The organism is Nocardioides daeguensis (assembly GCF_019192965.1).
GTDB lineage: Bacteria > Actinomycetota > Actinomycetes > Propionibacteriales > Nocardioidaceae > Nocardioides > Nocardioides daeguensis.
The window spans coordinates 1-55,829 of record NZ_JAHTKU010000027.1 but is presented as its reverse complement, the minus strand read 5'-3'; the positions used below and the strand labels follow the sequence as shown (position 1 = coordinate 55,829).

The following is a 55,829-nucleotide window of genomic DNA, read 5'->3' as shown; positions in this document are numbered from 1 at the left end:
GTCGGGCACGGGCCGGAGTTCCGCACGACCTTCCTGCGCCTGCTCGAGGACCTCGGCATGCCGGTGCTCGCCGACCTGCTGCACACCGCCTACCGGCTGCACGGGCTCGACACCGGCGTCGACGGCGAGGACCGGACCCTGCTGCGAATCGGTCGGCTGCTGCGCCAGGCGGAGCGCACCGACAACGCCGCCGAGCGCGAGGCCTTCTTCGCGAAGGCGCAGTCGCTGGCCACTCGCCACCAGATCGCGCTCGCCGTCGCCCGGGCCACGGCCGGGGCGGAGGAGAAGCGCGAGGAGCCGACCTGGGAGACGGTGCTGATCGGCGAGTCCGGCAAGCGCTCGCTGGCCCGCTACGTGCGGCTGGTGCTGGAGATCGCGCGCGCCAACGACGTGCGGGTGGCGATCTACACGAGCAACACTCGGGTCACCCTCTACGGCTTCCCGTCCGACATCGCCGTGGTCCAGGCGCTGTACGCGACGCTGGTGACCCAGATGGTCGCCGACGGTGACGCCCACCTGCGCTCGGGCGCCCACAAGGCCGACCAGCGCGAGGTGTGGAACTCCCGGCGCCGGCGCTGGGAGCTCAAGCCGGTGCACGGGTCCACCGCGCGGGCGGCGTTCTACGAGGCCTGGGCCGACCACATCGGCGAGCGGCTCGCCGCGGCGCGCACCTCCGCCCGGGCGGCGGCAGTGGCGGCCGACACCCCGGTGGCCGAGGGCCCCACGTCCACCGAGCTCGCCATCCGGGCGCGCGAGGTCGAGGTGGTCGACTACTTCGGCCGGATGCAGCGCGACCACGGCATCCGCGGCACCTGGAAGGGCACCGCGCACGCCGGCCACGCCGCGCCCGGGTCGCGCGAGGCCGGCACCCGCGCCGCGGCGCGGGCGAGCCTGGGCACCGAGCGGGCGCTCACGGGCGGTGGTTGAGCCGCCACGGCTGCTTGCGGAACACCAGCTGCGCCGTGGTGCCGTCGAGGTTCGCGCGAACGAAACGCTCGGTCCCGATCCGGTCCAGGAAGGCCGAGATCTCCGGGTCCTTGGTCGCCCGCAGCGCCGGCGGGATCTCCAGCATCCCGTTGAACATCCGCGGGTTCGCGTCGAGCCCGCGGGCCCGCTGGAACTGCCGGATGTTGTCGGTCGTGTGCAGGCGCAGGGCGAAGGTCTCGCCCGTGGTGAGCCGGACGTCGACGCGCGCCGGCGTGCAGTAGGTGTTGAAGTCCTCGATGGTGACGGTGCCGCCGGGCACGGAGCCCGCGTAGGTCCGGTCCTCGCTCGGCGCCAGGCCGAGGCCCGAGGTGTCGCCGGCCGGGTTCGCCAGCGGTGTGCCGGCCAGGGTGCCGCCGGTCGGGGTGAAGGACCACGCATCGGCGCTGATGTCCTTGTGCCAGTAGCCGACGACGCCGGCCCGGCGGCCCTCGACCCGCAGCTCGCGCTCGGTCGCACCGGCACCCACCTTGTGGATGGAGATCCGGTCGGTGATCGCGCCGGGCACCTTCGGCTGGCGGACCCACGCGGGTGAGGGGAGCTGGATCTTCGGGTTCGCGACACCGCGCTGGTCGTCGTACGCGTAGTCGAAGAACACGGGGTCCGCGCCCGCGATGTCGAAGTCGTAGAGCCGCGTGTAGAGGTCGCCGTACCGGCCGATGACGAAGACCGTCGAGCCGGAGGCGGACATGTTGACCGAGCGGAACCGGCCGCGCAGCGGGCCGCACATCTCGTAGCTCAGGTCGGACGCGAGCCAGGGGTCGAGGTAGGTGAGCCGCTGGCCGCCGTGGCTCAGCGTCCAGATGTGGGAGACCTTGCCGGTGCCGACGCGGTGGGCGTTGCCGGCGTCGTCGGTCCAGGTGCCGTCCTCGAGCTGGGAGACGACCGACCACGACCAGGTGCTGATGCCGACCGGCAGCTGGAGGCCGGGCCCGGTCCACAGCGGCGGCCCCCAGCGCAACGACCAGTTGAAGTACGGCGACGCCTTGAGCGCCCCGTCCATGCCGTAGATCCAGCGCTGCTGGTCGACGGCGATCAGCTCGTCGTCGTCGGCGGAGATCGCGGTGATCGTGCCGGCGATGCAGTCGGGCATCGCGAGGCGGGTCCAGGGCTCCCGGATGCCGGTGACCTCGGTGTTGGACTTGAACCAGACCGTGCCGCCCTCGAGGGCGAACTGGTAGCGCCGGTTGAAGGTCTGCGTGGTGGTGCGGAAGACCACCTGCTCGGGCAGGCTCGCCGGTGCGTCGCTCGGGTCGCCCTCGCGCAGCGGGTTGCCGGTGTCGGTGCCCTGACGACCGGGCTCCCCCGCGCCCTCGGGCAGACCGATGGTGCCTCCGATCAGCACCGGACAGCGCAGCATCCCGGCGCGGCCGGCGAGCAGGGCGTGCACGATGCCCGGCACCTGGGCGAGGAGGTCGCGCAGCTCGATCTCCCCGCCACCGCCGTCGGCCCGGACGGTCGCCTGCACGGCCGGCGCGCGCCAGGGCGTGACGAGCAGTGCGGCCAGCAGCAGCGGCAGCACGAGCCTGGTGGTACGTCGCATGGGGCCTCCCTCGGGTGCGTCCTCATTCAACGCAGCACTCGCTGGCTCAGTTCATGGAGGTTTCCACAAGTTCGGTACCGGCGACCTGGAGCGCCGCCCAGAGCTCGGCGCGGCCCTGCGGCGTGCGCCAGTCGTCGCCGAGCAGCCGGCCGGTCCGGGCCAGCCGGTTGCGCACCGTGTTGGCGTGCACCGCCAGGTCGCGGGCGACGGCATCGACCTGGCCGTCGCGGTCCAGCCACGCAGCCAGGGTCCGGACCAGGTCGTGCCGCGGCTCGGTCTCGAGCGGCTGGATCCACCGCTCCCGCAGACGGCCCGCGAGGGCCGGGTCCTCGTGCAGCGGGACCAGCAGGCCGAGCTGGCCCAGGCTGACCGCACCGGACCGACCGAACCGCAGCCCGACCCGCGCGGCCCGGGTCGCGTCCCGCAAGGCGGCGGGCAGGGCGTCGAACGGCACCGGCTCGCTGACGCCGGCGACCAGCTCTCGGGGCACGCTCGCCGGCCCGGGCACCAGCCCGGCGCTCGTCCCCCACACCCCGCCGTGGTTGGCCAACCGCAGCGCGGGCGTCACGCCACCGACCACCGCGACCGCACGCCACCGGGCCGCCGGATCGAGCCCGAGCCGCACCAGGGTGCCGCGGGCGAGGTCGAGGTCGCCCGCGGTCAGCTCGGCCACGAGCCGCTCGTGCCGCACGTGCGCCTCGACGTCGTCGGGCCGCGCGCCCTGCAGCCCCTGCGCCGCCCACACGGCCACCTGCTCGGCCCAGACCCGCGCCGCGCGGGAGGCGGTGAGCAGGTCCGCCGCCACGACGCCCGCCCGCGCCGCACGGTCGAGGACGTCGTACTCGACCTCGCGGGCACCCAGCAGCACCGCGGTGACGAGGTCATGGACCGCGATCCCGGCGCCGGCGCCCTGGACTCCGGTGCCGAGCGCGGCGAGCCGGTCCTCCTCGCTCGGCGGCCCGAACGGGTTGCCGTGCGCGGCTCGCTCGAGGATCCGGGTCATCCCGATCCAGACCTCGCTCGACGGCGTCGTCGCATAGCTCGGCACGCTTCCGGTGACCGCCTCCGTCACCCGGCGCACCAGCCGGTCGCGCTCGGCCCACATCGCGTCGAGGTGCGGGCGCATCGCCTGCTCGATGGAGATCTCCACAAGCCGCACCATCCCACAGTGGAGCGGACGACACCCCGCGGTCCGGACGCCGGTCCTAGGTTCGGTCGACGTGACGCCCCTGCTGACGACGCTGCTCTCGCCCCTGGTCCCGACCGACGCCGCCCGCGAGGCGCTGACGATGCTGCGCGACCCCTCGAACCTGCACTGGTACGTCGTGACCTTCTTCGGGATCGTCATGTACGTCTACGCCAACGAGGTCGAGCGCAAGCGGTACGACGTGGTCGCTGCCGGTCTGGCGTTCTTCTTGATGGACGTCTTCAACGAGCTGGTGAACTCGGCGTGGTTCCACCTCAGCGACCGCGCGCCGCTGTGGACGGTCACCGGCGACACGGCGTACCTGATCTTGATCGGCTGGTCGATCGAGATCGTGTTCCTGTTCCTCATCAGCGGCATCGAGTTCGTGAAGTTCCTGCCGGCCGACAAGGGGATGCGGATCCTGGGGATCCCCAACCGGTGGTTCTTCGTCACCTGGTGGTCGTGCGTGTGCGTCTTCGTCGAGGTGCTGCTGCATCGCGCGGGGATCTTCCACTGGTCGTGGTGGTACTGGGGTGAGCCGTTCCTGCTCCCCATCGTCGTGCTCGGCTACGGCACCTTCTTCTGGATCGCCGCGACCGTCTTCGACATGGACAGCCACCGCAAGCGGTTCACCGTCGTGGGCGCGATGGCGGCCGTCGACCTCGTCCTCGCCGTCGGCTTCGGGCTGGCCGGCTGGCTCTGAGCGGGGACGCCGACCTGCCCGCTTCTGCTGACGCGCAGGTCCGGCGGGCTGACACTGGCTCCATGTTCGACGTGTTCGACGTGTTCGACCCGGCGCTGGTCGCCGACCCGTATCCGGCCCTCGCCCGGCTGCGGTCCGGCTCCCCGGTCCACCGGGTCGCCGGCACCGACGTCCACCTGGTCTCGTCGTGGCAGCTGGTCCAGGAGGTGCTGGCCGCACCGGAGACCTACTCCTCGCACCTGCGCTCGGTGCTGCTCCGCCGGCCCGACGGCACCGCCACCCTCCTGCAGATGGACGGCGGCGGCATGGTCGAGCAGGTCCTGGCCACCGCCGACGACCCGAACCACCAGATCCACCGCTCGGCGGTCCTCGGCACCATCGGCCGCCGGATCCGGGCCCTGGAGGCGTCGGTCACCGACCAGGTCGACCGGCTCTGGGTGACGCACTTCTCGGGCGACGGCGGCGACTGGGCGCGCGACATGGCCGACCGGCTCCCGCTGTCCCTGGTCGCCGAGCTGATCGGTCTCGGCGCCGAGGACGTGCCGGACCTGCGGCGCTGGGCGTACGACAGCACCGAGATGCTCGGTGGCTGGGTCGACCAGGACCGGCTCGACACCACGATCCGAGCGTCGCTGGCACTGCACGCGTACCTCGCCGCGCGCTTCGATGCGGCGCTCGACCGGCCGGGCGACGACCTGATGGGCGAGCTCGCGCTGGCCGTCCAGCTCGGGGAGCTGGAGCCGGGGACCGCGGTCCTGGTCCTGCTGCAGCTGGTCGGCGCGGGCGGCGAGTCCACCGCCGGCCTGCTCGGGACGGCCGCCCACCGGCTCGCGACCGACCGCTGCCTGCAGAACAGGCTGCGCGCCGAGCCGGACCTGCTCGACCCGTTCCTCGACGAGTGCCTGCGGCTGGAGTCCCCATTCCGGGGGCACTACCGGCACGTGCTCGCCGACACGACGCTCGGCGGCGTCGCCCTGCCGGCAGGCAGCACCCTGCTCCTGCTCTGGGGCGCCGCCAACCGCGACCCGGCCCGGTTCGAGGAGCCGGACGCCGTCGACCTCGGTCGCGACGGCGTGCGCCAGCATCTCGCCTTCGGCCGCGGCATCCACTTCTGCGTCGGCTCGGCCCTGGCCCGGCTCGAGGCCACCGTCGCGATCCACACGCTGCTCACCCGGACGACGTCCTTCCGGCTCGACGGTCCGGAGGACGCCGCCGCCGTCTGGGTGCCGAGCATCCTCGTGCGTCGGCACTCCCGGCTCCGGCTCGCGCTCGAGCGCTGAGGCGCTACCGGGCGCGGCGGTTGGCCCTGCCCGTCGCGCGCGCTACCAGCTCCTCGCCGTGGGTGACCCGGATGACGAACAGGTCCTCCTTGGCCAGACGCTCGGCCACCTCGGCCGTGGCGACCAGCGCGTCCCCGACGCGCGCCGGGCGCACGTAGTCGATGTGGACCGCGCTCACGACCCCGGAGTGCTCGGCGTCGTTGGCGGCCGCCGCCAGGGCGATGCCGGCCAGGGAGAACAGGAAGGAGCCGTGCGCGGTGCCGTGCGGGTTGAGGTGGTCCGCGGTGACCTCGACCCGCGCCTCGGCACGCCCGCCGCCGTACCCGACGACGTCGACACCGAGGGTTGCGGCGTACGCGTCGCGAGGGCCGCTCATCGGGCCGTCCGGCCCGCCGGCGGGTCCACGAAGATGTCGTACTCCAGCTCGCCCGTGCCGCCGTACGACGACAGGTCGCTCACCCCCGCCTCGCGCAGCACGTCGACGTCGAGCACCGCGTTGCCGGTGTACTGGCGCGAGGGCCGGGAGAGCACCTCGACCGCGGCGTCGGCCATGATCTCGGGCGTGCGGGCCTTCTGCATCGCCTCCTCGCCGCCGAGCAGGTTCTGCACGGCCGAGGTGGCGATCAGGGTCTCGGGCCACAGGCAGTTGGCCGCGACCCCGGCCTCGGCGTACTCCGCCGCCCAGCCGAGGGTCAGCAGCGACATGCCGTACTTCGCCAGGGTGTAGGCCGGGTGCTTGCCCAGCCACTCCGGCGCCATGTTGAGCGGCGGGCTGAGCGAGAGGACGTGCGGGTTCGTGCCCCTGCGCAGGTGAGGCAGGCAGGCGCGGGTGAGCAGGTAGGTGCCACGCAGCTGGATCTGGGTCATCAGGTCGAACCGCTTGACCGGGAGCTCCTCGGTGCCCTCGAGCGCGAGCGCGGAGGCGTTGTTGAGGCAGATGTCGATGCCGCCGAAGCGCTCGACGGCACGCGCGACGGCCTGCTCCACCGACGCCTCGTCGCGGACGTCGCCGACGACGGCGAGCGCCTGACCACCGGCGTCCTCGATCTCGGCGGCTGCCGTGTGAACGGTGCCCGGGAGCCGCGGGTCCGGCACGTCGGTCTTCGCGAGCAGCACGACGTTGGCGCCCTCCCGCGCCGCCGCCAACCCGATCGCCAGCCCGATCCCCCGACTGCCGCCGGACATCATCAGGGTCCGCCCCGCGAGGCGCTTGTCCATGGTCTCCGTCATGACCGCACCGTTACACAGAACCGACAGCCGCGCCAAGAGTGTTAGACATTGGTCACAACAGTTCGGCGCCAGCCGTCGCGCTTCTGTAACATCGCGGGCGTCATGCCTGATCTCAAGCCCGTCTCCACCCGCTCCGCGCTGCTCACCCTGCTGCTCGGCGCCGAGGTGCCGCGGCTGACCACCCGCGAGCTGGTGACCGCCGCCTCGGTCGTGGGCTTCGCCGAGCCGACCGTGCGGGTCGCGCTCTCGCGGATGACCGCGGCGGGCGACGTCGTCCGCGACGACGAGGGCGCCTACCGCCTGTCCGACCGCCTCGTCGTCCGGCAGCGCCGCCAGGAGGAGGCCGCCCACCCGTCGCTGCGGCCCTGGGACGGCACCTGGGAGCTGGTCGCCGTCACCACCGCCGGGCGGACGGCGAGCGACCGGGCCGACCTGCGCACCGCACTCGGCGAGCTCCGGCTCGCCGAGCTGCGCGAGGGCCTGTGGACCAGGCCCGCCAACCTCGACCTGGCCTGGCCCGCGTCGGTCGCCGAGGTGTGCGAGCGGTTCACCGGCGCCACGCCCGCCGCCGATCCGGCCGGGCTCGCCGCGCGCCTGTGGGACCTCGACGCCTGGGCCACGACGGCGCGACGACTGCTCGACGCGACCGCGACCGACGACCCGGTGCTGCGGTTCACCGCGTGCGCCACCTCGGGCCGTCACCTGCTCGCGGACCCGGTGCTGCCGCCCGCGCTGCTCCCGGACGACTGGCCCGGCGACGCACTGCGCGCCTCCCACGTCGCCTACAAGCAGTGGATCGTCGACATGCGGCGCAGCCTCACCGACCGGGCCGGCTGAGCCCGCACAATGGGCCGGGTGACGCCCCCCGAGCAGCAGGCCGGCGGCGAGAGCCTGCCGACCGTCCTCGTCGCCCTCACGGCCAACGCCCTCATCGCCGTCGCCAAGACCGTCGCCGCGGGCATCACCGGCTCGGCGTCGATGACCGCCGAGGCCGCGCACTCGTGGGCCGACGCCGGCAACGAGGTGTTCCTGCTGGTCGGCGAGCGCAAGGCCGCCCGGCCGCCCGACGCCGAGCACTCCCTGGGCTACGGCCGGGTCGGCTACATCTGGTCGATGTTCGCCGCCTTCGGCCTGTTCAGCGTGGGCTCGGCCGTGTCCATCTGGCACGGTCTGCAGTCGGTGCACGACAGGGCGGACGCGCCGTCGTACACGTGGGCGTACGCCGTGCTCGGTCTCGCCTTCCTGCTCGAGGGCACGTCCTTCCTCCAGGCCCTGCGCCAGGCCCGGGACGCCGCCCGCCCCCGCCGGCTGCACCCACTGCGCTACCTGAACATGACCTCGAACCCGATGCTGCGCGCGGTCTTCGCCGAGGACTTCGCCGCCCTCGTCGGCCTGCTCGTCGCCTTCGCCGGCATCCTGCTCCACCAGCTCACCGGCGACCCGGTCTGGGACGCCCTCGGCTCGATCCTGGTCGGCGTCCTGCTCGGCGGGGTCGCGCTCTTCCTGATCCGCCGCAACATGGACTTCCTCACCGGCGAGGCGGTCACGCCCCTGGCCCGCAACGTCGCACTGCGGGCGCTCCTCGAGCACCCGGAGATCGAGCGGATCAGCTATCTGCACATGGAGTGGGTCGGGGCCGACCGGATCTTCCTCGTCGCTGCCGTCGACCTCGTCGGCGACGACGCGGAGTCCGCCGTCGCCGAGCGGCTCGGCACCGTCGCCGACGCGCTCCACGAGCGGCCCGAGATCGTGCGGGCGGTGCTCACGCTGACCCGGCCCGGCGACGCGACGGACCTGCGGCCCGGACCACTGCCGGACTGGTACCGGTCGTAGCCGTCCGCCACCCTCAGTCGGCGGCGGGCGCCGGCTCGCTGCGGAACCGGTTGGGCCGGCCCGCGATGCCGAGCGCCCGCCAGACCCGGCGGGACACCGGGTTCATCAGGCCGGTCTCCTCGGCGAGCATCCGCACATCGCCGAACATGTCGCGCAGGAACTTGCGCGACTCCTCGCTCCCCCACCAGACCTCGCGGGCGACCTCGCGCGGGATGCCCATGTCGCGGAGAGCCTTCGGCCCCGGTACGACGATCGCGTCGCACAGCACCCGCATCAGCACCGGCGTCAGCACCGATGCGACGCTGCGCTGCCGGAAGCCGAGCCGGGGGGCACGGTGCTCGAGGAACTGGTGGGCGAAGCCGATGTGCCGGGCCTCCTCGGCCACATGGATCTGGCTGATCCGCTCGAGCAGCGGGTGCATCGGGTGCCCCGAGCGCAGCATCACCTTCTGGACGTGGTCGATCGGCTCCTCACCGCCGAGCACTCCCACGAAGAAGATGAAGGGCACGTGCTTGGCGGCGAGCGGCAGGAAGGGTCCGAGCGCGCGGAACAGGCTGTGCGCGCCGGGAACGTCCAGACCGGTCCGGTTCACGAACTCCTGGAACATCTGAGTGTGGTGGCACTCCTCGGTCGCCTCGTGGGTGGAGTACCGGAACTCGGCGCGCCCGTTGGGCAGGTCGAGGCAGTACATCATCAGCCCGGCGATCAGCACCTGCTCGAACTGCAGACCCACCTTGACCACGTTGGTCTGGCGGTAGAAGCCGACCTCGATCTGCCGCGCCCGCGGCAGCGACCGGTACCACTCGGTGCGGCCCAGCGGGTCGACGTCGGGCAGGATCCAGCGCGGGTCCTCCGGATCGATCGCGTACGCCGGATCGTCCCACCCGATGTCGACGAACGCGTCGAAGTGGTGCTCGACCGAGGCCTCGGAGAGGGTCTGTAGCCGGTCCTGGTAGTTCGTCGGGTCCACGCCGATGCCGCCCATGGGCAGATGTTACCGCCGGTAACACCTATGGCAAGGGTGTCTAGGGCGTGTCTCCCATATCGCGGGTGAGGCGCGCGGCAGTGTGAGGTCGTGACGAAGCAGCGATCGCGGTTCCGGGCCTTCAGCGATGAGGAGTGGGCGCGGATCGAGCCGCTGCTTCCGTCGAACGCGGGCCGCAAGGGCCATCCCTTCGGCGACAACCGCAGGGTGGTCGAGGGCATCGCATATCGGTACCGAACTGGGATCCCGTGGCGTGATCTGCCCCGCGAGGAGTACGGCCCTTGGCAGACCGTGTGGAAGCGCCACCGCCGCTATGCCGCCGACGGCACATGGGACCGGGTGCTCGCGCGGATCCTGGCCGAGGCTGACGCCGAGGGAAAGATCGACTGGAAGGTGTCGGTCGACGCGACCATCGCGCGTGCTCATCAGCACGCCACGAACACCAAGCGCCCCGAGCAGGACACAGGGGGCTTCATCGAACTACAAGAAATCTCCGTTCGAGAAGGCTGAACCCGCAGGCCACGGTGTCGGTCGCTCACGCGGCGGACTGACCACGAAGATCCATCATGCCGTTGATGGCAAGGGTCGCCCGCTGGCGATCGTGGTCACCGGAGGCCAGCGCAACGACGGCGCGATGCTCGTCGAGGTCCTCGCCGACATCAGCGTTCCGCGCCTGGGCCGCGGGCGACCGCGCACCCGGCCCGACGCGGTGATCGCCGACCGCGCCTACTCCACCGGTGTCATCCGCGCCGAGTTGCGCCGGCGCCGGATCACGGCTGTGATCCCGGCCAAGAGCGACCATGTCGCCGCGCGAAAGCGGCGCGGCAGCGCCGGTGGTCGACCACACGCGTTCGACGCGGAGGCCTACAAGGACCGCAATGTCGTTGAGAGATCCTTCAGCAAGGCCAAGCAGTGGCGCGGGTTGGCCACCCGCTACGACAAGCTCGCCATCACCTACCGCGCCGCTGCCACGATCTTCGCGATCATCACCTGGCTACGCACATAAGGGAGACACGGCCTAGCTGCCGATCTTCACGAGCAGCTTGCCGAAGTTCCGTCCGACGAGCAGGCCGCGGAAGGCCTCGGGCGCGTTCTGAAGGCCCTCGACCACGTCCTCGCGGTAGCGGACCTTCCCCTCGCGCACCCATGCGGTCATGTCGCGCTGGAAGGCCTCGGTCAGCGTCGGCTCGAACTCGCTCTGGATGAACCCCCGCACGGTGAGGCTCAAGGTGAGCACCCGGCTCAAGAATCCAGGCAGCCGGTCCGGCCCGGCCGGCGCCTCGGTCGCGTTGTAGTTGGCGACCAGGCCGCAGACCGGGATCCGCGCGTAGCGGTTGAGCCGCCGGGTCACCTCGTCGGCGACCCGGCCGCCGACGTTCTCGAAATAGACGTCGATCCCGTCCGGCGTCGCCGCAGCCAGGTCCTCGCGGAAGGTCGGCGAACGGTGGTCGAGCGCGACGTCGAAGCCGAACTCCTCGGTCAGGGCGCGCACCTTCTCCGCTCCCCCGGCGATGCCGACGGACCGAGCACCCTTGAGCTGCGCGATCTGGCCGACGGCCGAGCCCACCGGGCCGGTCGCGGCCGCCACGACGACCGTCTCTCCTGGCTGCGGACGGCCGATCTCCAAGAGCCCGGCGTACGCCGTGAAGCCCGGCATGCCGAGCACCCCGAGGGCAGTGGACACCGGCGCCGCCGCCGGGTCGAGCCGGCGCGTGTGGCGGGCGTTCGCGACGGCGAACGTCTGCCAGCCGGTGTAGGCCAGCACCACGTCCCCGACGGCACGGTTGTCTGCGCGGCTCTTGACGACCTCGCACACCGTCTGGCCGACCATCACCCCGCCGACCGGGACCGGCTCGGCGTACGACTTCGCGGCGCTCATCCGCCCGCGCATGTAGGGGTCGAGCGAGAGGTACAGCGTCCGCAGCAGCACCTGGCCGTCGGCAAGCTCGGGAAGGTCCTCGGTGACGAACGCGAAGTCGGTGTCGGCGGGCTCGCCCACGGGGCGGGCGGCGAGCCGGATCTGGGTGGTCTGCACAGGTCGAACCTAGACGAGCGATCACGAACCACCTGCCTGGACCGCGGGAGCGCGGCGGGAGGCGGCCGGCACAGGGCCGACCGCCTCCCGAGCGCCGGATCACCGACGCGGATCGCAGGCGAGGCTCACCAGGAGTACGGCCCGTAGTAGTCGGAGTGCTGGTCGCGCGACTCGTCACCCCAGCTCTCGGCGTCGTAGTCGGGCGCCGACTTGATCTGGTCCTTCGTCATGTTGACCATGACCGACTCCCCGTCGTGGTCCACGCCCGTGATGGCACCCGCCGGGACGAGCCGCAGCTTGCCGAAGATCCAGGGCCCGGTGTCGACCACGACGTGCGACGCCCCGACCTCGTTGGTCGCCTTGTCGATCTTGCCGATCGAGCCGTCGGTCGCCTCCACGCTGTAGCCGACGAGGTCGCCACCCTCCAGCCACGAGGTCTCGCGGTAGTTCCACACGTTGCTCATCAGACTTCCCCCCCTTGGTTGAGTTCCCACAGCGGTACCCACCGACGTCTCGGGAACACGGAGAAGGGCGTACGACCGGCCACGGCTCGTGGGTCGCCGGCGTCCGCCTCGACGGACGCTGAGGACCGCTCAGGCGTCCGGGATGTCGCGGTGGAAGTCCTCGAGCGTGACCTGCTCGGGCGTCGGGCCAGCGGCGCGCCCGGTGTCGAGGGCGTCGAGAGCGGCCGCCTGGTCGTCCTCCAGCTCGAAGCCGAGAACGTCGAGGTTCTCCGCGATCCGTTCCGGCCGAACGGACTTGGGGATGACCGAGCGGCCGTGCTGCAGGCCCCAGCGCAGGAGGACCTGCGCGGGCGTGCGGCCCAGGTCGTGCGCGATCCCACTCACCACGGGGTCCTCCAGCAGGTTGGCGTGGCCGCTGTCGCGGTAGAACGTCGCCCCGCCCAGCGGGGACCACGCCTGGTCCAGGATGCCGAGCTCCGCGTCGAGCGCCTGCACTTCACGCTGCTGGTGGTACGGGTGGAGCTCGAGCTGGTTGACCGCAGGCACCACCTCGGCGCCCGCGAGCAGGTCACGCAGGTGCTGGACCTGGAAGTTGCTGACCCCGATGGCGCGGACCTCGCCGTCGGCGAGCAGCTTCTCCAGCGCACGATAGGCCTCCCGCGTGCGGTCGAAGGCCGACGGCAGCGGCCAGTGCAGCAGCAGCAGGTCGACGTGGCCGAGGTCGAGCTTGCGGGCGCTCTTGGCGTAGGCGCGAAGCGCCTGCTCGTACCCGAAGTCGCTGATCCAGATCTTCGTCTCGACGAAGACCTCCTCACGGGGCAGGCCGGACGCGCGGATCGCCTCCCCCACCTGGCGCTCGTTGCCGTACACCGCGGCAGTGTCGACGTGGCGGTAGCCCAGGGACAGCGCGGTCTCGACCGCCGCCCGGGTCTCGTCGGGTGGGGTCTGGAAGACGCCGAGCCCGAGCGCGGGCAGGTCGACGCCGTTGTTGAGAGTGCGGGTGATCATGGTTCCTCAGTGGTGGAGGCGGCCGAAGCCGCTGCGGTGGAACACCAGCGGGTGACCCGCGTCGGTGTCGTCGGATGCGTGGTGGACGGCGTGCAGACGGAGCAGCACCAGCGTGTGGTCGCCGGCGCCGACCTCGTCGTACACGGTGCACTCGAAGCGGGCCAGGCCCTCGTCGAGCGTGACGGCCCCCTCGGGCGAGATGGTGAGGTCGACCCCGGTGAAGCGCTGGCCGACCGGTCCGGCCAGCTGGCGGCACAGCAGGGCGTGGTGCTCGGCGAGGATGGTCACACCGAGGTGGCCGGCGCGCCGCAGGTCGGGCCACGTCTTCGAGGTGTTGGCCAGCGAGATCGACACCAGCGGCGGGTCGAGGCTGACGGAGGTGAACGAGCTGGCCGCCAGGGCGACCGGTTGGTCGTCCACGCAAGCGGCCAGGGCGACGACCCCGGTGGGGAAGACACCGAAGGCCGCCCGCAGGCGCTGCGGGTCGAGGTCCTGGTTGGTCCTCAGGGCATCCGGCGCAGGTGGCGCGACGACGGTGGTACTGGACATGAGCTGGCCTCTCGGTCGATGGGTGCTCGCGACGCTCAGGCGGCGACCGGCCGGTCGGCTCCGAGCAAGGGAGCGACCCCGGTGCCGACCCGCACGATCTCCTCGTGCTGGGGGTAGCCGGACAGGATGAACTCGTCGACGCCGACCTGCTGGTACTCCCGCAGCAGCGCCGCGACCTCCCCGTACGACCCGACGGCCGCGGTGCCGGCGCCGTCGCGCAGCAGGCCCGGGCCCGCCCACAGGCCGGGGTGGACCTCCAGGTCCCGCACGTCGCCCAAGCGGCCACCGGTGAGCGCGGCCATCCGCTTCTGTCCCTCCGACTCCGCGGCGGCGAAGCGGGCGTGGGCGCGGGCGACCTGCTCCTGCGTGACCCCGGCGAGCAATGCCTCCGCGCTCGCCCACGCCTCCTCGGCGGTGGGGCGAGCCACGGTGTGCAGGCGCACCCCGAAGCGCAGGTTCCGGCCGTGGGCGGCTGCGGCCTCGCGCACCGCGGCGATCTTGGCGCCGACCGCGGCCGGCGGCTCGCCCCAGGTCAGGTAGACGTCGGCGAGCTCGGCCGCCACAGCGATGCCCGGGGCCGAGGACCCCGAGAAGTACACCGTCGGGGAGGGAGCGGGGTACGCCGTGGTGGCGTCGACGACGTCGTAGTGCTCGCCGTGGTGGCTGAACGTGCCTTCGCGCCAGATCCCGCGCAGCACGCGCAGGAACTCCGCCGTGCGGTCGTAGCGCCGGGCCGGCGGCAGCGGGTCGCCGTACCGCGCCTGGTCGACGGGGTCGCCGCCGCTCACGATGTTGAGGTTGAGTCGCCCGCCGGTCAGCCGCTGGAAGGTGGCGACCTTCTGGGCCGCGAGCGTCGGCGACAGGGTGCCCGGGCGGAACGCGACGAGGAACCGGAGGCGCTCGACGTGCTGGGCCAGGGCGGCGGTCGTGGTCCAGGACTCCTCGCAGTGCGACCCGGTCGGCGTGAGCACGGAGCTGAAGCCGAGGTCCTCGGCGCTGCGTGCGAGGTCGACGAGGTTGGCGAGCGTGGGCTCGAGGTGGGTGCTTGCGCGGCTGTCGGCGCTTCCGGTGTTCTCGGCGATGGTCGCGGAGTCGCCGTGGGTGGGCAGGTACCAGTGCAGGACGGGCGGAGGAAGGGTCATGGGTGTGCGTCCTCAGAAGTAGGAGTTGCGGGGCGGCTCGGTGGCGTTGACGACCCAGTCGCCGACGACCTTGCGCTTGTAGTCGACGGGGTTGTGGGCCAGCACGGTGCGCGCGTTGCGCCAGTGCCGGTGCAGGTTGAGCTCGTCGCGGACGGCCGACGCGCCACCGGTGTCGAAGACCGCCTGCGTGGCGGTCAGGACCAGGTCGGCGATCGCGGCCTGGGCACGTGCGACGTCGATGGATGCAGCGAGTGCGTCCTGCTCGCAGGGGCTCACCGCGGCGCGGTCGAGCGCCTCGGCCGCCGCGAGGACCGACGCCCGAGCGGCGAACGCGGCACTGCTGATGACCCCGACCGCGCGCAGGACGTAGGGATCGGTGGTTGCGGTCTCGGTGAGGCCGTGGGCGCTCGGGCGAGCCTTGCTGCGGACGTACGCCGCGGCCTCGCGGGCGGCGTTCTCCGCGATGCCAGCGAGCACGGCCCCCAGGAACAGCTGGCGGTGGCCCCCGACGTGGGTGAAGCGCTCCTCCAGCGTCCGGAGCGCGACGAGCTCCTCCGGCTCGACCCGCACATCACGCAGCTGAGTGGTGCCGGTGGCGGTCGTGCGCTGGCCCATGCCGTCCCAGTCGTCGATCAGGGAGATGCCCTCGCGGTCGACCGGCACCAGCACCGTTCGATCCTGGTCATCGTCGTCCTTGCCGGAGATGAACAACAGGTCGGCGAAGAGGGCGCCGGTGGAGTAGGACTTGGTGCCGCTCAGGCGCCACGAGCCGTCGTCCTGGCGGCGCAGGCGGCTGGCGATGAGGCCCGGACGCGCGGCCGTCGCCTCGCTGAGGGCGTTGCCGACGACGGCGCCCGCCGCCAGGCGCGGCCACCAGCGCGCTCCCAGCTCCGCGGTCCCGTGAGTTCGCAGCTCCTCGATGAAGAAGAAGTGCGGTCGCACACCCTGGGCCAGGTTGGAGTCGACGGAGGCGATCGCCATCACCGCCCGCATCTGGTCGACGATCGTGCCGCCGGCGCCGCCGTGCTCGACCGGGATGCGCAGGGAGAGGAGCCCGGACCGGCGCAGCTCTGCCACCGCGTCGTGAGGCAGCTCGCGCCGGCGCTCGCGTGCGGCGACGCCGACGTCGAGGCGCGCCAGCAGGTCCGGCAGTCCCGCCAGGATGGCGGCGGCGTCCCGCGCGGTGGTCACGACAGCCATCCGGCCACCGCCTCGCGCTCGCGCAGGCGCGACGCGCGGTTGGGCCCGGTCATGCGGGCGCCCCGACCGAGTCGGCCTCGACGACCCCGTTGTGCAGGTCGTTGTCGGCGAAGGCCCCGCGGTACGCCGCGGCGGGGTGGGTGTCCGGGAGCCGGTCGCCGCGACCGAAGAGCTTGTGGCGCAGCGAGCCGGACTTCTCCGTCGCGATCAGGCCACGTTCCCGCAAGGTCGGGAAGAGCCGGTCGGCGACCTCGGTGAACGTGCCCGGGACCGTCGCGTGGTAGACGTTGATGCCGTCGACCCCGGCCTCGCGCCACTCCTCCAGGTAGTCCGCGATCTCCTCGGCGGTGCCGACGACACGGTTGGCACCCTCCATGACCCAGGCCAGGTCACGGATGGTCGGGTTCGCGTTACCCGAGGCCTCCGCCGCCCAGCGGGCGTAGCCGCGGACGCCCTTGAACTCGCCGAGCTCACTGAGCGGGGTGTCGAGCGAGCGACCACCCGGGTCGACCCCAGCGTCGCCGAGCACGTGCAGGGCGACGCCCTCGAGGTCGAGGTAGCGCTTGATCTCGTCCTCGCGACGGACCGCCTCGCGGTGGGTGTCCCCGATGACGAACGACAGGCCCTGGGCGAACCGGATGTCGTCGGGGTTGCGCCCGTTGGCCGCGGCCAGGGCGCGGGTCTCCTGGGTGAGCGCGGCCGCGGCCGCGGGGTGGGGGCTGCTGATGTAGACCCCCTCCGCGTTGCGGGCCGAGAACAGCTGGCCGGCCGGGGAGGCACCCGCCTGGAAGAGCACGGGCGTGCGCTGCGGCGAGGGCGAGACGAAGTGTGGGCCTTCCACGCGGTAGCGCTCACCCACGTGGTTGATCTTGTGGATCCCGGCCGGGTCGGCGTGGATCGAGCGCTTCTTGTCCTGCACCAGCGCACCCTCGTCCCATGAGCCCTCCCACAGCTTGTAGGCCACGTCGAGGTACTCGTAGGCCCACGCGTAGCGCGCGTCGTGGTCGAGGATCCCGTCGTGACCGAAGCTGCGGAAGACGTTCTCGTTGAAGCTGGTCACGACGTTCCAGCCCAGTCGCCCCTCGGTGTAGTGGTCGAGGGACGACATACGGCGCGCGAAGTTGAACGGGTGGTCCTGGATGATCGAGCTGGTGAAGACGATGCCCAGGTCGGTGGTCGCGGCGGCGAGCGCCGACGCGAGGACCGACGGGTCGTTGACCGGCACCTGGATACCGCCTTCGACCGCCTTGCGCCAGCTGCCGTTCCACGGCGCTCGCAGGCCGAAGACGTCGGCGAAGAACAGCAGGTCGTAGCCGCAGCGCTCGACCTCGGCCGCCACCGAGGTCCAGTGGCGCAGCGAGTTGAAGCGGTGGTTCTGCGCGTCGGGCGCACGCCACAGGCCGTGCAGCACGTGGGACGCGGTGTTCATGACGAACGCGGAGTAGAAGAGGGGGCGCTTGCTCATCGGATCTCTCTCGGCTGACGGAGGTGGGGGGAGGCCGGGACGGGCCCGCCGGGTCGACCGGCGGGCCCGTTCGGCGATGGGGCGGTGGGCCAACGGCGTGCTCAGCTGGTGCGCGGGCCGAGGGTGTCGCGGATCAGGTCGTTGTCGGTCGTCTCGAGGAACTCCGCGATGCGCTCGTCGGAGAAGGTCTCGATGAGCTTCTTGATGTTGGGGTCCTCCGATGTCCTGGTGCTGACGACCAGGCCGCCCTCGCTGCCCTTGGGGGCCTCGGGCCGGTCGATGATCTGGTCCTCGGTCAGGCCCGCGGCGTACACGTCGGAGATGTGGACGACGACCACGTCGACGTCGGCCAGGCTGCGCGCCAGCTGTCCGATCGGCACCTGGACGAACTCGTAGTTCTTCGGGTTGGACTCGATGTCGGAGAGCTGAGGCAGGCCGGCCACGGTGTCCTTGCCCGGCTTCAAGGTGATCTGGCCCGACCACGCGAGGTCGAGCAGGGCGATGGCCTGGCCGGCCGGGTCGTCGCGGAGCGCGACGGTGGCGCCCTCGGGGACCTCGTCCCAGCTGTCGTACTTGTCGGAGTAGCTGGCCTGGTCCCAGGTGAAGACCGGCGCGGCGAGCTCGAGCTCGAAGCCGTTGGCCGCGATGGCGTCGTTGAGGAAGGGCTGGTGCTGGAAGAAGTTGCCGGCAACGTCGCCGGCGTCGACGGCCCGGTTGATCTCGACGAGGTTGTCGATCTTGACCGGCTTGATGGTGATGCCGTGGTCGGGGGCGATCTCCTCGGCGATGTAGGCCAGGAGGTTCTCGGCGGCGATGTCGGTGCTCCAGGTGGCGACCTCGAGCTCGGTGCTGAAGGAGCGGTCGTCGCCGCGGGCGTTGGCGTAGAAGATCGCGCTGGCGGCGATCACCACGACCGCGACGATCGCGGCGAGGAGCGGCCAACGTCGGCGCTTGGCGACCTCGATGTCGGAGGGGGTGGCGTGGGACATGGATGAGTACCTGCTTCAGGTGTCGAGGGACGGGTGTGGAGTGACGGGTGTGGAGTGACCGGAGAGGAGTGACCGGTGCGGAGGGGTGCCCCGGTGGGGCAGGAGCGGAGGAGCGCCCCGAGCCGGGGGTGTCCGCCGTGCGGCGCCGGTGCGCCGCGTTCAGCGAGTGAGTTCCTTGGCGCAGCGGTCGCCGAGGAGCTGGACCGCTGCGATCGTGACGATGAGAGTCACGACGGTGGCGACCATGATGTGGTCGTCGAAGCGGTTGTAGCCGTAGGTGATGGCCAGGTTGCCGATGCCGCCGGCGCCGATGGAGCCGGCGATCGCGGAGTACTCGATCATCGCGATGGTGTTGACGGTCAGGGCGCCGGCGAGCGCCGGCAGGGCCTCCGAGAGCTGCACGCTGCGGATGACCTGCAGGGTGGAGCCGCCCGAGACCTGGGCCATGTCCTGGACGTCGCCGCGGACCTCGCGCAGGGCGTTCTGCACGAGGCGGGCGAAGAACGGGACCCCGGCGACCGTCATCGGGACGATGGCGGCCGCGATGCCGATCGTGGTGCCGACCAGCAGCCGGGTGAACGGGATGATCGCCGCCATCAAGATGAGGAACGGCAGCGAGCGGCCGACGTTGATCACCGCGTTGAGCGCCGAGAAGACCGGTCCGCGGGGAAAGAGGCCGAACGACGAGGTGTTGTGGAGCAGCACCCCCAGCGGCGTGCCGATCGCGACGACGAAGGCCATGACGATGCCGACCATCGTCCAGGTCTCGACGTACGCCGGCCACAGCAGCGAGGGGACGTCGCTCCACGGGGTGTTGAAGTCCTTGTTCGGCATCAGGCGGCATCCTTCTCGACGGTCGCCGCGACCGGGCGGGCGTGCAGCCCGCGCTCGCGCAGGTGCTCGGCGAGGCCCCGGGGTGCGGCTCCCTCGAAGGCGAGCACCGCACGGCCGACGGCCACCCCGCGGATGGCCTCGATGGAGGCGCTGAGCACCTCGATCCGGGTGCCCGCGGCGCCCGGTGCCGAGGTGATCGCGGTGAGCCAGTCGCCGGCGACCTCGCGGGAGGCGTAGGACACCTGCCAGGTCTCGCCCGCCGTCGTCGCGGGCACCGCGGGCCGGTCCGGCAGGAGCTGGTGGCCCAGCGACGAGGTCGGGTCGAGCAGGAGGTCGCTGACCGAGCCGTACTCGGCGATGCGTCCGGCGTCGAGCCGCGCCACCGAGTCGGCGATCTCACGCACGACGTCCATCTCGTGGGTGATCAGGATGATCGAGAGTCCCATCTCGGTCCGTAGCTCGTCGAGCAGGTGGAGGATCGAGGTCGTGGTCGCCGGGTCCAGCCCGGAGGTGGCCTCGTCGGCCAGCAGGTTGCTCGGCGCGAGGGCGAGGGCGCGCGCGATGCCCACGCGCTGCTGCTGACCGCCCGAGAGCTGGGCGGGCAGGTAGTCGGCCCGCTCGGCCAGCCCGACGCGCTCCAGCAGGGTGCTGACCCGTTCGCGGGCGGACTCCGGGGTGGCGTGGAGGTACTCCAACGGCAGGGCGACGTTCTGAGCCGCCGTACGCCGGCGCAGCAGCGGGGCGGACTGGAAGATGACGCCCACGCGGCGACGCGCCGACCGCAGGGCGGCGCCGTCGAGCCGGCTGAAGTCCTGCCCGTCGACGCGCACCTGGCCGCGCGTGGGCTGCTCGAGCGCGCTGACGCACCGCGAGAGGGTGCTCTTGCCGGCCCCGCTCGGCCCGACCACCGCGAGGATCTCCCCCGGGGCGACGGTGAGCGAGACGTCATCAAGAACAGTGTGGTCACCGAAGCGCTTGGTCAGGCCCTCGATCTCGATCAACGCACGACTCCTCAACACGACAGCACGCGCCACACCCCGGACGGTGCGGCGCCGTTCAGGTTTAATACAATAATCTTGGTCGACTTAATCAGGAATGGCCGATTCTTGATCGGGTGCCTCGGAACCCCGATCACCACGGCCGCACGTGCTCGGGACGTGGACAGGCACCGACGAAGGGGAGAGATGCGGATCGAGCACCTGGAGTACGTCGCGGCCGTGACCCGCTACGGCTCCGTGCGCAGGGCCAGCGAGCAGCTCCATGTCTCGCAGGCCACGATGAGCGAGGCGATCAACCGCCTGGAGCGTGAGCTCGGGGTGCGGCTGCTGGAGCGGCACCGCTCCGGAGCCCGGCTGAGCGCGGAGGGCCAGGCGCTCCTGGGGCACCTGACCAACACGCTGGAGTCGGCCGAGAGACTGCGCCGCGCGGTGGGACAGCACCTCGCCCTCCCCCGCGTGCGCGTCGGGACCGTCAGCGCAGGCACGTCCACGCTGCTGGTCCCCGCGACCCGACGACTGGGCCGCGGCGAGCTGCGGGTCACGACCGAGGTGCACCAGCTCCAGGTGGAGCAGATCCGGACCCGGCTGGTCGAGGGGCTCATCGACGTCGGCCTCGTCAACCAGTTCTCCGACCACGACACCGCGCCCCAACTGGAGTCCATCCCGCTCGTCGTCGGCCGGCCGGTCGCCGTCGTGCCCGCCTCGCATCCGCTGGCCGAACGCAGCGAGGTGACGCTCGACGACCTGCGCCCCGAACCGTTCGTCCGGATGCACACCGGCTACCTCATGCACCGCTACGTCGAACGGCTCTTCGACGGCGCCCCGCCCGAGCACGGGCACGACAGCGACGGCGCCGAGCTGGGCAAGATGATGGTCGCCCAGCGCGTCGGCGTCACCGTTCTCACCGACTACAGCGTGGTCGGCGACCCGCTCGAGACCAGCGGCCTGATCCGCGCCGTACCCCTGGCCGGCGAGCACCCCACCGTCACCCTGACCATCCAGCGCGCCCGCAGCGCACGCGTCACCCCGGCGATGAAGGTGCTCCTCGGCGCCCTGCAGGCGCAGGCCGCGCTGGTGCGGTCGCGGCTCGATGAGCGGCGGCCGGCCCTGGCGGAGCGCTGACGAGAGTCCTCGGGAGTCGCGGGGTTCGAGCGACGACCTGAGGCACGAGACCCCGCCGGTCGAGATGACCGGCCGGGGCCACCACGCCTACGGAATCGGCCTCGGCACTCGCAGGACTAGGAGATCCGGGGAGGTGGACCCACTCGCGATGCTCGGATCAGGCCTGACGAGACAACGACAAGGACCAGTGACGGCGCACCGAGCGCCATCAGCGCCGGCGGCGTCACGAAGTCGCGGACGCTGAAGACCATGACTCCGAACGTCACCGAACCGGCCAATGTGACACTCGCGGCGACCTGCAGCCTGCTCGGGCTACCCGCGCGAGCCAGGCGCCTGCCTGACCCGGTCAGCCAGCACAGCCATCCCACGCCGCAGCCGGCCATGAAGAAGAGACAACTCAAGACGATGGCAGCACTTGTCCCGATCTCCTGCCACGAAAGTGGGTCGAGGACCGCGGAGACAAGCAGCCAAAGTCCCACCAGTACGGCGCCGGCTGCGACCATCACCTGGACCACGACAAGACAGGCCGACCAGCGCAACCAACCCGAATCCATACCCGAGATCGTCGCACGCGCTGAACCGCCCCCGCCTCCGCGGAGGGCCACCTCTGCTGAGGTGGCGTACGAGGTTGATCCCCGGGCTGGTCGGTGTCGACGAGCCGGATGATCCCGGCCCGATCGGGAAGGATGCCGACCGCGTAGGCGCGGCGCCTGATCCTGCTGCTTGGCAGCAAGCGGAGCACCCACTCCGCTGGACTCCACCGCGCAGAAGGACCCCGGAGAGACACGACCGCGAAATGCAAACCGCCCCTGTCCCAGTCGTCCAGGTCAGAGGCGGTTCTCGTTCGGTCGGGCTGACAGGATTTGAACCTGCGACCCCCTGACCCCCAGTCAGGTGCGCTACCAAGCTGCGCTACAGCCCGAAGCCCCGTTCGGGATCACCGTGCGAGGCGAACGGAACACTACCGCAGCCCCGCAGGCTCTCCGAATCGGCCTCGCCTCGGTGCGCCGTACGGTAGGAACTGACCCCATGGACCGACGACTTCTCGTGGCACTCGTGCTCCCCCTCGCCCTCACCGCCTGCGGCGACGACGGGGGCAGCGAGGACAGCTCGAAGCCGGACCCGAAGCCGTCCGGGACGACACAGGCGCCCTCGGCCGCGCCGGAGGCAGGTTCGGGCAGCGGCCCGATCACGGACGGCGACGAGGCGGCGATCTCGGCGACGCTCACCGAGTTCCTGGTCACCGGCGACTGCGACCTCGCGACCGACGACTACCTGCGCTCGATCGCCCTGTTCGCCGACGAGTCGACCTCCCGCGAGGAGGCGTGCGCCAGCTGGGAGGACCTGTTCAGCGAGCCGCTCTTCGGCAAGGACGACGTCCGGCTGACCGAGCTCGAGGGCAGCGACGGGGTGGCGACGGTCGAGGTCGGCTCGGACCTCGCCAACATCACGACGCTCTACCAGCTCACCCTGACCGACGGCACCTGGCTGGTCAGCGGCGACGAGTTCAACACCGACGGGCTCTGAGCACCTCAGCCACCAGCCTCACCGGAAGTCCCGGGAGGACTGCCGCGCCTGCAGCGCGTCGCCGGCTCCGGGCAGGACGGCGTCGAGCGGCTCGACCCGGTCGGCGACCAGGTTGGTGACGCCGTCCTGGCGCTCGACCAGGCCGCGGATGACGACGGCGACCCGGTTGCGGGCGGCCTGTCGGTGGGCGCGCATCACGCCCTGGGAGCAGACCACGTTGAGCATTCCGGTCTCGTCCTCGAGGTTGAGGAAGGTGATCCCGCCGGCGGTGCCCGGGCGCTGACGGTGGGTGACCAGCCCGGCGACGTGCACCCGCCGGCCGGCCTCCGTCGTCGGCAGGTCGCCGACCGGCTTGATCCCGGCGGCGGTCAGCGTCTCCCGGAAGTGCTGGATCGGGTGGACGTCGGCCGAGATCCGGGTCGCCCACAGGTCGGCGAGGGTCACCTCCAGCGGTGTCATCGCGGGGAGCGTGGGCGGCGCGGGGGCGGGCGTGCTGCCGGGCAGCTGGCCGTCGTTCTCGGCGTACCCGGCCATCCACAGCGCCTGCCGGCGGTCGAGGCCGAACCCGTCGAGGGCCCCCGCGGTGGCGAGCGCCTCGAGCTGGGCCTGGGTCAGGGCGGCGCGGCGCGAGAGGTCGCGGATGTCGGCGTACGGCGCCTCGGCGCGGGCCGACACGATCCGGGTCGCGACCTCGCTGCCGATCCCCTTCACCGCGTCGAGCCCCAGGCGTACGGCGAGCGAGGCGTCGTACCGCAGCGGGTCCGCGACCTCGCCCGACGAGCACGCCTCCAGCCCGGCCTGGACGCCGGAGTGCACGAGGTCGGGTGGCAGCACGAGGACGCCGTGGCGGCGGGCGTCGGCGACCAGGGACTGCGGGGAGTAGAAGCCCATCGGCTGGTTGCGCAGCAGCCCGGCCAGGAAGGCCGCCGGGTAGTGGAGCTTGAACCAGGACGAGGCGTAGACGAGCAGCGCGAAGCTGAGGGCATGGGACTCGGCGAACCCGAAGCCCGCGAAGGACAGCACCTGGACGTAGATCGCGTCGGCGGCGTCGCCCGTGATCCCCTTGCGCGCCATGCCGGCGTACAGCTTGTCCTTGACCTTCTCGATCCGTTCGATGCCGCGCTTGGAGCCCATCGCCCGGCGCAGCAGGTCGGCGTCGTCGGGGGTGCAGTCGCCCAGCGCGACCGCCATCTGCATGAGCTGCTCCTGGAAGAGGGGTACGCCGAGCGTGCGGCCCAGGATCGGCTCGAGCAGCGGGTGCGGATAGGTCACCTCCTCCCGCCCGGTCTTGCGGCGGATGTAGGGATGGACCGCGCCGCCCTGGATCGGGCCGGGCCGGATCAGCGCGATCTCGATGGCGAGCTGGTAGAAGGAGTCGGGCTTGAGGCGGGGCAGGGTGCCGATCTGGGCGCGGGACTCGACCTGGAAGACGCCGATCGAGTCGGCGCGCCCGAGCATCTCGTAGACCTCCGGCTCCTCCTTGGGCAGGGTCGCCAGCGTCCACTCCTGGCCGAGGTGCTCGGCGACGAGGCGGATCATGTGGTCGAGGGCGCCGAGCATGCCGAGGCCGAGCAGGTCGAACTTCACCAGCCCCATCGACTCGCAGCCGTCCTTGTCCCACTGCAGCACGGTCCGCCTGTCCATCCGCGCCTTCTCGATGGGGCAGACCTCGCCGATCGGGCGCTCGGTGAGGACCATGCCGCCGGAGTGGATGCCGAGGTGGCGGGGCGCGCCGATCAGCTCCTCGGCGAGGGAGACGACCGGGTCGGGGATGCCGAGGTCCTTCTCGACGTCGCTCCCCCAGCTGTCGACCTGCTTGGACCAGGCGTCCTGCTGGCCGGGTGAGTACCCCAGCGCCTTGGCCGCGTCCCGCACCGCCATCCGCGGGCGATAGCTGATCACGTTGCAGACCTGCGCGGCGTTGCGCCGCCCGTAGGTGTCGTAGACCCACTGGATCACCTCCTCGCGCCGGTCGGAGTCGAAGTCGACGTCGATGTCGGGCTCCTCCTCACGGTGCTGGGAGATGAACCGCTCGAACGGCAGGTTGTAGAAGACCGAGTCGATGGCGGTGATCCCGAGCGCGTAGCAGACCGCACTGCTCGCGGCCGATCCCCTGCCCTGGCACAGGATTCCCTGCTCGCGCGCGAAGGCGACGATGTCGTGGACGATGATGAAGTAGCCGGCGAAGTCCTTCGCGAGGATCACCTGCATCTCCGCCTCGACCCGCTGCCTGGCCTTCTCCGCGTGCGGCTCGTGCGCGTACCGCTGCGCGAAGCCCCTCTCCAGCAGGTCGCGCAGGTGCTCGCCCGGCGTCCGCCCCTCCGGGATGCCCTGCTTCGGCAGCCGGGGCGAGGCCTTGCGCAGGTCGAAGGCCAGCTCCTGCGCCAGGACGACGGAGCGGCGCACCGCGTCGGGGCGGTGCGCGAACCGCCGCAGCATCTCCTCCCCGCTGCGCAGGTGCGCGCCACCGGACAGGTCGAGCCAGCCGTCGAGCTCGGCGATGCTGCGCCGCGCCCGGACCGCGGCCATCGCCGCCGCCAGCCGCCGCCTCTCCGGCGTCGCGAAGTGGACGTTGCCCGTCGCCAGCACCGGCAGCCCCCGGTCGTCGGCGATCCGGGCCAGCAGGTCGTTGGCCTCCTCCCCGCCCGGATGGTCGCTGACGGTCAGCTCCACCACGACGTGCTCGCGGCCGAACCGGCCGACCAGGTCGTCGAGCTGCGCGAGCGCTGCCGCAGGTCCCCCGGCCGCCAGCGCCTGACGGACCGCACCCTTCCGGCACCCGGTCAGCACCACCCAGTGCCCGCGCCCGCGCTCGGCGAGCTCGTCGAGGTCGTGGGCGGGACTGCCCTTCTCCGGCGCCCTCAGCCCGGCCTCGGTGATCGCCCCCGACAGCCGGTGGTAGCCCTCCACTCCGCGCGCGAGCACCAGCAGGTGGCTGCCCTCCGGGTCCGGGATGCCGTTCTGCGAGCGCTGCACGTCGAGGGTCAGCTCGGCGCCGTACACCGTGGGCATCGCGTAGTCGGTGCCGGCCTCGGCGAACAGCGGCGCCCCCGCGAACCCGTCGTGGTCGGTGAGCGCGAGGGCGTCCAACCCCAGCCGGACCGCCTCCTTGACCAGGTCGCCCGGCGAGCTGGCGCCGTCGAGGAAGCTGAAGTGGCTGTGGCAGTGGAGCTCGGCGTACGGCGTCGCCCCGTCCGGCCGGCTGATCCGGTCGGGCTCGGCCCGCGGCTGCTTGCGGCGCGACACCGGCGCCTCGAGCGCGGGCGCCCGCCCGGACAGCCGCCGCTCGAGCTCGCGCCACGGGACCGGCGGGTTGTTCCAGCCCATGGCTCGACGATAGTCGAACACGTGTTCGACCTCAAGGCGTGGCGGGGCGCCGGTGTTGCCTAGGCTGCCCGCATGACCTCGGTGCGGCAGGTACAGGTGACCTTCGACTGCGCGAGCCCCCGGGCCGTCGCCGACTTCTGGAAGGCAGCTCTCGGCTACGTCGACCCGCCCCACCCGCCCGATCCCGAGGACACCTGGGCCGCCTGCCAGGACCCCGAGGGAGTCGGCCCGCGGCTGTACTTCCAGCGGGTCCCCGAGGCCAAGGCCGCGAAGAACCGGGTCCACCTCGACGTCCGCGTCGCGACCGGCGTGCCCGGCCCCGAGCGCCTCGCCGCGCCCGAGGCCTCGGCGTCGCGCCTCGCGGCCCTCGGGGCGCGCCGCGGGACACTGCTCCTCGCGGACGGCGAGAACGAGTCCTGCCAGAACATGTTCGACGTCGAGGGCAACGAGTTCTGCCTGGACTGAGGCTCCCGCGATGAGTCCACTCTCCGCGCGTGGTCGTCCTTGGCAACGACCCTCGACCGGAGGGTCCTCGGACAAGGAGAGAGCAATGGTCTCGGTACGCACCCACCTGTGGTTCGGCAACAACAAGGCCGTCGACGCCGCGAAGTTCTACGCCGAGCACATCCCCGACTCCTCCGTCGGCCGCGTCGTCACCGCCTGGACCGAGCCCGGCACCTCCGTCGCCGAGGTCGTCGAGTTCACCGTCGCCGGCCACGACGTGATCGGACTCAACGCCGGCCCGGAGTTCCACCTCAACGAGGCCTTCTCGTTCTACCTCCGCGTCCAGGGCCAGGCCGAGGTCGACCACTACTGGGACCTCCTCACCGCCGACGGCGGCGAGGCAGGGCCCTGCGGCTGGTGCCGGGACAAGTTCGGCGTCTCGTGGCAGGTCGTCCCCGTCGAGCTCGAGGAGCTCAGCGGCGACTACACGAGCGAGGCGAACCAGCGGGTGTGCCGGGCGATGCTGACGATGGGCAAGATCGACGTGGCGCAGCTGCAGTCGGCGTACGACGGCGCGTGAGCCAGCGCCTCAGTTGATGATCTCGCCCCGCTCGTCCTCCCGCAGCGCGGCCAGCCGGTCATGCCATCCCCGCAGCGCCTCCGGTGTCAGTCGCGTCCAGTCGCGAATCTCGCCGACCACCCGCAACGGATGCTGGCTGCGATAGGAGCGCGTCGGGTTGCCGGGGAACCTCTTGTCGGTGACGTTCGGGTCGTTCTCGAAGGGGCCGGTCGGCTCGACGGCATACACCCGCGGCTCACCGTCACCGGCGGCGAGCTCGGCGGCCAGGCCGGCGCCGTCGCACAGGGCGGTGAAGTAGACGTGGTTCATCACCACCTCGGGCCGGTAGTTCGACCGGAAGCCGGCCGTGAGGAGGTCGCCGACCCGCAGGTCGGCCTTCGTCCCGTGGAAGAAGGGTCCCTCGTCCAGCGCGTCGCTCACCGGGCCAGCGTAGGTCGGCAGCCCACGCAGGTCCGGGCCGTCGGGCGCACCTCGAGCCGTGCCTCGGCGATCCGACGGCCGCACGTCTCGCACACGCCGTACGTGCCGGCGTCGAGCCGGACGAGGGCGGCGTCGACCTCGGCCAGGTGCCGCCGCACCTGCGCCACGAGGGTCGCCAGCTGGGAGCGCTCGAAGGCGATGGTCGCGCCCTCGGGGTCGTGCTCGTCGTCGGCATTGGTGTCGCGGGAGGCCGCGACGACCTCGGCGAAGCTGCCGGTCAGGCCGGCGAGGCGCTGCCGAGCCTCGTCCCGCTCGATCTCCAGCAGCTCGCGTGCACCCACCACGGCCACGATGCTGCCACCGCCCACCGACAGGCCTCGACCATTTCTAGAACACGTTCTACAGTGCCGCCATGGACCTTGTCGCGATCGAGGAGATCAAGCGCCTCAAGCACCGCTACTTCCGCACCCTGGACCTGAAGAAGTGGGACGAGTACGCCGACTGCCTGGCCGAGGACGTCGACGCGAAGTACGGCACCCAGGCGATGGGCGAGCCGCTGCACTTCAGCAGCCGGACCGACGTCGTCGACTACATGGCCAAGACCCTCGGCCCCGAGATCATCACCGTCCACATCGCCAACCACCCCGAGATCGACGTCGACGGCGACACCGCCACCGGGTCGTGGGCGTTCGAGGACACGGTGATCGTGCCCGACTTCAAGGTCCAGATCCGGGGCGGCGGCTACTACGTCGACACCTACCGCCGCGATGCCGACGGCACGTGGCGGATCGCGTCGACGCAGTACGAGCGCATCTACGAGGCGATGACCTCGCTCGAGGACACTCCGAGCTTCAAGCTCATCGCCAACCGATGGGACCCCTCGCTCGGGCACTGAGCGCCCGAGACCGGTCAGTACAGCTCGAGCTCCTCGAACGGGTAGTCCTTCGGCCTGAGGAACTCGGTGCCGGGCACGATCCGGCCGTTCGGGTCGGCGGAGTTCACGTAGTTGTTGAGGCTGCGCGGCGCCTGACGGTAGATCAGGTCGACGTGGTCGGCGTACTTCGCGGCGAGCGCGGCGTCGTTCCAGAAGACGAGGTTCTGCTCGTCGGAGTGCCAGCCGAGCTGGGTCCAGTTCTCGCTGCTGGACAGCACCGCGTTGCCGTCGGCACGGCCTGCGACGTTGCCCTGCACCGACAGGCCCTTCATGTGGACGTAGCGGTCCTTGAACTTGTTGGCCGTCGCACCCGTGATGTAGACCATCTGCTTCGCCGGCAGGCCACGCAGGATGGTGCGGATCTTCAGCGGCATCATCATGAACACGATGCGTACGTCGCAGCCCGCGTCGGCCAGCGCGCGCACCTTGCGGGCGACCTTGACGCCGCGCTGGTCGCCCCAGACCGCGTTGGCGACCCGTACCTTGGTCCGCCCACCGGGAACGTTGGTTGCGCCGGTGCACTGCACCTGGTTGAGCACCTTGAGCGCCGGGTCGATCTTTCGCTTGTGGGGCGCGAACATCGAGGTGATCGTCGAGCCCGGCGTCGTGGTGCTCGGCACCGTGAACCGCAGCGGCTTGGCGTTCCGGTCCTTCTTCGACTGCTTCCACATCGTCATCCAGCCGTCGTAGAGCGGCTGGTTCTCGGTGATCGTGGTCCAGTCGTTGAACTGCTGGACCGCCGCCGCGCCGGTGAGGTTGCCGGACCCCTGCATCGCGATCCAGCGTGTCGCGCCCGACCGGCTCACCAGCATCAGCTTGGAGTGCATCGCGCCACCCTTGCCCCGGCAGGTCGAGGAGCAGGTCCGGATCCAGCTGCGCAACGCCTTGGGCCGGTCGGCGTTGCCCTTCGCCAGCGCCGTGCGCAGGGTCGGGTACGACCGCCCGGGCCCCTGCGACCGCGCCAGGCCGCGGGACATGATGATCTGCACGGAGACGCCCCGCTGGTGGGCGTTGACGAAGACGCGGGTCAGCCGGGGCGAGTCGAAGTTCCACGTCATCAGCCGGATGGTCTCGCCGGCAGGGACGTTCTTGACGGTCTTCACGATCCGGCGGTGGATCTTCGTCTTCTTCTTCGCGCTGCGGAACGGGTGGTTGAACACGATCCCGGGCTTGACGATGTACGACGGATCCGGACGGCCGCTCACCTCGGCACTCCACGCGGTCGCAGCCTGCGCCCGGGTCGCCTCCCCGACGGCCCCGATGACCTGCAGGGTCGCCGCGAGAAGCACCGCCACCGCGATCGTGGCCAACCCTCGCGTCACAACTGCCGACGTCCTGCGCCCCGTGAACCGCACGATTCCCACTCTCCTGTTGTCGGACTCCTCGCCCTCACAGCGGCGAGGCCGGCGAATCCGTTACAGGCGACCGGATGGTCGCGGGCGGCGTGGACATCGCCCTGTCAGTCGTAGGCCGCCTCCACCTCCCAGCTGCCGGGGGCACGCCAGCACAGGAGCCAGGCGCGGCCGTCGACGCCGACGACCTGGAACCGGGCAGCTCGCCCCTGGCCCGATCCGCCCTGACCGGTCGACGCCGACCACCACCCCTCGTCGAGTGGCCACGGCCCGGCCCACGAGGCGAGCGGGCACCAGTGCCGGCCGATCCGGATCCGCCACGGCTCCCCGGTCACCAGTCCGCGTGGGGTGACGGCCACGGCGACCGAGGCCTCGTCGACGACCTCGGCCTCGAGGGGGACGGCGAAGACCCGGCTCGGCGCCGGGCCGGGGATCCGGCCGGGCCAGGGGCGATCGACCGGGCGCAGGCCGACCGGCCGCTCCCCCCACGGCACCAGCGCCTGACGGTCGGCGGCGCCGCGACCACCCTGGAGCACCGGGACCCGGACGGCGTCGTACCCGACCATCGCCTGGACCCGGGCGACACCGCGCACCACCTGCTCCTCGGCGCCGCCTCCCCAGAGCCCGTCGGCGTGGTCGCCTGCCGGCTCGACGACGTCGGGCAGGAAGCGGACGAGGGTGACCGCGGAGGTGATCGTCTCGCCGGTGGTCTTGCGGCTGCGCAGCCCGGAGGAGGCCATCCCGGCCTGGAGCTGCCAGTGCACCCGGTCGACGAGGTCGCGGGAGCCGAAGCACCGGGGGTGCAACCAGGTCCGGGCGGAGACGCCCTCCTCGAACTCCGCCTCGATGCGCACCGAGGTCGCCACCAGCTGGCGCTCGGCCAGCCCGGCAATGAATCGTTCGGCCGTGGTGCGCACGCTGAAGGTGACCGCCTCGGCGGAGTCGAGCGGCGGCTCGAAGGAGATCGCGCAGGCCAGCTCGGGCGGTGGGGTCCGGGAGGCGAGCCGGGTCACCTCCCGGCCCTGCACCCGCCGCCACACATCGGACCCGTAGCCACCGAACCGGTTGGCGACCTCACCGGCACCGAGCCGGGCGAAGTCGGCGAGCAGCACCAGCCCGAGCCGGCGCAGCAGGTCGGCGAGCTCGGCCCCCTCCGGTCCGTCGTCGGCGAGCACGGTCACCGGCAGCCCGCGCAGGAACTCGGCCGAGGCCCCCGAGGCGATCGACAGGCAGGCCTGCGGTGGGGCCTGCCGAGCGGCCCGCTCGGCGGTGTAGAGGTCGTCGGCCGCACCGAACCGGCTGTCCCACACCCCGGCCCGGACGAGGTGCTCGGCGAGCACCGCCGCCGCAGCCTCCTCCCCGTCGAGCCCGCGGCGGGCGAAGAACCGCCCCGGAGCAGGGACGGCGAGCAGGCCGGGACGCAGGGGCGCCACCCCCGGTCGCACCGCCTCGACCGCGGCCAGGACCGGCTCGAACCACCGTGCGTCACGGTCCGGGTTGGCATCGAGCAGCACCACCTCGGGGCAGCGCGCCTGGGCGTCGCGGCGCCGGTGGCCGCGGCGTACGCCCTCGGCCCGAGCGGCGGCGTTGCACACCACCACCTTGTTGTTGGCCAGCACGACCGCCGGCGCGGCGACGTCGGTGGCCTCGGCACCGTCGGGCAGGGCGTCGGCGCGCTCGAGCAGCGCGGCGGTCACCGACCAGTCGGGGCACCAGAGCACCATCGTCCGCCCGGCCATCACACGACCACCCCGTCGGGCACCCCGTCGGGCACCCCGTCGGGCACGCCGTCGAGCACCACCTCGGCCCGCACGGGCATCCGTCCGCCGCCGCGCGCCACCAGGGTGGCCCGGCGCTCGCGGAGCCGGCCGCGGCCCTGGCCGATGCCCTCCCACGCGACCTGCTCGGCGCTGAGCCGGGCATCGCAGCGCGGCCACTCCCCCTGGACGACGAGCACCGCCGCCCGCGCGCGCAGCCGGGCCTCGATGATCGAGGCGGACTTGGCGTCGACGCCGCCGGGCGGGCGCAGCACCACGACCTTGAGCACGTCGACGAGGGCCGCGGTCACCTCGAGCCAGTGCTCCCCCGGCGAAGGGACCAGGACCGTGCGGCCGAGCACGATCCCCTGCTGCTGGGCGGCCTCGGCGCCGAAGTCGTCCCAGCCCGCGAACCCGACCCACTCCCCTGCCTGCGACGCGCCGGCCGCCAACGCCAGGCCGAGGGTCGCGGAGTCGACGCCGTAGACCCCGCCGGTGCGCAGCTGGACCAGCCCGGCGAGGGCAGGCAGGACCGGCACCGCCAGCCGGGTCGGACCACCCTCGAGGGCGGCGATCCGGCCCCGCAGCTGGTCGAGGACGGCGGCTTGGCTCACTCACCCATGTTCGAACATTTGTTCGAACATGGCAAGTGGTGGCCGCCCCGGTGGAACACGTTCCCTTTGGGCACGAACCGCACCAGAACCGGCCGTGAGGTTGCGGTTGGGGACCAAACCGCAACGCCACGACCGCCTAGCGACGTCCGCGCTTCTCCCGCGGCTGCACCTTGATCTCGATCGGCGTACCGACGAAACCGAACTCCTCACGCAGCCGTCGCTCGATGAACCGCTCGTACCCCTGGTCGAGCTTGCCGGTGGTGAACAGCTTGAACACCGGCGGCGCGCTCTGCACCTGGCTGCCGAACAGGATCCGCGGCTGCTTGCCGCCGCGCACGGGGTGCGGGTGCTCGGCGACGATGCGGCCGAGAAAGGCGTTGAGGGCACCGGTGGAGATCCGGGTCTCCCAGCCCTCGATGGCGCGGTCGAGCGCGGGCACGAGCCGGTCGATGTGCCAGCCGGTCTTCGCGGTGATGTTGATCCGCGGCGCCCACTGCACCTGCACGAGGTCGCGCTCGATCTCGCGGTCGAGGTAGTAGCGGCGCTCGGCGTCGACGAGGTCCCACTTGTTGAAGGCGATCACGAGCGCCTTGCCGGCCTCGCGCACCTCCTGGAGGATCCGCATGTCCTGCTCGGCGATCGACTCGTTGCCGGCGAGCACGAGCACGCACACCTCGGCGCGCTCGATCGCCGTGGAGGTGCGCAGCCACGCGTAGTACTCGTGGCCCGAGGCCTCCTTGACCCGCTTGCGGATACCGGCGGTGTCGATGAACCGCCAGTCCCTCCCGCCCAGCGACACGAGCTCGTCGACCGGGTCGACGGTCGTACCGGCGACGTTGTCGACGACGACGCGCTCCTCGCCGGCGAGCTTGTTGAGCAGCGAGGACTTGCCGACGTTGGGCCGCCCGACGATGGCGATCCGGCGGGGGCCGCCGATCTCCTCCTCGACCCGGTCCGTGGGCTCGGGCAGCACCGCGAGCACCGCGTCGAGCAGGTCGCCGGAGCCGCGCCCGTGCAGGGCGGAGACGGGGACCGGCTCGCCGAGCCCGAGGTTCCACAAGCCGAAGGCCTCGGCCTCGGCCCGTTCGTCGTCGACCTTGTTGGCGGCGAGCACGATCGGCTTCCCGGACTTGCGCAGCACCCGGACGACGGCCTCGTCGGCGTCGGTGATGCCCACCGACGCGTCGACGACGAAGAGCACGGCGTCGGCGAGGGTGACGGCGACCTCGGCCTGAGCCTTGATCCGCTCGGCCATGCCGCGCGCGTCGGGGTCCCAGCCGCCGGTGTCGACGAGCGTGAACGCCCGCCCGGCCCACTCGGCGTCGTAGGACACACGGTCGCGGGTCACGCCGGGGATGTCCTCGACGACGGCCTCGCGGCGACCGAGGATCCGGTTCACCAGGGTCGACTTGCCGACGTTGGGGCGGCCGACGACGGCCAGCACCGGGACCACCCCGGTCGGGGTGTCTTCACTCATCACGTTCTCCTTGCGGGAGCGGTCCGGGCAGGCGCCGCCCCGTCTCGTCCAGGGCTTCGGCCAGCTGCTGCTGCATGTGGGCGCGCAGCGCGGCCGAGGTCAGACGGACATTCTCCCGCGTCCGAGGCCACGGAGCCGCATCGACGGCGTACGGCGCCCCCACGACGATGTCGATCCGGGCTCCGTGGTGGGGCAGCGAGCTGCTCGATCCACCCGGGTCGCGTGACCCCAGGAAGCTCAGCGGTACGACGGGCGCCCCGGTCACCAGGGCGAGGTAGGCCGCTCCGCCGTGGAAGCGCTCGAGGTCCCCCGGGCCGCGGGTGCCCTCGGGGAAGACGCCGACCGCGTGCCCCTCGCGGAGCACCCGCAACGCGGTCCGCACCGCCGCCGGATCGGTGTGGAACCGGTCGAGCGGGATCTGTCCCGCCGCCCGGAGGAACGGCCCCACGGGCCCCGAGAACATCTCGATCTTGGTCAGGGCGTGCACCGGTCGAGGCGCGAAGATCGCCATCAGCGGACCGTCGACGAAGCCGATGTGGTTGCCCGCGACGACGGCCGCGCCGTGGGCCGGGAACCGCTCGGGGTGGTGCACCCGGACGTCCCAGCGCCGCCGGATCACCCAGCGCGCCGTACGACGTCCGCGCACCAGCAGCCCGCGCGCAGGCATCGGGACCGCGTCGCTGCGCGGATGCTGGAGGTGCGCGCTCACACGCGCTCCATCACCAGTCCCACCACGACGTCGACGACCTCGGCGAGGCTCAGCGCGGTCGAGTCCACGTGGACCGCGCCGTCGGCCATGGTCAGCGGGGCGACGGCCCGGCCGGAGTCGATCTTGTCGCGCGCGAGCAGGGACTCCTGGGTGGCGGCGACATCGGCACCGCCGTTCTCCAGGGCCCGGCGGGCGGCCCGGGCGGCCGGGTCGGCGGTGAGGTAGACCTTGAGCTCGGCCTGCGGCCAGACCACGGAGCCGATGTCGCGGCCTTCGACGACGATGCCGCCGGCGCCGATCAGCGCGCGCTGCAGCTCGACCAGGCGCGCACGGACCTCCGGGACGGCGCTGACGGGCGAGACCGCGCCGTTGACCTCGTCGCTGCGGATCTCGACCGAGACGTCGCGGCCGTCGACGGTGATGCTCGGAGCCAGCGGGTCGGTCCCGGAGACGAGCACCGGCTCCCCCGCGCGGGCGGCGACCGCGGCCGCGTCGTGCACGTCGATCCCCTGGGACAGCATCCACCAGGTGATGGCGCGGTACTGCGCGCCCGTGTCGAGGTAACGCAGGCCGAGCCGGTCCGCGACCGCACGGCAGGTGCTCGACTTGCCCGATCCGGAGGTTCCGTCGACAGCGACAACCACGTTCACGGGGACCTCCACCGGCGCATTCACGGCCCGCACCTTACCGGTGGGTCACCCAGCCCCTCGACTCCAGAGCGGCGCGCAGCTCCTCGGCCCGGCCCACCACGACGTCCAGCTCGACCAGACCCACCGGACGGCCCGGGTCGTGGTCGATCCGCACGTCCTCGATGTTGACGCCGCTGTCGCCCGCGTCGGAGAACAGCCGGGCCAGCCCGCCCGGCTGGTCGGGCAGGGCGATCCGCACGGCCTCCATCGGCTGGGGCGCGGCACCATGCTTGCCCGGGATCGCCCGGGTTCCCGCCTGGCCGTAGGCCAGCAGCGACTCCAGCCCAGCCCGGTCCCCGGCGGCGACCGCTTCGAGGGCGAGGTCGAGCCGGTCGCGGACCTCGGCGAGCAGCGTGGCGACCGCGGTCGCGTTGCCGCTGATGATCTGGCTGTACAGGTGCGGGTCTCCGCCGGCGACCCGGGTCACGTCGCGCACGCCGGTGCCGGAGAGGGCCAGGTGCTCGGGGGACGCACCCGCGAGGGTGCCGGCGACGAGGGAGGCCATCAGGTGCGGGACGTGCGAGGTGCGCGCGACGGCGCGGTCGTGCTCGACGGGGCTCAGGTGCACCGGCACCGCTCCGCACACCAGGGCCAGGGCCTCGACCACGCGGGTGGCCGAGGAGGTGGCGTCCGGCCCGGGCACGATCGCCCAGGGTCGGCCGTCGAAGAGCTCGGCGTTGGCCGAGAGCGGACCGGAGTGCTCGGTGCCCGCCATCGGGTGGCTGCCGACGTACCTGCTGATCGCCGGGTGTCCGGCGACCGCGGCCAGCGGTCCTGCCTTGACGCTGCCCACGTCGGTCACGACCGTCTCCGGTCCGGCCGTGTCGAGGACCTGGTTGATCACGGCGCCCAACGCGTCCGGGGGTACGGCGACCACGACCAGCTGCGGCACGTCCTGCGCCGTGCGCGCCCGACCGGCGCCGAGCCCCGTCGCCGTCCGCACGTGGTCGGAGGTGGTGTCGGTCAACAGCACCTCGAGGCCCGCGCGACGGCAGGCCAGCGCGATCGAGGTGCCGATCAGGCCGGTCCCGACGACCTCGACCGGGCCCGTGAGCAGACTCGTCAGACTCGTCTCAGACACGCACGACAGGTTAGGGGATCGGGCTCACTCGTCCGCGCCGGGCTGGTAGGACCCGAAGGACCAGTGGTTGCCCTCGGGATCCCGGACGCTGCCACCGCGGCCGCCGTAGTCCTGGTCGACCATCGCGCGCTCCACGCTCGCCCCGGCCGCGACGGCGGCGGCGAAGACGGCGTCGGGGTCGTCGGTCACGAGGTAGACGGCGGCGCTGCCCGTGGGCTGGAGCGGAGCGTCGGGCCGCACGGCGCCGAACATGATCCCGCCGCCGCCGGGCCACAGCCACTCGGCGTGGACGACGGTGCCGGCGTCGTCGCGGTGGGTGGCGTGCTCGACGAAGCCGACCGCGCGCAGCCACGCGGTCATCGTGTCGACGTCGCGGAACTGCATCGCGGCCCAGAGGCGGACGGTTGCTGCGGAGGTGGTTGTCGTGGTCATGCCTGCCAGCCTGCTTCCCCGTCGTCGCGCCGGTCTTGGACGAACGGGAACTCCTCGCGCAGCCAGGTCCTCGGCGTGCAGCCCGCCAGCGCTGTCCACTCGCGGGTCAGGTGCGCCTGGTCGGCGTACCCGCACACGGCGGCCACCTCCGCCAGCGACCGACGCCCCAGCAGCTGCCGGGCGGTCTCCAGCCGGGCGACCCGTTGGAACGCCTTGGGCGCCAGCCCGCACTCGGCCCGGACCAGCGTCCCGAGCCGACGCCGGCTGTACCCGACCGCCGCGGCCACCTCGGCCACCTGCCTGCCGGAGGTGAGCAGCGCCAGCGCGTGTGCCACCGCCGCCTGCGGTGCCGGAGCTGCGTCACGCGCGGCCACCCCGGCGAGCGTCCGGTCGAGCAGCGCGATCCGCGCCGGCCACGAGGGCAGCGCGTGCAGCCGCTCCGGCAGCTCCCGCAACTCCGGCGGTACGACGGCCTCCTCGAGGTCGGTCAGCGCCCCGGACAGGTCCGCGGCGGGTCGCCCGAGGAGCACCCGGGCGCCCTCGAGGGTCAACGCCAGCTGCACACCGCGCTGCGAGCCGTCGTGGTGGATCGCCGCCGGCTCGGTGTGCAGCCCCGACAGCGACGCGAACGCCGTGTGCAGCGTCTCCGGGCGCCCGGCCCAGGACACCCGCAGCGGGTCGTCGAGCGGCAGGACCAGCGTGATCGTCGTGGACGGCAGCCCCCGATGGACGCCCGGCGCGCCGAAGTCGACGTCGTACGGGATCCGGGCGACGACATGCCTTCGCAACGCGGCGGGAACCGCTGGGGCCGAGATCACCCGACCCACGGTAGGTCTAGAGACCGACCAGCTCCAGCAGCTGGCCGAGCTCGTCGTCGGACAGCTCGCGCAGCTTGCCGCCGCCGAGCGTGCCGAGCTCGATCGGCCCGAACCTGGTCCGGCTCAGCTGGCGCACGGGGTGCCCCACCTGGTCGAGCAGCCGGCGCACGATCCGGTTGCGGCCCTCGTGGATGACCAGCTCGATGATCGACTTGTCGGCCGCGGTGGCGATGACCCGCGCCCGGCGTACCTCGACCGGGCCGTCCTCCAGCGTCACCCCGGCGAGCAACTGGGCGACGGTGGCCTTCGCCAGCCGGCCGGCCACCTCGGCGACATAGGTCTTCTCGACCTCGAACGACGGGTGCGCCATCCGGTGCGCGAAGTCGCCGTCGTTGGTGAGCAGCAGCAGGCCCGAGGTGTCAGTGTCGAGCCGCCCCACGTGGAACAGCCGTTCCGGACGGTCCGCCACCAGGTCGGAGAGGGTACGGCGCCCCTGCGGGTCGGACATCGTGGACACCACGCCGCGCGGCTTGTTGAGCACCAGGTAGACGTGGTCGGAGATCGGGGGCAGCCGCCTGCCGGACACCTTGATCACCGCGGTGCGCGGGTCGACCTTGGTGCCGAGCCGGGTGACGATCTCGCCGTCCACCTCGACCTCGCCCTCGAGCATCAGCTCCTCGCAGCGACGGCGTGAGGCCACGCCGGACTGGGCGAGCAGCTTCTGCAGCCGAATCTGGCCGTCGTCGTCGACGGCGATGTCACGCGTCATCGTCGGCCTCCTCCACGCTCTCCACGCTCTCCTCGACCGGCTCGACCGGCTCGGCCACGGCTTCGCGCAGCTCCTCCTCGACCTCGGCGAGGTCGGGCAGGTGCGGCGCCAGGTCGGGCAGCTCGTCCAGCGAGACGATCCCGATCCGCTCCAGGAAGTAGGCGGTGGTGCGGTACAGGGTCGCGCCGTGCTCGCCGTCGCGGCCCGCCTCCTCGACCAGGCCGCGGCTGAGCAGGGTCCGCATCACGCCGTCGACGTTGACCCCGCGCACCGCCGACACCCGGGCCCGGGAGACCGGCTGCTGGTAGGCGACGACGGCGAGGGTCTCCAGCGCGGCCTGGGTGAGCCGGGCCTGCTGGCCCTCGAGCACGAACGCCTCGACGACGGGCGCGAGCTCCTCGCGGGTGTAGTAGCGCCAGCCGCCGGCGACGTTGCGCAGCTCGAACCCGCGGCCCTGCTCGTCGTACTCGGCGGCCAGAGCGCCCAGTGCCTCGACGACCTCCGCCTCGGGGTGGCGCACGGCACTCGCCAGGGCCACCGCGTCGAGGGGCTGGTCGGCGACCATGAGCACCGCCTCCAGTGCGGGCCGCAACGGCGCCGCCGGCTCGACGGCCTCGTCGGTCTCGTCGGCCTCGTCGGTCTGTTCAGTCATCGCTCGGATTCTCCTCCGCGGGCGCGTCGCCGCTCGGCGCCGCCCCGTCGAACTCGTCGGTGATCAGGTCCGCCACGTCGACCGCCTCGTCACCGGTCCAGCGCACCGTCAGCTCGCCCAGGGGTGTCACCTGGTCGAAGGCGACGGCGCCCTCGCGGAACAGCTCGAGGAGCGAGAGGAACCGCGCCACCGTGGTCAGTGTGTCCGGCGAGTCGCCGCACAGTGCCCGGAAGGTCAGCGTGCCGCTGCGCCGCAGTCGGTCGACCACGAGCGCCGCCTGCTCGCGCACGCTCACCGTCGAGGCGTGGATGTGGTGCAGGGTCAGCTGCAGCTCGGGCCGGGGCGTCATCGCCTTCGCCGCCAGCGCCGCGAACGCATCGAGCCCGATCCCGATCAGCACCTCGGGCAGCAGGCCGGCGTACCGCTCCTCCAACCCGACGGCCCGCGGGTAGCGCCGTGACTCGGCCTGCAGCCGCCCGTCGAGGACCGCCGCGACCTGCTTGTAGGCCTTGTACTGCAACAACCGCGCGAACAGCAGGTCCCGCGCCTCCAGCAGCGCGAGGTCCTCCTCGTCCTCCACGTCACCGGCGGGCAGCAGCCGGGCGGCCTTGAGGTCGAGCAGGGTCGCCGCGACGAGGAGGAAGGACGTCGTCTCCTCGAGCGCGTCGTCCGGGAGCTCCTTGATGTGCGCGATGAACTCGTCGGTGACCTTCGAGAGCGCGATCTCGGTGACGTCGAGCTTGTGCTTCGCGATCAGGCTCAGCAACAGGTCGAAGGGGCCCTCGAAGTTCGCCAGGCGTACGGCGAAGCCTCCGTGCTGCGGGTCGTGCTCGCCCGCCTCGACCTCGCTCACGCCTGCATCATGACTCACGCAGGCGCCGGACCAGCGCGGAGCCCTCCCCCTCGGCCTCGAGCTCGCCCAGGACCAAGTGCAGCGCCTCGCGGACCAGGCGACCGCGGTCGACCGCCATGCCGTGCTCGCCGCGCAGCGTGAGCCGCGCCTTCTCCAGCTCCATCAGCTCCGCGGCGGTGACGTAGACCGTGATCTTCTCGTCGTGCCGCACCCGCCCGCTCGGTCCCTTCTGGGCCTCGGCGGGCGGCTGCGGCAGCGTCGCCGGCGGGTCGGGGACAGCGCGCACGGCGGGCCCCGACGGTTCGGCGGTCGGCCGGAACAGGTCGTCCGCGGCCGGCATGCTCACACGTCGAGACACCGCAGCGCCACCTCCTTCGCGAGCTGGCGGTACGCCTCCGCCCCGCTCGAGCTGGAGGCGTACGACGTGATCGGCTCGCCCGCGACGGTCGAGTCGGAGAACTTCACGGTGCGGCGGATGACGGTGTGGAAGACCTTGTCGCCCCACGCCTGCACCAGACGCTCGAGCACCTCGCGGCCGTGCAGGGTGCGGCCGTCGTACATGGTGCCGAGGACGCCGTCGACCTCCAGGCCGGGGTTGAGGCGCTGCTTGACCTTGTCGATGGTGGCCTTGAGCAGGGCGACGCCGCGCAGGGCGAAGTACTCGCACTCCAGCGGCACGATCACGCCGTCGGAGGCGGTGAGCGCGTTGACCGTCAACAGGCCGAGCGAGGGCTGGCAGTCGATGAGGATGACGTCGTACTGCTCGATCGCCGGCGCGAGGACGCGCTGCAGCGTCTGCTCGCGGGCGACCTCGTGGACCAGCTGCACCTCGGCGGCGGACAGGTCGATGTTGGAGGGCAGCAGGTCCATGCCGGGAACACCGGAGGGCACGACGACCTCGTCGAGCGTGGCCTCGGGATCCATGAGCAGGTTGTAGACCGTGCTCTCCATCTCGTGCGGGTTGAGGCCGAGGCCGACCGAGAGCGAGCCCTGCGGGTCGAAGTCGACGAGCAGCACCTTGCGGCCGTACTCGGCCAGCGCCGCACCCAGGTTGATGGTCGTCGTGGTCTTGCCGACGCCACCCTTCTGGTTGCACATCGAGATGACCCGCGCGTGGCCGTGGGCGGTGACCGGCTTCGGGTCGGGCAGCACCGGCATCGGGCGCCCGGTCGGGCCGATCTCGCCGGTCACCGTCTGCACCGCGGCGCGCTCGGCGGCGGACTCCACCGCCGGCAGCGGCACCGGGAACTGCAGCGTCATCGCGTCCTCGCGCGCCGCCTCGCTGGTCACGGCTGCGTCCTCCGTGCCGAGCGGTACGTCGCTGCCGGGCGCCGGGACCGGCATCCTCGGCGGCATATCGGGTGCACTGGATCCTCCGTAGAAGCCGACCATCGCCCTCACCTTTGTCTGGATGGTTGCGGGCTCCTTCCCCAGAGCCCGGGACCCCTCCATCCAACAATGTCGACACAGCGACATTCGGGAGGCGCGCCGGTCAGCCCGTCAGGCTCACCATCTCCAGGGTCCGGACGACGGCCTCGCCTGCCTCGTCGCTGGCCGCGAGGTCCACCTCGGCCCGGATCACCCAGTCGTGGTGGCCCTCCGGGTCGTGCAGCGTCTGCGTCGCGACCCACCGGTCGGCGGACTTCTCGATCGCCAGCAGCACCGGCCCACGCGCGTCGGCGTCGGTCAGCAGCCGGTCGTGCTCGGCGTAGTAGTCCTCGATCGCCTGGTCCCAGTCGGCCTCGCTCCACGCGGCTCCCTCGTCGAGCGCGGCCAGTGCCGGAACCTCGTCGCGCGCCACCAGCTCCACCCGGCGCCACAGCGCGTTGCGGACCATCACCTCGAACACCCGCCCCTGCTGGCTCAGCGGTCGGGGCGGGGGCGGGGGCGCATGGTCGTGGACCGCACGCGACGCGTGGTCGGGGTCGTTGAGCGCCTCCCACTCGTCGAGCAGCGAGGAGTCGACCTGCCGGACCGTCTCCCCCAGCCACTCGACGAGGAGGTCCAGCTCCTCGGTGCGGTACGACGCCGGCACACTCTGGCGCAGCGCGCGGTAGGCGTCGGTGAGATAGCGCAGCACCAGCCCCTCGGAGCGCGCCACCTGGTAGCGGGAGACGAGGTCGGTGAACCCCATGCCCTGCTCCCACATCTGCCGCACGACCGACTTCGGCGCGAGCGCGTCGGGCGCGAGCCAGGGATGCCGCTCACGGTAGGTCTCGAAGAGCGGCTCGAGCAGCTCGCCGAGCGGCTCGGGCCAGGTGATGTCCTCGACGAGGGCCATCCGCTCGTCGTACTCGACGCCGTCAGCCTTGAGCGCCGCGATCGCCTCGCCGCGGGCGGCGTGCCGCTGGGCCATCAGCAGCGGCCGCGGCGCCTCGAGGGTCGCCTCGACGACCGAGACCACGTCGAGGGTGAAGGTTTCGCTGTCGGGGTCGAGCACGTCGAGCACGGCGAGGGCGAAGTGGGAGAGCGGCTGGTTGAGCGCGAAGTCCTCGGGCAGCGCCTCGGTGAGCACGTAGCGCCGGCCGAACCCGTCGACCTCGTCGAGCCGGGTCAGCACCTCGGAGGCGACCAGGCTGCGGGCCAGCCGCACCGCCCGCTTGGCAAGGCGGAGCTGGCTGCGCCGGTCCTCGTGGTTGTCGGTCAGCAGCCGCCGCATGACGGGGAACGCGTCCTCCTCGCGGGAGAGCACGTTGACGAGCATCGCGTTGTCGACCTTCATCTGTGACTTCAGCGGCTCGGGCTTGCCCTCGACCAGCTTGGCGAAGGTCTGCTCGCTCCACACGACGGTGCCCTCGGGCGGCTTCTTGAGCTGGGGCTTGGACTTCTTCTTGGGGTTCGCCGCGTTCTTCGCCTCGGACTTCGCCTTGGCCTTCTCGTTCTCGATGACGTGCTCGGGCGCCTGGACGACGACGTAGCCCGCGGTGTCGAAGCCCGCCCGCCCGGCCCGGCCGGCGATCTGGAGGAACTCGCGCGTGCGCAGCACCCGCTGCCGGCTGCCGTCGAACTTGGCGAGTCCGGTGAACAGCACCGTGCGGATCGGGACGTTGATGCCGACGCCGAGGGTGTCGGTGCCGCAGATGACGGTCAGCAGCCCGGCCTGCGCGAGCTGCTCGACGAGGCGGCGGTAGCGCGGCAGCATGCCGGCGTGGTGGACGCCGATCCCCTGCCGCAGCAGCTTGTTGAGGGTCTTGCCGAAGCCGGCCGCGAAGCGGACCCCCGCGATCCGCTCGGCGATCTGCTCCTTGCGGTCCTTCGGCAGGACGGTGTCCAACCGGCCCGGCCCGCTGAGCAGCGACACGGCGTGCTCGACCGCGGCGGCCTGGGTGAAGTGGACGACGTACACGGGCCCCTGGCCGGTGGTGACCAGCTCCTCGAGCTTCTCCCCCATCGGCTCCAGCGACCACGAGAAGTCCAGCGGGACGGGGCGCTCGGCCTGGTCGACGACCGTCGTGTCCCGCCCGTTGCGCCGGGTCAGGTCGGCCGCCAGGTCGGTGGTGTCGCCGAGGGTGGCCGACATGAGCAGGAACTGCGCCTGCGGCAGCTCGATGAGCGGCACCTGCCACGCCCAGCCGCGGCCCGGCTCGCCGTAGAAGTGGAACTCGTCCATCACGACCATGCCGACGTCGGCCCGCTCGCCCTCGCGCAGCGCGATGTTCGCCAGCACCTCGGCGGTGCAGCAGATCACCGGGGCGTCGGCGTTGACCGCGACGTCGCCGGTCAGCATGCCGACGTCGGTCGCACCGAACACGTCGACCAGGTCGAAGAACTTCTCGCTCACCAGCGCCTTGATCGGTGCGGTGTAGAAGGTGACCCGGTCGTCGGCGAGCGCACCCATCGCGGCCGCCATCGCGACCAGCGACTTGCCGGACCCGGTCGGCGTCGCCAGCACGACGTTGTCGCCACCCAGCAGCGCGAGGATCGCGTCCTCCTGGTGCGGGTACAGCTGCAGGCCACGCTGCTCGGCGTACTGCAGGATCCGGTCGTATGCGTCGTCACTCGACTCAGCCATGGCGCGCCCTCGGGTGCGCGGTGGCGAAGACCTCGCGCAGGTTGTCGACGGTGACGAGCGTGTAGACCTGCGTCGTGGTGACCGACGCGTGCCCGAGCAGCTCCTGGACCACGCGGACGTCGGCGCCACCGTCGAGCAGGTGGGTCGCGAACGAGTGCCGCAGCGTGTGGGGCGAGACGTCCCGGGTCACCCCGGCGCGCTCGGCGGCCTTGACCAGCACGGCCCACGCCGACTGCCGCGACAGGCGGCCGCCGCGGGCGTTGAGGAAGAGGGCTCCTGCGCTGGTCGAGCCGGTCGAGACCCCGGTGAGCGCCGGACGGCCCCGCACGAGGTAGGCCGACAGCGCGGCCCGCGCGTACGACCCGACGGGCACCAGCCGCTCCTTGCCGCCCTTGCCGCGCAGCAGCAGGGTCGCGTCGGCGGCATCGAGGTCCGGCTCGACGAGGTGGTGGACGTCGTCGACGTCGAGGCCGACCGCCTCCGAGATCCGGGCGCCGGTGCCGTAGAGGACCTCCAGCAGCGCGCGGTCGCGCAGGGACAGCGGCGTGCCCGCGGCGCCGGCCGCCTCGAGGATCGCCTCGACGTCGGCCAGCGGCAGGGCCTTGGGCAGCCGCTTCGCGGGACTCGGAGGCTTCACGCCCGCCGCCGGGTCGGCCTGGGCCAACCCGTCGGCGACCGCGAACTTGTGGAAGCCCCGCACCGCGACGACCGTGCGCGCCGCGCTCGAGGCGCTCAGCGGCGGGTGCTCCGCGTCGCCCTCGCGCAGCCACACCAGGAAGTCGGTGACCGTGGCCTCCGTGATCGCGTCGAGCGAGTCGATCCCGGCTGCCGCGAGGTGGACGCGGTAGCGCCGCAGGTCGCGCTGGTAGGACGTCAGCGTGTTCGCCGCCAGCCCCTTCTCGACCGAGAGGTGGTCCAGGTACGTGCGGACCGCCCGGTCCACCGCACCCGTGCCACTCACGCGGTCAGGCTAGCGTGCGCTCAGGCGAGCGCCTGCGCCACGGGGACCGCGGCGATGCCGGTGGCCTCGCCGACGGGGCCGTTGGTCAGGTTGCCGGCGTGGGTGTTGAGTCCCAGGGCCAGGCTGGCGTCCGCGCGGCACGCCTCGAGCCAGCCCTTGTCGGCGAGTGCCACGGCGTACGGCAGGGTCGCGTTGGTCAGCGCGTACGTCGAGGTGTTCGGCACCGCGCCGGGCATGTTCGCCACGCAGTAGAACGTCGAGTTGTGCACCTGGTAGGTCGGGTCGGCGTGGGTGGTGGCACGGGTGTCCTCGAAGCAGCCGCCCTGGTCGACCGCGATGTCGACGAGCACCGAGCCCGGCTTCATCCGCGACACCAGCTCGTTGGAGACCAGCTTGGGCGCGGCGGCGCCCGGGATCAGCACGGCGCCGATGACCAGGTCGGCCTCGGTCACCTGCTGCTCGATCGCCAGCTTCGACGAGGCGAGTCCGTGGACCCGGTTGTTGTAGCGCCAGAACGACATCCGCAGCTTGTCGAGGTCGGTGTCGAGCAGGGTGACGTCGGCACCCATGCCGAGCGCGATGTTGGCGGCGTTCTGCCCCGCGACGCCGGCGCCGATGACGACGACCTTGGCGTTGGCGACACCACCGACGCCGCCCATGAGGACGCCGCGGCCGCCCTGGGCCTTCATCAGCGAGTAGGCACCGACCTGGGGCGCGAGGCAGCCCGCGACCTCGGACATCGGGTAGAGCAGCGGCAACGCACCGGAGGGCAGCTGGACCGTCTCGTACGCGATCGCGGTCACCTTGCGGGCGATCAGCTCCTCGGTGAGCGCCTTGTCGGCGGCGAGGTGCAGGTAGGTGAAGAGCAGCTGGCCCTCGCGCATCCGCGCGTACTCCTCGGCGACCGGCTCCTTGACCTTGAGGATCATCTCGGCGCTGCCCCACACCGCGTCGGCGTCGGGCAGGATCGAGGCGCCGGCGGCGACGTAGTCCGCGTCGGCGATCTGCGAGCCGACACCCGCGCCGGCCTGGACCACAACCTCGTGGCCGTGGGCGACCAGCTCGTGCACGCCGATCGGCGTGATGGCCACCCGGTACTCGTTGTTCTTGACTTCCTTGGGCACACCGACGCGCATCTGCAGGTTCCTCCCGGTCACGGAATCCGTCGCGAATTCCTTCGTTGGAGGAAATCATGAAGATAAGTCGAGCCACCCGCTAGACGTGCGAGCGATAATTCGCGGCCGGCGCGGAGAGCCGGATCGGATCGTCGACGATCAGGCGCGCGGCGGGCGCCGCACCGAACCCTGTTCGGCCGGTCGGCCGCGCAGGTGCTCGAAGATCAGGCTGGTCTCGGTCATCGCGACGTCGCGGGTGCCGCTGAGGTGGTCCAGCACGAACTCCCGCAGCTCCTCCGAGCCGGCGGTGGCGACGTGGATGAGGAAGTCGTCGGCGCCGGCGAGGAAGTAGACGTTGAGCACCTCGGGCAGTGTCGTCATCGACTGCGCGAAGGCGCTCAGCTCGCCGCGGGCGTGCGGCCGCAGCCGCACCGAGATCATCGCCTGCAACGGGCGACCGATGGCTGCCTGGTCGACCTCCGCGTGCGCCCCCCTGATCACGCCGCGCTCGAACAGCGAGCGCACCCGGCCGTGACAGGTGGACGGTGCGATGCCGACCCGCGCGGCCAGCACGTTGTTGGCCAGGCGGGCGTCGTCCTGGAGCTCGCGGACGATGGCGGCGTCGATCGGGTCCAGCTCAACCACGGGCGGCCTCCCGGTGCCGGCGTACCTGGACCGCGAGCACCGCCTGGACCACGGGACCGTCGGTGACGTCACCGGCGAGGATCGCGTCGACCAGGTCGGCGAACGGCACCCACAGCACTTCGAGGTCCGCCTCCTCGTGGCGCAGCTCGAAGTCGCCCCGGTCGGCGGGCGAGAGCCCCTCGGCGAGGTAGTAGTGGATCCGCTCCGCGGAGTAGCCGGGCGAGCTGAGCGTCGAGAGCAGGTGGGTCCACCGCTCGGCGGCCAGCGCCGCCTCCTCGCGCAGCTCACGTCGTCCGACCTCCTCCGGGTCCTCACCCGGGTGGTCGATCACGCCGGCGGGCAGCTCGACGAGCCGGGACTGCGCCGGGTGCCGGTACTGCTTGAGGCACAGCACCCGGTCGTCGTCGTCGATCGCGAGGACGACCGCCGCCCCGGGGTGCTCGAGGACGAGGCGCCGGAACGGCTCCTCGTGCTCGGCTCCCGGACGACGGATCCGGTCGGAGCGGAACGCGACGACCCACCCGTCACGGTGCAGGTCGACGCTGTCCTCGACCGGCCAGGACTCGGGGACGTCGCGCAGCGGGGTCAGCTCCGGCACCGGCGCGCGCTCACTCGTCGTCGGTGGGCTCGGCGTGCAGGTGGGTGTCGTCGATCTCGAGCCGGGTCTCGCGCTGGCGCTTGATCGCCGCGCCGACCAGGCCCGCGAACAGCGGGTGCGGACGGGTCGGCCGCGAGCGCAGCTCGGGGTGGGCCTGGGTGCCGATGTAGTAGGGGTGCACCTCGCGCGGCAGCTCGACGAACTCGACCAGGTCGAGCTCGTCGTTGAGGCCGGAGAAGACCAGGCCGGCCTCCTCGAGCTGGGCCCGGTAGGCGTTGTTGACCTCGTAGCGGTGGCGGTGCCGCTCCTCGATCACCTCGGCGCCGTAGACCTCACGGGCGATCGTGCCGGCCTTGAGGTGGGCCGGGTAGAGGCCCAGGCGCATGGTTCCGCCCAGGTCGCCGGCACCCTCGACGATCGACTTCTGCTCCTCCATCGTCGCGATGACCGGCTCCGGGGTGTCCGGGTCGAACTCGGTCGAGCCGGCCTTGGTGAGGCCGAGCTCGGTGCGGGCGTACTCGATCACCATCGACTGCAGGCCCAGGCACAAGCCGAGCGTCGGGATCTTGTTGTGGCGCGCGTAGGTGAGCGCGCCGAGCTTGCCCTCGAGGCCGCGGATGCCGAAGCCGCCCGGGACGCAGATCGCGTCGACGTCGGAGAGGTGCTTGGCCGCCCCGGCCTGGGTCTCGCACTCGTCGGAGGCCACCCAGCGGATGTGCACCTTCGCCTCGTGCGCGAAGCCGCCGGCGCGCAGCGCCTCGGTGACCGACAGGTAGGCGTCGTGCAGGTCGATGTACTTGCCGACCAGCGCGATCGTGACGTCCTCCTTCGGGTGGTGCACCCGGCGGAGCAGGTCGTCCCAGATCGTCCAGTCGACGTCGCGGAAGGGCAGGTTGAGCCGGCGTACGACGTACGCGTCGAGGCCCTGGCGGTGCAGCACCTTCGGGATGTCGTAGATCGACGGCGCGTCGGGCGCGGTGACCACGGCTTCCTGGTCGACGTCGCACATCAGCGAGATCTTCTTCTTGATGCTCTCCGGAAGCTCGCGGTCCGCGCGGCAGACCACGGCGTCGGGCTGGATGCCGACCTGGCGCAGCGCGGCGACCGAGTGCTGGGTGGGCTTGGTCTTCAGCTCGCCCGAGGGGCCGATGAACGGCACCAGTGAGACGTGCAGGAAGAAGCAGTTGTCGCGGCCGATGTCGTGGCGGACCTGGCGCGCGGCCTCGAGGAACGGCAGCGACTCGATGTCGCCGACGGTGCCACCGATCTCGGTGATGACCACGTCCACGGGCTCGTCGCCGTGGCCCATCGCGAGGATCCGTTCCTTGATCTCGTTGGTGATGTGCGGGATCACCTGGACCGTGTCGCCGAGGTAGTCGCCGCGGCGCTCCTTGGCGATCACCGAGGAGTAGACCTGCCCGGTGGTGACGTTGGCGATCTGGTTGAGGTCGGTGTCCAAGAAGCGCTCGTAGTGACCGATGTCGAGGTCGGTCTCGGCGCCGTCGTTGGTGACGAACACCTCGCCGTGCTGGAACGGGTTCATCGTGCCGGGGTCGACGTTGAGGTACGGGTCGAGCTTCTGCATCGTGACCCGCAGTCCGCGCGAGCGCAGCAGTCGACCGAGGCTGGAGGCAGTGAGTCCCTTGCCCAGCGAGGAGGCGACGCCTCCGGTGACGAAGACGTGCTTTGCCTGCCGAATCTGTCCGCTACCGGGCGCCGTGTTCACGGGATTCCATGCTACGTCATGTCGGGCTGATTCACCGTGCTCGCGGGGCGTTTCGCGCCAGCTCGAGCAGCTCGCGGGCGTGGGCGAGGGCGGTGTCGGACTCGGCGAGGCCGGCCAGCATGCGGGAGAGCTCCCGCTCCCGGCCCGCGTCGTCGAGGGTGACCAGGCCCGAGCTGGTCACCGAACCGTCGCTGGACTTCTCGACCAGCACGTGGCGGTCGGCGAAGGCCGCGACCTGCGGCAGGTGGGTGACGACCAGCACCTGGGCGTCCTCGGCCAGCTTGGCCAGTCGCCGTCCGATCTCGACCGCGGCCGCGCCGCCGACGCCCGAGTCGACCTCGTCGAACACGAACGTGGGCACCGGGCTGGTGCCGGCGAGGCAGACCTCGACCGCGAGCATCACCCGGGACAGCTCACCGCCCGAGGCGCCCTTGTGCAGGGCACGCGGCTCGGAACCGGTGTTGGCGGCGAGCAGGAACTCGACCTCGTCGAGCCCGCTGCGCCCGAACCGCACCCACCGCTCCCCCACCTGCAGCAGGTCGGCCGGCGGGTGCTCCGGGTCGCTCGGCGCCTCGGCCGCGCGCGGTGAGACCCGGATGGTCACCACGGCGTGCGGCATCGCCAGCAGGGTGAGCTCGTCGGAGACGGCCGTGCCCAGCCGGCTCGCGGCCTTCACCCGCGCCTCGCTGAGCTTGCTGCCCGCCGCCGCGAGGTCGGCGCGCAGCTGCGCGGACCGCGCCGTGAGCTCCACGATCTGCTCGTCGGTCGAGTCGAGGTCGAGCAGCCGCATCGCCGACGTCTCCGCCCACGCCAGCACCTCCTCGACCGTGTCGCCGTACTTGCGGGTCAGGCCGGTCAGTGCCGCCCGTCGCTCCGACACCGCTGCCAGCCGGGTCGGGTCCGTGTCGATCCGGGCGGCGTACGACGCCACGTCGGCCGCCACGTCGGACAGCAGATAGCTCACCTCGGCCACCCGGTCGGCGAGCGCGGCCGCCTCGGGGTCATGGTCGCGAACGCTCTCCAGCAGGCCGCGTGCGGCCGCGACGGCCGCCAGCGCGTCGGGCGAGCCGTGCTCGCTCGACAGCGCCTCGCGTGCCTGCTCGGCCGCACCCCGCAACGTGTCGGCGTGCCCCAGCCGCGCCTCCTCGGCGGCGAGCTCCGCGTCCTCGCCCGGCTGCGGAGCCACCGCGGCGACCTCGTCGACACCGAAGCGCAGCACGTCGGCCTCCCGCGCCCGCTCCCGCGCCGTGGCGACGACCTCGGCCAGCTCGCGCTCGGTGGCGACCAGCCGGTCGTGGATCTTGGTGTAGGCCGCGAGCAGCTTGTCGAGGCCCCCGAACCGGTCGAGCGCGTGCCGCTGGGTCTGCGCCTTGAGCAGCCGGTGCTGGTCGGACTGGCCGTGGACCGCGACCAGCGGCTCGGCGAGCTCGGCGAGCGTGGCGACCGGGACGGCCGCACCCCCCGCGAACGCCCGGGACCGGCCCTCGGCACTCACGTTGCGGGCCAGCACGACCCCGCCGTCCTCGGCCTCGCCGCCGGCCTCCTCGACCGCACTGACCAGCTGGGGCAGCGCCTTCGCGGCGACCAGTCCCTCGACCCGCGCCTGCTTGGCACCGGCGCGCACCGCACCGCTGTCGGCCCGTCCCCCCAGCAGCAGCCCGAGCGCGGTCACGACCATGGTCTTGCCCGCGCCGGTCTCACCGGTGATGACGGTCAGGCCGGGGCCCAGCTCGAGGGTCGAGGAGTCGATGACCCCGAGCGAGCTGATCCGGATCTCCTCGATCATGCGTCCTCTCCCCGCGCCCGCGCCTGGCGGCGCTGCTCCGCCGCTCCACGCCAGCCCTCGACCGACAGTCCGAACTTCGCCACCAGCCGGTCGGTGAACGGCGCCGAGTGCAGCCGGACCAGCCGGACCGGCCGTTGCCCGCGACTGACCTCGATCCGGGCGCCCGGCGGCAGGTCGACACTGCGCCGACCGTCGCACCACAGCACCCCGGAACCCTGGTTTCCCTCGAGCACCTCGATCGCGATCACCGACGACGGAGCGACCACCATCGGCCGGGCGAACAGCGCATGGGCGCTGAGCGGGACGATGCACAGCGCCTCGACCTGGGGCCACACGATCGGCCCGCCCGCGCTGAAGTTGTAGGCCGTCGAGCCGGTCGGCGTCGCGCACACGACCCCGTCGCAGCCCCATCGCGACAGCGGCCGGTCGTCGATCTCGACGACCACCTCCAGCATCCGCTCCCGGGCCGCCTTCTCCACGCTGGCCTCGTTCACGGCGAAGGTCGAGTACACGAGCGCGCCGTCGACGTACGCCTTCACGTCGAGAGTGAGCCGGTCCTCGGTGGTGTAGCGCTGCTCGACGATCGCCTCGATCGTCGCCGCGACGTCCTCGTGCTCGGCCTCGGCAAGGAAGCCGACGTGCCCCAGGTTGACGCCCAGCACCGGCGTCGAGCGTTGGTGAGTCACCTCGGCGGCACGCAGGATGCTCCCGTCACCACCGATGACGACGGTCAGCTCGCAGCCATGGCTGGCGTCGGACTCGGAGTCGGTCAGCTCGACGGCCGGGACGTAGTCCTCCGGCACCAGGTCGAGGTCGTCGGCCTCGTGCCGCAGCAGCCGGACCACGATGCCGTGGCCGGTCAGCTCCTTGACGAAGGATCGTGCGACGTCGCGGGCCTCGGACCGCCCGGTGTGGGCGAGCACGAGCACCCGGCGCGCGGTCGCGCTGGTCGCCGACGTCATGGATCCACCTTCTCATCCGGGTCCGACGTACCGCGCCGCACGATCGCCGCCATGGACTCGTCGTCGATCGTCGCCGCACCGTGACGCAGCCACACGAAGAACTCCACGTTGCCCGACGGGCCCGGTAGCGGGCTCACCGTCACCGCCCGGGCCCCCCACCCGCGCGCTGCCGCCGCGTGCGCGACCCCCAGCACCGTCTCCACCCACAGCTCCGGGTCGCGGACCACGCCGCCCTTGCCCAGCCGGTCCTTGCCGACCTCGAACTGCGGCTTGACCATCAGCGCCAGGTCGCCGTCGGGCCGGGTCACCCCCAGCAGCGCGTCCAGGACCAAGGTGAGCGAGATGAACGACAGGTCGCCGACGACGAGGTCCACCGGGCCCCCGATGTCGTCGGCGGTGAGGGTCCGCACGTTCGTCCGGTCGTGGACGACGACCTTCTCGTGCTGCTGCAGCGACCAGTGCAGCTGCCCGTACCCGACGTCGACCGCCACGACCTCCGCGGCGCCGGCGCGGAGCAGGACGTCGGTGAACCCGCCCGTCGACGCTCCGGCGTCGAGACAGCGCCGCCCCTCGACCCGCAGGCCGAGCGGGGTGAACGCAGCCAGCGCGCCCACCAGCTTGTGGGCGCCGCGCGAGACGTAGTCCGGCCCGTTCTCGCCCTCCTTGACCACGATCGCGACATCGGTCGTCACGCCGGTGGCCGGCTTGGACGCCACCGCTCCGGCGACCTTCACCCGGCCCTCGGCGATGAGCTGGGCGGCGCGCTCGCGCGACGGCGCCAGCCCGCGGCGGACCAGCTCCGCGTCGAGGCGCAGGCGGCGCGGCGGCACTAGGAGACGGCCGGAGCGGCCGGCGGGTGGTCCAGGGTGCGCCGGAGCTCGCCGTGCGCCTCCTCCAGCACGCCCGCGTGCTCCTCGAGCGGACGCTCGGCGAGACCCGCGACGAGGTTGAGCACCCGGTCGACGGCATCGATCCCGGTCGGCGTGGGCGCCGGAGCAGGTACCTCGGTCATGGCCCGAGGCTACCGCGCCCGCGCACCGGTTCCGGGGACCCGTGCCGCGGTGATGTCCGGCACCGCTCCAGCCCGGTCCCGGTGCTCCCACGCGGCCGCCGCCACCACCCGCCACCAGTCGTCCTGGGCTGCGTCGGCACGGGTCTGCTCCACCTCGAGCCGCCCGTGCGCCACCCGACCGTGCCAGCCGCCCAGCTGCCAGCCACCTCCGACCCGCTCCGGCGCCGCATGCGCCAGCGTCAGCCCGCCGAGGTCCGCCGCGAGGTAGGTCGGCCGCTCCCTCGGACCGGCCGCCACCAGCTCGGCGAGCCCGGTCACGCCGGTCAGCACCAGCAGCGAGTCGACGCCGGCGTTGCGCGCCCCCTCGATGTCGGTGTCGAGCCGGTCCCCGACCATGAGCGGGCGCCGACCGCCCACCCGTCGTACCGTCTCGTCGAGGAGAGGTCGCGCCGGCTTCCCGGCCACGTCCGGGGTCATCCCGGCGAAGCGCTCGACCATCTCGACGAGCACGCCGTGCCCGGGCGCGACGCCGTACCCGGTCGGGATGGTCAGGTCGGTGTTGGTGGCCACCCACGGCAGCCCTCCGCGGATCCGGACCGCGGCATGCATGATGTCGCGCCACAACAGCTCCGGCCCGTACCCGCTCACGACCGCCACCGCCTCGGCCTCGACGTCGACGGCCACCAGCCCCATCTCGTCGAGGGCGCTCTGCAGACCCGGACCGCCGAGGCAGACGACCCGGGCGCCCGCGCCGAAGCGCTCGGCCAGCAGCCGGGCCGCCGCCTGGGCGCTGGTCACCACGTCGCTCGGCCGCGCCGCCACCCCCAGGTCGCGCAGGTGCTCGGCGACCACAGCGGCGGACCGTGACGCGTTGTTGGTGATGAACGCGACGCGCATCCCGGCCGCTCGCGCGCTGCTGATGTGGCCGGCCGCGCCGTCGACCGCCTCGTGCCCGATGTAGACGACGCCGTCCAGGTCGAGCATCGCCAGGTCGTAGGCCTCGGTCAGGGGCTGTGCGGATGTGAGCAACACGTGCCCCACCTTGCCAGCACCCGCGACCGTCGGCTCCGTACGATGCCCTGATGGACGCAACCACCCTCGTGACCCCGCCCTACGTGGCCGGTCCGTTGCGTCTCGAGCCGTTCGCTGCGCTGATGCTCACCCCCGCCCGCGTGGGCAACCCGAGCACCGGACGCGCCTTCGCGCGCCCCTACAAGGACGTCTCCGCGCGCCTCCTGCGCTGGCAGACGCGGGGTCTGGTCACCGCGGACACCGCACCCGCGTTGTATCTCCACGAGTACACCGCCAACGGGATGACCGTGCGCGGCCTGGTCGGCGCGCTGGACGTGTCACGCCGTGCCGCTCGGGCCGAGGACCGCGCGGTCCTGCCGCACGAGGGCATCCATCCCGTCCAGGCCGACGAGCTCGCCGACCGGATGGACGAGATGCAGCTCAACCCCGCGCCGATCCTGCTCGTGCACCAGGGCACCGACCGCCTGCGTGAGGTCCTCGCCGAGATCGCCCGTCGCGAGCCGGACCACGCCTTCACCGACAGAGGCGGCCAGGAGCACCGGATCTGGGCCGAGCGCTCCCCCGAGACACTCGCCACCATCACCGCGGAGCTGGCCGAGAGCCGCGCGCTGATCGCCGACGGCCACCACCGGTACGCGGCCTACCTCAGGCTCCAGCGCCGCCGCGTCGGCCACCCCGACGGCCCCCGTCCCACGGACCTGGGTCTCGCGATGCTGGTCGACCAGACCGACACGCCCCTCTTCCTCGGCCCGATCCACCGCACCTTCTCCGGGACGTCGCTCGACGACCTGCGTGATGCGGCGGAGACCCTCGGCCTCGAGTACCGCGAGCAGAACCAGGCTGACGCTGTCGCAGCGCTGTCCTCGGCACGCCTCGCCGCAACCGACGGCGAGCGCTGGGCGGTCGTCGGCCTCGACGTCGCGCCGGACGAGGCCGCGGTCGAGGCGCTCCACCTCAGGATCGTCCCCGCGCTCCCCCACGGACCCGCGGCGATCACCTACCACCACACGGTCGATGAGGCCCTCGACAGCGCGCGGCCCGACACGATCGCCGTGCTCATGCCGGCGCCATCGGTCGACCTGGTGCTCCGGATCGCCGAGGCGGACCGGCTGCTCCCCGAGAAGGCCACCTCCTTCCAGCCGAAACCGAGCCTCGGCGTGCTCATCCGTTCACTGCGCGACGCAGCAGCCGACCGCTCGTGACCTCGACCTCCATCCGCGACGACGTGTTGCCGCCGGCCCGGTAGAAGCGCCGCCGCAGCGCGCCCTCGACCCCGACGACGTCGCCGGCGTGCCAGGTCCGCATGGACCGACGCACCCTCGCCGACCACCCCGCCAGGTCGATCACATCGACCGACGGTCCCTTGCGCCCGGATGCCAGCGTGCGGACCTCGGCACGAGGCACGACCACCCGGCATGTCCAGAGTCGATCGCCACTCGGCAGCACTCGTTCCTCCGGATCGGCTGCCAGCCGCCCGCTGAGCCGCACCACATTCGCCGTCTCGCAGCTCTCTCCGTGCTCGTTCGCCATCTGCGACCACCTCGCGTTCCGCGGCGCGCCTGGTCGGCTCGCCCGTCCCACGATGGTGCATACCGGTTCCGACACAGCCGGCACGACGTCCGGCGGGCTGTGGACAACAGCCCTTCACCCGGGCCTTGGGGATGAACAACGGCGTGGACAAGCACGCGTGGGACTCGCCGATGGCAGGAAAAAGCACTCAGGGCCAGCACCCGAAGGTGCTGGCCCTGAGCCAATGTTTGTCCGGCGGCGTCCTACTCTCCCACATCCTCTCGGTTGCAGTACCATCGGCGCTGGCAGGCTTAACTTCCGGGTTCGGGATGGGACCGGGTGTTTCCCTGCCGCTATGGCCGCCGTAACTCTATGAACCCCTGTGGACCCGTTGCTGGGCTCCCACGCATGGCGTGGTCGGGGTTGGATCTTCATCGTGGACGCGGCACCAACACAGTGTTTGTTTTGGTGTTGTTGAGTGTGTTG

Annotated in this window: 55 protein-coding genes, 1 tRNA gene, 1 rRNA gene and 1 pseudogene (1 of these 58 running past the window's edge); 12 read left to right on the top strand and 46 right to left on the bottom strand. The window is 72.2% G+C overall.

The features are described 5' to 3' along the window. On the top strand, positions 1–927 hold the 3' portion of the coding sequence (locus tag KU893_RS21600; RefSeq protein ID WP_218236672.1) for a DUF7168 domain-containing protein. The gene continues 414 nt to the left of window position 1, outside the view; the window shows 927 of its 1,341 coding nt (coding positions 415–1,341); the start codon falls outside the window, past its left edge; its stop codon occupies positions 925–927. On the opposite strand, the gene KU893_RS21595 is transcribed toward KU893_RS21600, so the two are convergent. Next, positions 911–2,527: a hypothetical protein gene (locus KU893_RS21595; protein ID WP_218236669.1), complete on the bottom strand. Its 1,617-nt coding sequence runs from the start codon at positions 2,525–2,527 to the stop codon at positions 911–913. The genes KU893_RS21600 and KU893_RS21595 overlap by 17 nt on opposite strands. A gap of 46 nt (positions 2,528–2,573) precedes the next feature. Continuing rightward, positions 2,574–3,677: a PucR family transcriptional regulator gene (locus KU893_RS21590; protein WP_218236667.1), complete on the bottom strand. Its 1,104-nt coding sequence runs from the start codon at positions 3,675–3,677 to the stop codon at positions 2,574–2,576. Positions 3,678–3,747: 70 nt separating this feature from the next. Here KU893_RS21590 and KU893_RS21585 point away from each other — a divergent pair, with 70 nt between their 5' ends. Together KU893_RS21585 and KU893_RS21580 are read left to right on the top strand one after the other, a co-directional pair. After that, positions 3,748–4,416 carry an AF_1327 family membrane protein gene (locus KU893_RS21585; RefSeq protein ID WP_218236665.1) on the top strand — a complete coding sequence of 223 codons (669 nt, stop codon included), beginning with the start codon at positions 3,748–3,750 and terminating at the stop codon, positions 4,414–4,416. Positions 4,417–4,478: 62 nt separating this feature from the next. Continuing rightward, a complete protein-coding gene (locus KU893_RS21580; protein WP_218236663.1) occupies positions 4,479–5,696 on the top strand; it encodes a cytochrome P450 in 1,218 nt (405 codons plus the stop codon). Positions 5,697–5,700: 4 nt separating this feature from the next. Here KU893_RS21580 and KU893_RS21575 read toward each other — a convergent pair whose 3' ends face one another. Both KU893_RS21575 and KU893_RS21570 read right to left on the bottom strand, forming a co-directional pair. After that, the gene (locus KU893_RS21575; RefSeq protein WP_218236660.1) at positions 5,701–6,072 is read right to left on the bottom strand and encodes a hotdog fold thioesterase; all 372 of its coding nucleotides are present in this window, start codon (positions 6,070–6,072) and stop codon (positions 5,701–5,703) included. Then, entirely contained in the window at positions 6,069–6,926 is an 858-nt protein-coding gene (locus KU893_RS21570) for an SDR family oxidoreductase (protein ID WP_246593020.1), read from the bottom strand. Before KU893_RS21570 ends, KU893_RS21575 begins: the two co-directional genes overlap by 4 nt. Positions 6,927–7,028: 102 nt before the next feature. Between KU893_RS21570 and KU893_RS21565 the strand changes: the two genes are divergently transcribed. Beyond that, positions 7,029–7,763, top strand: coding sequence for a PaaX family transcriptional regulator C-terminal domain-containing protein (locus tag KU893_RS21565; RefSeq protein ID WP_246593019.1), 735 nt, complete (start codon positions 7,029–7,031; stop codon positions 7,761–7,763). An 18-nt stretch (positions 7,764–7,781) separates the two neighbouring features. Next, positions 7,782–8,759: a cation diffusion facilitator family transporter gene (locus KU893_RS21560; RefSeq protein WP_257441524.1), complete on the top strand. Its 978-nt coding sequence runs from the start codon at positions 7,782–7,784 to the stop codon at positions 8,757–8,759. A 13-nt stretch (positions 8,760–8,772) separates the two neighbouring features. On the opposite strand, the gene KU893_RS21555 is transcribed toward KU893_RS21560, so the two are convergent. After that, positions 8,773–9,744, bottom strand: a complete 972-nt coding sequence (locus tag KU893_RS21555; RefSeq protein WP_218236656.1) for an AurF N-oxygenase family protein — start codon at positions 9,742–9,744, stop codon at positions 8,773–8,775. A gap of 90 nt (positions 9,745–9,834) precedes the next feature. Between KU893_RS21555 and KU893_RS21550 the strand changes: the two are divergent. Further along, positions 9,835–10,750 (top strand): annotated as a pseudogene (locus KU893_RS21550) (IS5 family transposase). Between the two features lie 12 nt (positions 10,751–10,762). Here KU893_RS21550 and curA read toward each other — a convergent pair. From curA to KU893_RS21500, 10 genes are all read right to left on the bottom strand, one after another. Then, the gene (gene curA / locus KU893_RS23745) at positions 10,763–11,779 is read right to left on the bottom strand and encodes an NADPH-dependent curcumin/dihydrocurcumin reductase (RefSeq protein ID WP_218236654.1); all 1,017 of its coding nucleotides are present in this window, start codon (positions 11,777–11,779) and stop codon (positions 10,763–10,765) included. A gap of 125 nt (positions 11,780–11,904) precedes the next feature. Beyond that, positions 11,905–12,243: a PRC-barrel domain-containing protein gene (locus tag KU893_RS21540; RefSeq protein WP_218236652.1), complete on the bottom strand. Its 339-nt coding sequence runs from the start codon at positions 12,241–12,243 to the stop codon at positions 11,905–11,907. Positions 12,244–12,372: 129 nt separating this feature from the next. Then, the gene (locus tag KU893_RS21535; RefSeq protein ID WP_218236650.1) at positions 12,373–13,251 is read right to left on the bottom strand and encodes an aldo/keto reductase; all 879 of its coding nucleotides are present in this window, start codon (positions 13,249–13,251) and stop codon (positions 12,373–12,375) included. A gap of 6 nt (positions 13,252–13,257) precedes the next feature. Further along, a complete protein-coding gene (locus tag KU893_RS21530) occupies positions 13,258–13,800 on the bottom strand; it encodes a flavin reductase family protein (protein WP_218236648.1) in 543 nt (180 codons plus the stop codon). Positions 13,801–13,835: 35 nt separating this feature from the next. Beyond that, on the bottom strand, positions 13,836–14,942 hold the full coding sequence (locus KU893_RS21525) for an LLM class flavin-dependent oxidoreductase (protein ID WP_218236646.1): 1,107 nt from the start codon (positions 14,940–14,942) through the stop codon (positions 13,836–13,838). Between the two features lie 12 nt (positions 14,943–14,954). Then, the gene (locus KU893_RS21520) at positions 14,955–16,142 is read right to left on the bottom strand and encodes an acyl-CoA dehydrogenase family protein (protein WP_218236644.1); all 1,188 of its coding nucleotides are present in this window, start codon (positions 16,140–16,142) and stop codon (positions 14,955–14,957) included. A 49-nt stretch (positions 16,143–16,191) separates the two neighbouring features. Then, positions 16,192–17,607: an NtaA/DmoA family FMN-dependent monooxygenase gene (locus KU893_RS21515; RefSeq protein ID WP_218236641.1), complete on the bottom strand. Its 1,416-nt coding sequence runs from the start codon at positions 17,605–17,607 to the stop codon at positions 16,192–16,194. 101 nt (positions 17,608–17,708) lie between these two features. After that, positions 17,709–18,596, bottom strand: coding sequence for a MetQ/NlpA family ABC transporter substrate-binding protein (locus tag KU893_RS21510; protein ID WP_218236639.1), 888 nt, complete (start codon positions 18,594–18,596; stop codon positions 17,709–17,711). 159 nt (positions 18,597–18,755) lie between these two features. Next, on the bottom strand, positions 18,756–19,430 hold the full coding sequence (locus tag KU893_RS21505) for a methionine ABC transporter permease (protein ID WP_218236637.1): 675 nt from the start codon (positions 19,428–19,430) through the stop codon (positions 18,756–18,758). After that, positions 19,430–20,431 carry a methionine ABC transporter ATP-binding protein gene (locus KU893_RS21500; protein ID WP_218236635.1) on the bottom strand — a complete coding sequence of 334 codons (1,002 nt, stop codon included), beginning with the start codon at positions 20,429–20,431 and terminating at the stop codon, positions 19,430–19,432. The genes KU893_RS21505 and KU893_RS21500 overlap by 1 nt, the downstream gene beginning before the upstream one ends. A 183-nt stretch (positions 20,432–20,614) precedes the next feature. On the opposite strand from KU893_RS21500, the gene KU893_RS21495 reads away from it, so the two are divergent. After that, the gene (locus KU893_RS21495; protein ID WP_218236632.1) at positions 20,615–21,550 is read left to right on the top strand and encodes a LysR family transcriptional regulator; all 936 of its coding nucleotides are present in this window, start codon (positions 20,615–20,617) and stop codon (positions 21,548–21,550) included. 848 nt (positions 21,551–22,398) lie between these two features. Here the strand turns inward: KU893_RS21495 and KU893_RS21490 are convergent. After that, positions 22,399–22,472, bottom strand: a tRNA-Pro gene (locus tag KU893_RS21490). 107 nt (positions 22,473–22,579) lie between these two features. Between KU893_RS21490 and KU893_RS21485 the strand changes: the two genes are divergently transcribed. Next, positions 22,580–23,077, top strand: a complete 498-nt coding sequence (locus KU893_RS21485; protein ID WP_218236629.1) for a hypothetical protein — start codon at positions 22,580–22,582, stop codon at positions 23,075–23,077. Between the two features lie 18 nt (positions 23,078–23,095). On the opposite strand, the gene KU893_RS21480 is transcribed toward KU893_RS21485, so the two are convergent. Further along, entirely contained in the window at positions 23,096–26,404 is a 3,309-nt protein-coding gene (locus KU893_RS21480) for an error-prone DNA polymerase (RefSeq protein WP_218236627.1), read from the bottom strand. 72 nt (positions 26,405–26,476) lie between these two features. Between KU893_RS21480 and KU893_RS21475 the strand changes: the two genes are divergently transcribed. Continuing rightward, the gene (locus KU893_RS21475; protein ID WP_218236625.1) at positions 26,477–26,869 is read left to right on the top strand and encodes a VOC family protein; all 393 of its coding nucleotides are present in this window, start codon (positions 26,477–26,479) and stop codon (positions 26,867–26,869) included. Positions 26,870–26,954: 85 nt separating this feature from the next. Beyond that, on the top strand, positions 26,955–27,428 hold the full coding sequence (locus KU893_RS21470) for a VOC family protein (protein WP_218236623.1): 474 nt from the start codon (positions 26,955–26,957) through the stop codon (positions 27,426–27,428). Positions 27,429–27,437: 9 nt separating this feature from the next. Here KU893_RS21470 and arr read toward each other — a convergent pair whose 3' ends face one another. Beyond that, complete coding sequence (arr, locus tag KU893_RS21465; RefSeq protein ID WP_372449730.1) at positions 27,438–27,878, bottom strand: NAD(+)--rifampin ADP-ribosyltransferase; 441 nt, start codon at positions 27,876–27,878, stop codon at positions 27,438–27,440. After that, positions 27,845–28,192, bottom strand: coding sequence for a TraR/DksA family transcriptional regulator (locus tag KU893_RS21460; protein ID WP_218236619.1), 348 nt, complete (start codon positions 28,190–28,192; stop codon positions 27,845–27,847). The genes arr and KU893_RS21460 overlap by 34 nt, the downstream gene beginning before the upstream one ends. A gap of 68 nt (positions 28,193–28,260) precedes the next feature. On the opposite strand from KU893_RS21460, the gene KU893_RS21455 reads away from it, so the two are divergent. Next, a complete protein-coding gene (locus KU893_RS21455; RefSeq protein WP_218236617.1) occupies positions 28,261–28,743 on the top strand; it encodes a nuclear transport factor 2 family protein in 483 nt (160 codons plus the stop codon). Between the two features lie 14 nt (positions 28,744–28,757). On the opposite strand, the gene KU893_RS21450 is transcribed toward KU893_RS21455, so the two are convergent. The 25 genes from KU893_RS21450 to KU893_RS21330 all read right to left on the bottom strand — a co-directional run bounded on the left by KU893_RS21450 (position 28,758) and on the right by KU893_RS21330 (position 53,834). Continuing rightward, complete coding sequence (locus KU893_RS21450) at positions 28,758–30,077, bottom strand: phospholipase D-like domain-containing protein (protein ID WP_218236615.1); 1,320 nt, start codon at positions 30,075–30,077, stop codon at positions 28,758–28,760. A 164-nt stretch (positions 30,078–30,241) separates the two neighbouring features. Further along, positions 30,242–31,873 carry a DNA polymerase Y family protein gene (locus KU893_RS21445; protein WP_218236613.1) on the bottom strand — a complete coding sequence of 544 codons (1,632 nt, stop codon included), beginning with the start codon at positions 31,871–31,873 and terminating at the stop codon, positions 30,242–30,244. Then, positions 31,873–32,505: a DnaE2-dependent mutagenesis accessory factor ImuA' gene (gene imuA' / locus KU893_RS21440; RefSeq protein WP_218236611.1), complete on the bottom strand. Its 633-nt coding sequence runs from the start codon at positions 32,503–32,505 to the stop codon at positions 31,873–31,875. The genes KU893_RS21445 and imuA' overlap by 1 nt, the downstream gene beginning before the upstream one ends. A 136-nt stretch (positions 32,506–32,641) precedes the next feature. Continuing rightward, the gene (der, locus tag KU893_RS21435) at positions 32,642–33,982 is read right to left on the bottom strand and encodes a ribosome biogenesis GTPase Der (protein ID WP_218236608.1); all 1,341 of its coding nucleotides are present in this window, start codon (positions 33,980–33,982) and stop codon (positions 32,642–32,644) included. After that, complete coding sequence (locus tag KU893_RS21430; protein ID WP_257441526.1) at positions 33,975–34,691, bottom strand: lysophospholipid acyltransferase family protein; 717 nt, start codon at positions 34,689–34,691, stop codon at positions 33,975–33,977. The genes der and KU893_RS21430 overlap by 8 nt, the downstream gene beginning before the upstream one ends. Further along, positions 34,688–35,341, bottom strand: coding sequence for a (d)CMP kinase (gene cmk / locus KU893_RS21425; RefSeq protein ID WP_308167238.1), 654 nt, complete (start codon positions 35,339–35,341; stop codon positions 34,688–34,690). Before cmk ends, KU893_RS21430 begins: the two co-directional genes overlap by 4 nt. 34 nt (positions 35,342–35,375) lie before the next feature. Next, positions 35,376–36,461, bottom strand: a complete 1,086-nt coding sequence (locus tag KU893_RS21420; RefSeq protein WP_257441527.1) for a prephenate dehydrogenase — start codon at positions 36,459–36,461, stop codon at positions 35,376–35,378. Between the two features lie 24 nt (positions 36,462–36,485). Beyond that, positions 36,486–36,893, bottom strand: a complete 408-nt coding sequence (locus KU893_RS21415; protein WP_218236606.1) for a VOC family protein — start codon at positions 36,891–36,893, stop codon at positions 36,486–36,488. Then, positions 36,890–37,711 (bottom strand): helix-turn-helix domain-containing protein, encoded by an 822-nt coding sequence (locus KU893_RS21410; RefSeq protein WP_257441528.1) that lies wholly within the window; start codon positions 37,709–37,711, stop codon positions 36,890–36,892. Before KU893_RS21410 ends, KU893_RS21415 begins: the two co-directional genes overlap by 4 nt. 16 nt (positions 37,712–37,727) lie before the next feature. Further along, positions 37,728–38,480 carry a pseudouridine synthase gene (locus KU893_RS21405; RefSeq protein WP_218236604.1) on the bottom strand — a complete coding sequence of 251 codons (753 nt, stop codon included), beginning with the start codon at positions 38,478–38,480 and terminating at the stop codon, positions 37,728–37,730. After that, positions 38,470–39,132, bottom strand: a complete 663-nt coding sequence (gene scpB, locus KU893_RS21400) for an SMC-Scp complex subunit ScpB (protein WP_218236602.1) — start codon at positions 39,130–39,132, stop codon at positions 38,470–38,472. Before scpB ends, KU893_RS21405 begins: the two co-directional genes overlap by 11 nt. Continuing rightward, a complete protein-coding gene (locus tag KU893_RS21395) occupies positions 39,125–39,985 on the bottom strand; it encodes a segregation and condensation protein A (protein ID WP_218236600.1) in 861 nt (286 codons plus the stop codon). The genes scpB and KU893_RS21395 overlap by 8 nt, the downstream gene beginning before the upstream one ends. Positions 39,986–39,992: 7 nt before the next feature. Then, positions 39,993–40,343, bottom strand: a complete 351-nt coding sequence (locus tag KU893_RS21390) for a hypothetical protein (protein WP_257441529.1) — start codon at positions 40,341–40,343, stop codon at positions 39,993–39,995. Next, positions 40,328–41,245: a ParA family protein gene (locus KU893_RS21385; RefSeq protein ID WP_425575333.1), complete on the bottom strand. Its 918-nt coding sequence runs from the start codon at positions 41,243–41,245 to the stop codon at positions 40,328–40,330. The genes KU893_RS21390 and KU893_RS21385 overlap by 16 nt, the downstream gene beginning before the upstream one ends. Before the next feature lie 232 nt (positions 41,246–41,477). Beyond that, positions 41,478–43,997 carry a DEAD/DEAH box helicase gene (locus KU893_RS21380; protein WP_218236596.1) on the bottom strand — a complete coding sequence of 840 codons (2,520 nt, stop codon included), beginning with the start codon at positions 43,995–43,997 and terminating at the stop codon, positions 41,478–41,480. Further along, positions 43,990–44,958, bottom strand: a complete 969-nt coding sequence (locus KU893_RS21375) for a site-specific tyrosine recombinase XerD (protein WP_257441531.1) — start codon at positions 44,956–44,958, stop codon at positions 43,990–43,992. Before KU893_RS21375 ends, KU893_RS21380 begins: the two co-directional genes overlap by 8 nt. A 20-nt stretch (positions 44,959–44,978) precedes the next feature. Beyond that, positions 44,979–46,094, bottom strand: coding sequence for an alanine dehydrogenase (gene ald / locus KU893_RS21370; RefSeq protein WP_218236594.1), 1,116 nt, complete (start codon positions 46,092–46,094; stop codon positions 44,979–44,981). A 138-nt stretch (positions 46,095–46,232) separates the two neighbouring features. After that, the gene (locus KU893_RS21365) at positions 46,233–46,718 is read right to left on the bottom strand and encodes an Lrp/AsnC family transcriptional regulator (RefSeq protein ID WP_257441532.1); all 486 of its coding nucleotides are present in this window, start codon (positions 46,716–46,718) and stop codon (positions 46,233–46,235) included. Beyond that, a complete protein-coding gene (locus KU893_RS21360) occupies positions 46,711–47,316 on the bottom strand; it encodes an NUDIX domain-containing protein (RefSeq protein WP_257441534.1) in 606 nt (201 codons plus the stop codon). Before KU893_RS21360 ends, KU893_RS21365 begins: the two co-directional genes overlap by 8 nt. Before the next feature lie 10 nt (positions 47,317–47,326). Continuing rightward, positions 47,327–49,042: a CTP synthase gene (pyrG, locus tag KU893_RS21355; RefSeq protein ID WP_257441536.1), complete on the bottom strand. Its 1,716-nt coding sequence runs from the start codon at positions 49,040–49,042 to the stop codon at positions 47,327–47,329. 31 nt (positions 49,043–49,073) lie between these two features. After that, positions 49,074–50,828, bottom strand: a complete 1,755-nt coding sequence (gene recN, locus KU893_RS21350; RefSeq protein ID WP_218236589.1) for a DNA repair protein RecN — start codon at positions 50,826–50,828, stop codon at positions 49,074–49,076. Next, positions 50,825–51,790: an NAD kinase gene (locus KU893_RS21345; protein WP_218236587.1), complete on the bottom strand. Its 966-nt coding sequence runs from the start codon at positions 51,788–51,790 to the stop codon at positions 50,825–50,827. Before KU893_RS21345 ends, recN begins: the two co-directional genes overlap by 4 nt. Next, positions 51,787–52,620, bottom strand: a complete 834-nt coding sequence (locus tag KU893_RS21340) for a TlyA family RNA methyltransferase (RefSeq protein WP_218236585.1) — start codon at positions 52,618–52,620, stop codon at positions 51,787–51,789. Before KU893_RS21340 ends, KU893_RS21345 begins: the two co-directional genes overlap by 4 nt. Then, positions 52,620–52,802: a hypothetical protein gene (locus KU893_RS21335; RefSeq protein WP_218236583.1), complete on the bottom strand. Its 183-nt coding sequence runs from the start codon at positions 52,800–52,802 to the stop codon at positions 52,620–52,622. The genes KU893_RS21340 and KU893_RS21335 overlap by 1 nt, the downstream gene beginning before the upstream one ends. Before the next feature lie 9 nt (positions 52,803–52,811). Next, a complete protein-coding gene (locus KU893_RS21330) occupies positions 52,812–53,834 on the bottom strand; it encodes an HAD-IIA family hydrolase (RefSeq protein ID WP_257441537.1) in 1,023 nt (340 codons plus the stop codon). A gap of 50 nt (positions 53,835–53,884) precedes the next feature. Here KU893_RS21330 and KU893_RS21325 point away from each other — a divergent pair, with 50 nt between their 5' ends. Continuing rightward, positions 53,885–55,036 (top strand): DUF1015 family protein, encoded by a 1,152-nt coding sequence (locus KU893_RS21325; protein WP_218236581.1) that lies wholly within the window; start codon positions 53,885–53,887, stop codon positions 55,034–55,036. Here KU893_RS21325 and KU893_RS21320 read toward each other — a convergent pair. Together KU893_RS21320 and rrf are read right to left on the bottom strand one after the other, a co-directional pair. After that, a complete protein-coding gene (locus tag KU893_RS21320) occupies positions 54,996–55,364 on the bottom strand; it encodes a single-stranded DNA-binding protein (protein ID WP_218236579.1) in 369 nt (122 codons plus the stop codon). The two genes, KU893_RS21325 and KU893_RS21320, sit on opposite strands and share 41 nt — an antisense overlap. Positions 55,365–55,593: 229 nt before the next feature. Further along, positions 55,594–55,710: ribosomal RNA gene (rrf, locus tag KU893_RS21315) — 5S ribosomal RNA — on the bottom strand. Positions 55,711–55,829: the final 119 nt, after the last annotated feature.

Coding starts and splice junctions, on each gene's coding strand:
- KU893_RS21415 (WP_218236606.1), bottom strand. CDS start 36,893: ATGACCACGACAACCACCTCCGCAGCAACCGTCCGCCTCTGGGCCGCG.
- KU893_RS21380 (WP_218236596.1), bottom strand. CDS start 43,997: ATGGCTGAGTCGAGTGACGACGCATACGACCGGATCCTGCAGTACGCC.
- KU893_RS21445 (WP_218236613.1), bottom strand. CDS start 31,873: ATGGCCGGGCGGACGATGGTGCTCTGGTGCCCCGACTGGTCGGTGACC.
- ald (WP_218236594.1), bottom strand. CDS start 46,094: ATGCGCGTCGGTGTGCCCAAGGAAGTCAAGAACAACGAGTACCGGGTG.
- KU893_RS21555 (WP_218236656.1), bottom strand. CDS start 9,744: ATGGGCGGCATCGGCGTGGACCCGACGAACTACCAGGACCGGCTACAG.
- KU893_RS21515 (WP_218236641.1), bottom strand. CDS start 17,607: ATGAGCAAGCGCCCCCTCTTCTACTCCGCGTTCGTCATGAACACCGCG.
- KU893_RS21485 (WP_218236629.1), top strand. CDS start 22,580: ATGGACCGACGACTTCTCGTGGCACTCGTGCTCCCCCTCGCCCTCACC.
- KU893_RS21470 (WP_218236623.1), top strand. CDS start 26,955: ATGGTCTCGGTACGCACCCACCTGTGGTTCGGCAACAACAAGGCCGTC.
- KU893_RS21525 (WP_218236646.1), bottom strand. CDS start 14,942: ATGACCCTTCCTCCGCCCGTCCTGCACTGGTACCTGCCCACCCACGGC.
- KU893_RS21475 (WP_218236625.1), top strand. CDS start 26,477: ATGACCTCGGTGCGGCAGGTACAGGTGACCTTCGACTGCGCGAGCCCC.
- KU893_RS21530 (WP_218236648.1), bottom strand. CDS start 13,800: ATGTCCAGTACCACCGTCGTCGCGCCACCTGCGCCGGATGCCCTGAGG.
- KU893_RS21345 (WP_218236587.1), bottom strand. CDS start 51,790: ATGACGTCGGCGACCAGCGCGACCGCGCGCCGGGTGCTCGTGCTCGCC.
- KU893_RS21595 (WP_218236669.1), bottom strand. CDS start 2,527: ATGCGACGTACCACCAGGCTCGTGCTGCCGCTGCTGCTGGCCGCACTG.
- KU893_RS21580 (WP_218236663.1), top strand. CDS start 4,479: ATGTTCGACGTGTTCGACGTGTTCGACCCGGCGCTGGTCGCCGACCCG.
- KU893_RS21320 (WP_218236579.1), bottom strand. CDS start 55,364: ATGGCGAACGAGCACGGAGAGAGCTGCGAGACGGCGAATGTGGTGCGG.
- KU893_RS21325 (WP_218236581.1), top strand. CDS start 53,885: ATGGACGCAACCACCCTCGTGACCCCGCCCTACGTGGCCGGTCCGTTG.
- KU893_RS21385 (WP_425575333.1), bottom strand. CDS start 41,245: ATGACGCTGCAGTTCCCGGTGCCGCTGCCGGCGGTGGAGTCCGCCGCC.
- KU893_RS21535 (WP_218236650.1), bottom strand. CDS start 13,251: ATGATCACCCGCACTCTCAACAACGGCGTCGACCTGCCCGCGCTCGGG.
- KU893_RS21540 (WP_218236652.1), bottom strand. CDS start 12,243: ATGAGCAACGTGTGGAACTACCGCGAGACCTCGTGGCTGGAGGGTGGC.
- KU893_RS21565 (WP_246593019.1), top strand. CDS start 7,029: ATGCCTGATCTCAAGCCCGTCTCCACCCGCTCCGCGCTGCTCACCCTG.
- KU893_RS21480 (WP_218236627.1), bottom strand. CDS start 26,404: ATGGGCTGGAACAACCCGCCGGTCCCGTGGCGCGAGCTCGAGCGGCGG.
- KU893_RS21455 (WP_218236617.1), top strand. CDS start 28,261: ATGGACCTTGTCGCGATCGAGGAGATCAAGCGCCTCAAGCACCGCTAC.
- KU893_RS21575 (WP_218236660.1), bottom strand. CDS start 6,072: ATGAGCGGCCCTCGCGACGCGTACGCCGCAACCCTCGGTGTCGACGTC.
- KU893_RS21520 (WP_218236644.1), bottom strand. CDS start 16,142: ATGGCTGTCGTGACCACCGCGCGGGACGCCGCCGCCATCCTGGCGGGA.
- KU893_RS21510 (WP_218236639.1), bottom strand. CDS start 18,596: ATGTCCCACGCCACCCCCTCCGACATCGAGGTCGCCAAGCGCCGACGT.
- scpB (WP_218236602.1), bottom strand. CDS start 39,132: ATGACTGAACAGACCGACGAGGCCGACGAGACCGACGAGGCCGTCGAG.
- KU893_RS21335 (WP_218236583.1), bottom strand. CDS start 52,802: ATGACCGAGGTACCTGCTCCGGCGCCCACGCCGACCGGGATCGATGCC.
- KU893_RS21570 (WP_246593020.1), bottom strand. CDS start 6,926: ATGACGGAGACCATGGACAAGCGCCTCGCGGGGCGGACCCTGATGATG.
- der (WP_218236608.1), bottom strand. CDS start 33,982: ATGAGTGAAGACACCCCGACCGGGGTGGTCCCGGTGCTGGCCGTCGTC.
- KU893_RS21505 (WP_218236637.1), bottom strand. CDS start 19,430: ATGCCGAACAAGGACTTCAACACCCCGTGGAGCGACGTCCCCTCGCTG.
- recN (WP_218236589.1), bottom strand. CDS start 50,828: ATGATCGAGGAGATCCGGATCAGCTCGCTCGGGGTCATCGACTCCTCG.
- KU893_RS21495 (WP_218236632.1), top strand. CDS start 20,615: ATGCGGATCGAGCACCTGGAGTACGTCGCGGCCGTGACCCGCTACGGC.
- KU893_RS21405 (WP_218236604.1), bottom strand. CDS start 38,480: ATGACGCGTGACATCGCCGTCGACGACGACGGCCAGATTCGGCTGCAG.